The organism is Vannielia litorea (assembly GCF_900142295.1).
Classification (GTDB): domain Bacteria; phylum Pseudomonadota; class Alphaproteobacteria; order Rhodobacterales; family Rhodobacteraceae; genus Vannielia; species Vannielia litorea.
In genome coordinates, this window is record NZ_FSRL01000001.1 from 2,440,170 (window position 1) to 2,497,533 (window position 57,364).

Consider the following 57,364-nt stretch of genomic DNA (forward strand, 5'->3'; position numbering starts at 1 on the left):
GCAAGCAGGCCCGGCCCGACTCGGGCTATTCCACCGCCATCCACGGCCCCAAGGGCGAGCTGCTCGGCCACGTCGGCACCGGCTCCCGCAAGGATATCCGCAACGCCGTCGAGGCCGCGGCCGGCGCGAAGGGCTGGGCAAAGTCCTCCGCCCACCTGCGCGCCCAGATCCTCTTCTACCTGGCCGAAAACCTCTCGGCCCGCGCGCCGGAGTTCGCCGCCCGCATCAAGGCCCTCACCGGCAAATCCGGCAGTGCCGAGGTCGAGGCCGCCATCTCCCGCCTCTTCGCCTATGCTGCCTGGTGCGACAAGCTCGACGGCGCCGCCAAGCCCGTCCCCCTGCGCGGCGTGGCGCTGGCCCTCAACGAGCCCTGCGGCGTGATCGGCGCGCTCTGCTCGCCCGCCCAGCCGCTCCTCGGCCTGGTCTCCGCCATCGGCCCCGCCGTGGCCATGGGCAACCGCATCGTCGCCTGCCCCTCCGAGCCCTTCCCGCTGGTGGCGACCGACTTCTACCAGCTGCTCGACACCTCCGATGTGCCCGCAGGCGTGGTCAACATCGTCACCGGCCCCCATGCCGACCTCGCCAGGACCCTCTCCGAGCACATGGAGGTCGATAGCGTCTGGAACTTCTCCTCTCCCGACCTCACGGCGCAGATCGAGAAGGCCGCCGCGGGCAACCTCAAGCGCAGCCTCGCCCTCTTCCCCGATTGGACCGACCCGGCCACCGAAGGCCGCGAGATGCTGGCCGCCGCCACCGAGATCAAGACGGTCTGGATTCCCTACGGCGTCTGACCCGCCTCCCGCCACCGTCATCCTCGGGCTCGGCCCGAGGATCACCCACCGCGCGCGCCATTAACCTCTCGCCGTCTTGCAAAAATGCCGTATGCATCGGTTGTGCATGGGTTGTGTATCGGTTGTGACTCCCTAAAATTCGGGGTTAACGCCAATTTCGTCACCCCATACCGACAAAAATGCAAAGCCCGCCGATGACAGACCCGACCGCCTTCGACAACGCCAGTTTCATCCCCGATGGCGCCTCCTACCCCGACCGATGGGCCGAGGCCGCGCGCGAGTTCCGCTCGGTCGAGGCCGCCCTGGGCCGTGCCCGTCTGAACGAGCCATATGGCGACCATCCTTCTGAAAAATATGACCTTTTCTTCCCAAATTCCGCCAGCCCGGAGGGCACGCTGATCTTCATCCACGGCGGCTTCTGGCGCGCCTTCTCGCGCACAGACTGGTCCCATCTCGCCGCCGGGGCCACCGCGCGTGGTTGGGCCGTGGCCATGCCCTCCTACCCGCTCTGCCCGGAGGTGAAGGTCTCCGACATCACCCGGAGCATCGCCCGCGCGGTCTCTGCCATCGCCCTGAAAACACGTGGTAAAATCGCTCTCACCGGCCACTCCGCCGGCGGTCACCTCGCGCTGCGGATGCTCGACCCCACGCTCGATCTCGGCACTGCCCGCGCCCGCCTGTCGCGCTGCCTGGCCATCTCACCGCTCACCCACCTCGCCCCCCTGCGCGACGTGCCGCTGAACGACACCCTGCAACTCACTGAATCAGAGGCCAAATCCGAGAGCCCGATCCACCAGCCCGCACCGTCCACACCCGTTCACGTTCTGGTCGGTGCCGCCGAGCGCCCCTCGTTCCTCGCCCAGGCCCACGCCCTGCCCTGGGGCGTGCCCGTCACCGAGGCCCCGGATCTCCATCATTTCAACGTGATAGACTTCCTCGCCGACCCCGATCACCCGTTCACCGCCTGGCTGGCAAACGAAGGGGCCGAGCCGCCAAACTGGCCCAACCCCTCCGCCTGACACCACGCCTTCACGGGATCAGATCACCACCACTCAACCCTCACCCGGCACGGTATCGATCTCGAACTGCAATATCATCGGTTCGGGCCCCTTCTTCTTGCCGCCAAGCGGCAGCGCGGCCCTTGTTTTCTGGCCAAATCCGGCCTCGTCCAGCAGCCCCTTGAAGCCGCCCATGGCGGTGCCCACGTCCCGAGTGCGCATCAGCGGATCCTGCTCCAGAAAGCTCAGATCCTCCACGTCGGTGCCCTCGGCTGCCGGCGACAGGATCACGACCAGCCGGTCTCGCCCGAAAGATTCATCCGAAATTAACGACAGGTCCTCATTGTAGATCCCGCCGGGCTGCATCCGCTGCCTGTCCATGAATGTAATCGAATAGTCGGCCCCGACATAGAGCACGTTGATATCGAGCGGCGCATCGGTGGTGTTCTCGACCCGCACGCCCACCGTGTCGCCGGGGATGAGCCGGGGCACGTTGCCGGTGTCCATCGGCGCCCGGCTGCCTTCGACGATCGCCCCGGCGTCGAGGTCGAATCGCGCGCGGTGCAGCTCCACGGGCACATCGAGCCCGTTGCCGGCGCTCGCCGCTCCGATACGCAGCACGTTCAGCGCCTTGCCAATATGGGCAAACTGCTCGGCCATCACCCCGGCCAGGGCCTCGGCGCCCTTGTCGGGCGTCGTGACCCGCGGCACCGCCTCGAAGTTTAGGGTCGGGCCAGAATCGCTCTCGAGCACCGGCAGCACGCCGGTTCCGTCCAGGATCCAGATCGCCTCCGGGTCCGGGCTCTCGGGGATCACGGCCAGCCGGATGTCGGCCTCTTCTCCGGCCGCCACGAAGGTGAAACGCCCGCCCAGGAGCTGCCGCTCGCCGATGAGCTGCGCGGCCATGGCCATCTTCTGCTGCACCGGGCCTTCACCCTCCGGCAGGGCCACCCGAAGCCTCAGGTCCACGCCCGCATCCACCTTGCGCAGGAAGGCCCCGCGCGGCACCTCTTCGAGCGTCTTGCCGTCCTCCAGCACCGCCGTCGCGCCAAAGGTGCTGGCGGTGTCGATCGTCACGTAACCGATTGCATCGTCTGTGGAATCCGCCGGCGAAGCCAGCAGGGCCAGCCGCTCGCCCTGGGCCAGCCCGTGCAGGGTGCCCGCCTTGAGCCGCAGCTTGGTCTCGCCCTTTTCGGCGGGCCACTGGCGCACATCGGCGGTCTCGCCCGAGCCAAACACCACCCCGTCCAGGTCGCCCTCGAAAAGCGGCGTCGAGCGGGCAAGGTTCTTGACCGCGTACTTGCGCAGCACCTCCTGGCCGAGCTGGCGATAGGTGATGCCGGGCCGCTCGGCGAGGGTCTCGAAGACGGTATAGGTGAACACCCCCTGAAGCCGGTCCTTGGTGGAGCGCGGCATCAGCTTTTCCGGCGTGGTTTCATTGGTTTGCGCGGCAAAGAAGGCCACGAAGGCGCCTTCGCCCTCGCGGCGCTCCTCCGGCTCCGTCACCGGCGCATGCGCCCGGTCACGCGGGTCTTCCAGCCCGCGCGAGGTGCCCTCGGCATCCACGATCGCCGCCTGCGGCACGCCCAGCGCGGAGGGGTCGAGCTTGCGCATCTTCTCCTCGTCCTCGCCCGTTGGCGCGGCCCGCGTCACCGTGCCCGAGTGGCAGCTGTCGAACACCGCCCAGACGTCAACGCCCCGCGCCCGCAGCATCCCGATCAGCTCGCCGATCTCGTCATCGACCAGCGCATTCTCGACCTCGCCCACGGTGTCGTTCCAGGGCCCGATATCCACCGGCAGAAACAGCTCGTCGAGCCCGTCGAGCTCGCTGTCGGGGTCCTTGGCCGGCGCCTGCGAGCCATGCCCGGAGAAGTGGAGGTAAACGAAGTCGCCCGGCTGCACCTTCGCCGCCAGCGCCTTGAAGGCATCGCGGATCGCCTGCAGCGTCGGCGCGGGCTTGCCCTCGATCCCGTCGGCCAGGACGATCACATCCTCCGCCTTGAAGGGAATACTCTCGTTCGACAGCAGGTAGCTCTGCACCAGGTCGATGTCGTTGGCGGGGCCCTCGAGCCAGAACTTCTCGTCGAGGGCAGGGTAGGTCGAGGCCCCCACGAGCAGCGCGTGATTTTCCCGCGCCAGTGCCGGAAGGGCCGCGAGCGAGGCCACGCCAGCCAGGAGAAATGCCTTGAGTTTCATGACCATGCCCTCAGTTCGTCATCAACGAGTAGCGGTTCGTGCCGGCGCCCTTGTTCTCGACCTTCACGGTGAAGGCCTCGCTCGTCGCCGGGCGCCAGCCGCAATAGGCCACGTCCGACTTGTCGGTATCCGAGCAGACCAGCCGGCCCTTGGCGTCGTAGACATAGAGGTTGAGATCGGAGTCACCGCCGCCCTCCACGTAGACCTCGGCATATTCACCGCCGTCATAGGGCAGCGGTGGGTAGGTGTCGGTCTTCCGGGCCGCTAGCCGCGAGATCGAATAGACCGGCCCGGTCGAAACGCCCTTGGTGCCCGCCGTGCGGATATCCTCGATCACCGAGAGCATCGCCTCGTCCTCGCCCGCCGCCTCCCGGGCCGCGTCGAGCATCGCTTCCCAGCTCAAGGGCGCCTCGCCGGCCAGCGCCTCGCCATCGCTGCCCGCGCGTTCCACCGCCTCGATGGATACGCCCTTTCGCAGCTGGGCCGCCGTGGCCATCAACAGCGGATCGCGGGCCTCGACCCCCGCCGCAAAGAGCGTGCGCGACATCTCCATCGCGCGGAGCGGCGGCATCTCGCCCGCCGCATGGGCAGGGGCGGCGCACGCCAGGGTAAGGGCAATCAAACTTGCACGCAGCATCATCGGGTCTCCAGCAAGAGCATCGGTTCGAGCTTCAGATTGCCCCGCCCCCCGCCCCCGATCAACCGTCCTGAGCCCGCATTCCCTTTCATGACTGGACTTGTCACGTGGCACAGACCGGAGCCGCTGCTAGCCATTGGGCCAAGACGTAAACACTTGAAGGACCACCCAAATGCGCTCCCTCTTTCTTCCCCTCTTCCTTATCGTCATGGTCGCCCTCCCCGTTTCCGTGCGGGCTGGAGAGCTGGACCGGGCAATGGATGCCACCCTCATCGTCAAATCCGCCGACGGGCACGAGCGGTTTCTCGGCTCCGCCTTTCTCTGGCGCGACGGCACCTGGGCCGTGACCAACGCCCATGTCATCGGCCGCGCCCGCGAGGTGGTGCTGGTGAGCACCACCGGCGAGCGCCGCCGCGTGAAGGTGCTGGCCCGCGATGACGTGCGCGACGTGGCCATCCTGGCGGTCGACGGGGCCTTCGGCCCCGGCCTCCAGCCCGCCGCGGCGCCCGCCGGGCTTGGCACCCAGGTCTACGCCCTCGGCGCGCCGCTGGGCATCGAGTTCACCCTCACCCGCGGCATCATCTCCGCCATGGCCCGGCAGGTCGAAGCCGCCGTGCCGATCCGCCTGGTGCAGCACGACGCCGCCGTCAATCCCGGCAGCTCCGGCGGCCCGCTGGTCGATGCCGAGGGCCGGCTGCTCGGAATGAACAGCCAGATCGCCGACGGCTCGCGGCATTATGTGGGCGTGGCCTACGCGATCTCCGCCGCCGATCTCGACCGCATCGTGCCCCAGCTTATCGCCGGAACCCTCAAGGAAATGCCCTCTCTCGGCCTCCAGGTCCGCCCGATCGACGATGCCCTGGCCGCAGCACTCGGCATCCCCGCGAGGGGCGTTCTGGTCGACTCGGTCGCCGAGGCCTCTCCCGCCGACCGTGCCGGTATTCGCGCCGGTGACGTGATTGTCTCGGTCGCGGGCCGCGAGGTTGCCAGGCCGGGCGACGTGGCCTTCGCCGTCGAGGCGGTGCTGGGCTCCGATGGCATCGCCGTGCAACTCTTGCGCGCCGGCGAGACCATTCTGGCCACCATGCCGCTCGACCGCGGTGAGCATATCGAGACGGCAGGCATCGACCGTGCCGCACTGCCCTCCGCCCGCCCGGCCTTCACCTTCTCCCGCCTGGGCGTGCGCCTCGCCGGCAACGAGGTCACCTACATCTCCGAAAACTCGCCCGCCTATCTCGCCGGCCTCAGCCAGGGCGACGAGGTGCTGGCCGTCAACGGCAAGCCGCTGACCGAGATCGAGGGTGGCCTCGCAGCCCTGCGGATCACCGAGCCGATGGTGCTGCTGGTGCGCCATGCCGAGGGCCGGACCGAGCATATCTATCTCGATCCGTGGGATAAAACCCCGCGCCTCCGGCCGGTTGGCGGCGGCAACGTGCTTGACCCCGCCGTGGTGGTGCTCTGAGATGCTGGTCATGGAAGACATCGCCCCCGACCACACCGAACTCACCGCAGCCCCCCGCATCCTCGTGGTGGAGGATGATCGGGCCACGGCAGATACCATCTCCGAGGCCGTCACCTCGCTGGGCTGCGACCCCGTGGTGATGCGCGACTGGGAGAGCGGGTTGCGTGCCGCCGAACTGGCAGACTTCGCCGTGATCGTGATGGACCGGATGCTGCCCGGCGGCGACGGGGTCGATGCCATCGCCAAGATGCGCGGGCGCGGCTCCAAGGCCCTGGTGCTCGTGGTCTCCGCCCTCGGCACCTCGGGCGCCAAGATCGAGGGCCTCGAGAAGGGCGCCGACGACTACCTTGCCAAGCCCTTCGACGGCGACGAGCTCAAGGCCCGCCTCCGCGCGCTTCTGCGCCGCAACCAGATGGTGGTGCTCGACAACGACCTGATGGCCTTCGGCGATGTCGAGATCAGGCTGAAGGCCCGCACGGTGCACATCGGCCAGAAGCACGTGGCCGTCAGCCCGAAGGAGTTTGAGCTCATCACCTTCTTCGCCCGCAACGCCGGGGAGACGGTGACCCGGATGCAACTGCTGGAGAATGTCTGGAACCTGCACTTCGATCCGCAAACCAACGTGGTCGACGTGCACGTCGGCCGCCTCCGCCGCAAGCTGGAGACCGCCGCAGGGCGCCCGATCATCCTGACCGCGCGGGGCGAGGGCTACGTCTTCTCGCCCGAGGCCTGAGCCGCCCATGCGCAAGCTCCGTGGCAAGGCCTCCCTGCGGCTCGCCCTCGGCCTCTCGGCGCTGCTGATCGTCTTTTCCCTCGGCGCCATGGCCCTGCAATACCGGGCCACCGCCGCCGAGCTGGAGCGGCGCGAGCGCAGCCTGCTGGCCGCCGACCTCGCCGGGCTCGCCGCGCTCTACGACCAGCGCCGGATCATCGCGCTGCGTCAGGCCATGGAGTTCCGCTCCGCCGCCGCGCCCGAAACCGGCATGCTCTATCTGTTGGAGGGCAAGGACGGCGAAAAACTCGCAGGCAACATCGACGCCATGCCCGAGGGCCTCACCCCGACGCCGGGTGAGATCGACGCCACCGATCCGGTCAACTTCACCCTCGCGGCCACGCCCTACCTCGGGGTAGCCCGCGAGTTGCGCGGCGGCTTCCCGATGCTCGTCGCCCGCTCCCGCGCGCCCACCGAGGCCGCGCTGGCCGCCACCCGCGCCCAGATCCTTGCCACCGCGCTGGTGCTGGTGGCGCTCTCCCTCGTCGCCGGCTGGCTCGTCTCTCGCTTCATCATGCGCCGGATCGACCGGCTCAATCGCCTGGCCGACCAGGTCGCGGCGGGAGACCTCTCCGCCCGCCTGCCCGGCCCCCGCGCAGATGACGAGTTCGGCGCGCTGGAGCGGCATATCCACACCATGCTCGACCGCATCGGCCACCTCACCCGCGCCCACGGACGGCTGTCGGATACCATCGCCCACGAGCTTCGCACCCCGCTCAACCGGATCCAGGGCAAGCTCGACAAGCTCGAGGGCGACCCCGAGGCCATCGCCGCCGTGTCGTCCGAGATTCGCGGCACCGTCCGCATCTTCGACAGCCTTCTCGAGATCTCCTCTGCCGAGGCCGCCAGCGGTGGCGGCACGGGGCTGGTGCCCGTCTCTCTCAGCCAGATCACCCGCGAGGTCACCGAGCTCTACGAACCCCTGGCCGAGGAAAAGGCGCTCGACTACGGCGCCGTGCTGCAGGAGGGCTGCAAGCTGCTGGGAGACCGCAACCTGATCGCGCAGCTCATCTCCAACCTCGTCGACAACGCCATCAAGTTCTGCCGTGCGGGCGATGCCATAACGATTTCTTTAGAGGAGGGCCCCGAGCGCCACCTCCTGTGCATCTCCGACACCGGCCCGGGCGTCCCCGCCGAGGCTCGCGAGGCGGTGTTCGAGCGCTTCGCCCGCGCCGAGCGCGACCGCGAGGTGGCCGGCCACGGGCTTGGCCTCGCGCTCGTCCGCGCCATCGCCACCCGGCATGGTGCCAAGCTCCGGGTGCTCGATGTCGAAAAGGGTTTCTCCATCGAGATCGCCTGGCCTAAGCTGCCTCCCGACATGGGCTAGACCGACTCGGCTCCGGGGGAGAGTAGCGTGCAAAAACAGGCAGTTGTGAAATGACGCTTCGCTCGGTGCTGGGCGGCGCGGCCCTCGTTCTTCTGGCCGGATGCTCGGCGGTCAACAAGCCGCTCAACCAGCCTCTCGGTGGGGCAGGCAACCCCTCCCTGACCGATGAAGCCGCGATCCCCGGCGACGGCACCACCTTCGTCGGGCTCGCCTTTTCCGGCGGCGGCACCCGCGCCTCGGCCTTCAGCTACGGCATGCTCGAGGCACTGCGCGATGCCACCGCCACGCCCGACGACCCAGACGGTATCCTCTCCGAGGTCCGCCTTGTCACCGGCGTCTCCGGCGGATCCGTCACCGCCGCCTGGTATGGTTACGCCGGCCCGCAGGGCATGCCGAAATTCCGCGCCTATCTCGACAAGAACGGCGAGAAATACATGGCCAACTCGCCCCTCAACCCTTTCACCATCGTGCGCGGGCTCTCCGGTGGCGCCAACGGCCGCCAGACCTTCGGGCGCTTTCTCGATGAAGAGCTGTTCAGGGGCGCCACCTTCGGCGACTTGCGCCGCAAGAGCCGGGTCAAGACTTGGATCAACGCCAGCGACGTGGCCAATAACGTCACCTTCCTGTTCTCGCCCGAAACCTTTGACGCGCTCTGTTCCGACCTGATGAAGCTGCCGCTCTCCGAGGCCGTCGCAGCCTCGGCAGCCTTCCCGCTGGTCTTTTCGCCCATCGTGCTGGAGGCGCATCAGGAGAGCTGCCAGTATGAAGAGCCCGACTGGCTGACCGCCGCACGCTACAACCCCGAGGCCTCCGAGGCGATGAAGGCCCATGCCCGCGCGCTGGAGAGCTACACCGACCCGGAGGAAGCCCGCTTCGTAAAGCTGCTCGACGGCGGCATCACCGACAACTTCGGCACCACCGGCCTCAACGTCGAGCGAGCGCGGGCGCAAAACGCCTACGCCCCGCTGACCGTCGAAGAGGCGGTGAAACTTGAGCGCATGCTCTTTCTCGTCGCCAACGCAGGCGTCCGCACCGATTATGGCTGGACCCAGAAGCTCCCCGGCCCCGGCGGCGTGCAGCTGGCCATGTCGATCGCCACCAGTTCCATGTCGGCCGCCACCCGCGCCGGCTACGACGCCATGCGCCTCACGCTGGACCGCTGGCAGGAGGCACTTGTGGAGTTTCGCTGCGACCTGCCCGCCTCGGAGGTGCGGCGCATCCGGGGCACCACCGCCGGCTGGGATTGCAAGGACGTCAAGCTCTTCGTCGGACAGGTCAGCTTCGACGGCCTGCCCGACGACATGCAGAAGCAGCTCGACAGCATCCCCACGCGGCTAAAGCTGAAGCCCGAACAGGTGGCACTGACGATTGAGGCAGCCCGGCAATCGACGCGACAAAACCCTGAATTCAATGGGTTTCTTCGCGCCAAGGAGGGGTTCGACGGGCCGCCTGCCGGCGCCACGCCCATCGCCCCGAGGCGGATCTCTCCGATCTCCAACTGAGCCGTCAGCCCAGGCGCGCCAGGATCTCCGCCGCCGCTTCCGCAGGGCTGACCTCGCCCCCGGCAACGGCTTCGCCCAGCGCCCTCATCCGCGCGGCGAGCGGCTTGTCTTCGGTCAGCCGCCTGAGCAGCCCGTGCCGCACCTCTTCTTCAAACCAGTGCCGGGCCTGCTCTGCCCGTGTCCGCTCCCAGGTCCCGGTCTTCCGCCGCCACTCCGCCAGCGCCTCGATCTCGGCCCAGGCTTTCTTCAGCCCTTCCGCCTCCACCGCCGAGACCATCAGCGCCTTCGGAAATCCCTCCGGATCCTGAGAGCGCTTGCGCAGCAGCCGCAGCGCCCCGGCGTAGTCTGCGCAGGTGCGGCGGGCCACGTCCTTAAGGGGGCCATCCGCCTTGTTGATCAACAAGATATCGGCGATCTCCATGATCCCGCGCTTGACCCCCTGCAACTCGTCACCGCCCGCAGGCGCGAGCAGCAGCAGGAAGAGATCGACCATGCCGGCCACCATCGTCTCCGACTGGCCGACCCCCACGGTCTCCACCAGCACCAGGTCGAACCCCGCCGCCTCGCAAAGCGCAACGGCCTCCCGCGAGCGACGGGCCACGCCACCAAGCTGGGTCTGCGACGGGGAGGGCCGGATGAAGGCCATCGGGTGACGCGAGAGCTGCTCCATCCGCGTCTTGTCGCCCAGGATCGAGCCGCCGGAACGGGCCGAGGACGGGTCCACGGCGAGCACGGCCACCTTCAACCCACGCTCGACAAGGAACAGCCCGAAGGTCTCTATGAAGGTGCTCTTGCCCACGCCCGGTGTGCCCGAAAGCCCGATCCGCAGGGCTTGCCGCCCGGCCTTGCCGACCTCTCCCATCAGCGCGGTGGCAGCCTCACGGTGGTCGGCCCGTGCGCTCTCGACCAGCGTGATCGCCCGCGCCAGCGCCCGCCGCTCACCCGCCATCACCCGCTCTGCCAGATCGCCCGTGTCCAAGCCGCTGCCCTCTCGTTTTGCAATGGTTTGCCCCGTCGCGGCGGGCTATGTCCAGCCCATGCGCCGAGTTGACGACCCATTCACGCTTGCCCTCCCCATCACGGAGGTGCTGCCCGAACTGGTCGCGGCGCTCCAGAGAGACGGGATGGCCGTGCTCCAGGCCCCGCCCGGCGCAGGCAAGACGACGATGGTGCCAGTCGCACTCTGGGAGGCCGGAATGGCCGAGGCGGGCCGTATCCTGATGCTCGAACCCCGCCGCCTTGCCGCGCGGGGGGCCGCCGAACAACTGGCACGGAACCTGTCAACCCAGCTGGGCGAGGGCGTGGGCTACCGGATGCGCGGCGAGGCCAAGGTGAGCCGCGCCACCCGGATCGAGGTGGTGACGGAGGGCATCCTGACCCGCATGATCCAGTCCGACCCCGAGCTCGCCGGTGTGTCCACGGTGATCTTCGACGAGTTCCACGAGCGCTCGCTTCAGGCCGATCTCGGCCTTGCGCTGGTGCTCGAAGCCCGCGAAGCCCTGCGGCCCGACCTGAAGCTGCTGGTCATGTCCGCCACCCTCGATGCCGCACCGGTGGCCGACCTGATGGGCGAGGCGCCCGTCATCACATCCGAGGGCCGGAGCTTTCCGGTCGAGGAACATTGGGCCGATGCACCCCTGCCCGCCGGCACCCGCATCGAGGGGCCGCTTTCCGACCTCGTGCTGCGCGCACTGGCCGAGACGGACGGTGACATGCTGGTTTTCCTCCCCGGCGAAGGCGAGATCCGCCGCACCGTCGCGGCCCTCGAGCCGCGGCTGCCCAAGGGCGCGTATACCGCGCCGCTCTATGGGGCGATGCCCTTTTCCGAGCAGCGCAAGGCCATCGAACTCTCGCTCGGCAGCCCGGATCACCGGCGCAAGATCGTGCTCGCCACGTCGATCGCCGAGACCTCGCTCACCATTCCCGGTATCCGCACGGTGGTCGACGCGGGCCGAGCCCGTCGTGCCCGGTTCGACCCGGGCACCGGCATGTCGCGGCTGCTGACCGAGCCGGTGAGCCGCGCCGAGGCAACCCAGCGGGCCGGTCGCGCCGGGCGCGTGGAGGCAGGGCGCGTCTACCGGCTCTGGACAAAGGGTGGCCACGGCGCCCTGCCCGCCTTCCCCCCCGCCGAGATCGAAGCCGCCGACCTGACCGGGCTTGCGCTGGAACTGGCGCTCTGGGGCGGCGGCGAGGGCCTTCGGTTTCTCACCCCCCCGCCAGAAGGGGCCATGACCACCGCCCGCGACTTGCTCGCGGGTCTCGGCGCACTCGACCGGGAGGGGCGGATCACGGAGCATGGCAAGACCCTCGCGGCCCTGCCCGTTCACCCCCGCCTGGGCCATATGCTCGCCCTCGCAGGCCCCTCCGCCGCCCCGCTCGCCGCGCTGCTGGAAGAGCGCGACCCGCTCCGCAACGCGGGTACGGACCTCGCCAGGCGGCTGAAACTCCTTCAGAATCCGGGCCTGGCCCCGGAGGCGGCGCGCGGTGCGCTCAAACGGATCGCGGCGGAAACCAGGCGCCTCTCCCGCCTCGCCGGCCCGACCTCAGACCTGACCGCCGCCCAGGCCCTGGCCCTGGCCTACCCGGACCGCATCGGATTGCGCCGCCCCGGAGATGCGCCGCGCTTCCTGCTCTCGGGCGGGCGCGGGGCGCAGATGGCGGCGGAGGATGACCTTGCCGGTCAGCGCCTCATCGTCGTGGCCGATATCGAGGGCGAGGGCCGCGACGCCCGGATCCGTCTGGCACTGCCGATCAGCGAAAGCGAGCTGCGCGCCACACCCGGTGTGGCCCCCGCCTGGCACGATCTGGCCGAATGGTCGAAACGCGAGCGTCGGGTCGTGGCGCGGCAGCAGGAGCGGCTCGGCGCGCTGGTGCTTGACGATCGCAACTGGAAGGACGCGCCTGAAGAGGCCCTCTCGGCCGCCGCGCTCGACGGCATCCGCGACCTCGGCCTGCCGCTCACCGACCGCGCCCGCCGCCTGCTCGCCCGGGTGGCCCTGATGCCCGACCTGCCCGATTGCTCCGAAAGCGCCCTGCTCGCCGAGGCCGAAGACTGGCTGTTGCCCTATCTCGGCAAGATCCGTACCGCCGCCGACATCGCCGCGCTCGACATCACCGACGCCCTGAAGGCCCGGATCGGCTGGGAGGGGATGCAAGCGCTTGACCGCGCCACGCCGCCCAGCTTTACCACGCCGCTCGGCCGCACCATCCCGATCGACTATTCCGGCGAGGCCCCCGAGATATCTCTGCGCCTGCAGGAAATGTTCGGCCAGACGAACCACCCCACCGTGGCCGGCAAGCCGCTCCGCGTGACCCTGCTTTCGCCCGGCGGCCGCCCGGTTCAGACCACGATGGACATACCGGGCTTCTGGGCGTCGTCCTACGCCGACGTGCGCAAGGACATGCGCGGCCGCTACCCCAAGCACCCCTGGCCCGAAGACCCGACCGTCGCTGACCCGACCCTGCGCGCCAAGCCACGCAAATGATTGCGCCGCCGCCCGGCCCGCCGTAAACCGCCGCAATGCCCCGCTTTGCACTGAAAATCGAATACAACGGCGCACCCTTCGCGGGGTGGCAGCGGCAGGCCGACCTGCCCTCGGTGCAGGGGGCGGTGGAGGCGGCGTTGGCGCGGCTGGAGCCGGGCCAGCACAGCATCGCGGCGGCAGGGCGCACCGACACCGGCGTGCATGCGCTTGGGCAGGTCGCGCATTGCGACCTGGCCAGGCACTGGGACCCGTTTCGCCTTTCGGAGGCGCTGAACTATCACCTGAAGCCCGATCCGGTCGCCGTGGTGGCCTGCGCCGCGGTGCCGGACGACTGGCACGCCCGCTTCTCGGCGTTGGCTCGGCATTACCTGTTTCGCGTCGTGGTGCGGCGTGCGCCGCTCACCCATGATGACGGGCTGGCCTGGCGGGTGATGCAGCCGCTTTCGCTCTCTGCCATGCAAGAGGGCGCGGCCCAGCTGATCGGGCAACATGACTTCACAACCTTCCGCGCCTCGGGCTGTCAGGCCAAATCGCCGGTCAAGACGCTGGACCGGCTGGAGATCGAGGAGCTGGATTACCCCGGCGGCCGAGAATTTCGCTTTCACCTCTCGGCCCGCAGTTTCCTGCACAACCAGGTCCGCAGCTTCGTGGGCACGCTGGAGCGGGTTGGCGCGGGGGCCTGGGCGCCGGAGGACGTCGGGACGGCGCTGGCGGCGCGGGACCGGGCGGCCTGCGGGCCGGTCTGCCCGCCGCATGGGCTTTACTTGAGAGCGGTGGATTACCCCTCCGACCCTTTCGCTTAGGCCTCTGCCCTCACATCTGAGCGGGCCTCAGGCGCGCGGTATCATAGCCAGCCCAATCGAGGATTTCGGTCGCCGCCTTCATCCGGTCGGGTCCGATCCGGCCGCGGTCGAGCACGGCACCGAAGCGGCCCGAAGGCGTGCCGATGACAAGCGTGCGATAGTCGGCATCGACCCAGAGCACCCACCACGGCTCGGAGAGGTCGCCCGGAAGCCCCTGCACCGCAAGGCGCCCCGGCCCCGAGGGCACGAGCCGTGCAGTTCCGGCCACGCTTTGCAGTGCCAGACCCTCCGCGTTGGTGGTGAACCGCGCCTGGCAGATCAGGCACGGGCCCGCCTGACGAAAAGAGGCCACCTCGCGCCATTCACCTGCGATCCGGGCGGGATCGAAGAGGGCAATGGAACTGATCGGCGCGGTCGGATTGCGATACGTGTCCGGCGTGGGCGTCTTGGCGCAGCCGGCCAGCAGCAGGGCCACGAGGATCACTCGGTGCATATGTTCACCACCCGGCCGCTCTCGAGCGCGTCGTAACAGCCGAAGAGCGGGCTGGCCGGGGCGCAGGTGCGGGACTTGGCGAAGCAGAGGCCCTCGCAGTCGGAGCTGTCATCGCAGCGCTTGTTGGCGTCGCGCGTGGGCTTCACGCAGACGAAGGTGCCGCCCTCGCCGCGCCGCACGAAACGGCCTTTCTGCTTGGTGCATTGCGCGGCCTGGCCGGTGAGGGCCGGTGGCACGGGAGGCGGTTCGGGGGCCTGATAGATCTGGTCGGGCAGGGTTGGCGCGGGTGTCTCATCTGCTTTCGCCGGTTCCGCCTCGGCGGCCTGGGGCAGAAGATCGTCCTGCGCGTCGGGCGTCATCGCCGCCGCGGGGGGCTCCAGCGCAGCCTGTGTCGGAGCCTTGCCAGCGGGTGTTGCGCCGGTCGAAGCCGCAGCCTCGCTGCCGGGGCGAGCCTTGGGCCTCGGGTCTCCGGGGCCGGCCTCGGCTGCGGCCACGGTCTCGCCGCTCCCGGGCCTGGCCTTGTTTCCCGGCATGACGCAGGAAGCCAGCGCAAGGCAAAGCACCAGCCCCGAGGTCAAGATCCAAGCCCTTCGCACTGCCGTCAGCCTCCTCGCAGGTCGCGGCGAGCCTGCCAGATATGCGCCAAATGTCCAGCCGGATACGCTAGATATTGCGGGCTGACGGCAATGTGATGCTCAGAACGGCAGGGGATGGGCGCGGTGGATTTCGGCGATGCCCTTGCGCAGCTCGTCGGTCAGGGCAAAGTCCATCCCTGCGATGATATGCGCCAGCTGCGACAAGGTCGTCGCCCCGAAGATCACCGACCCCATGAAGGGCCGTTCGGCGGCCCAGGCCAACGCCATGTGGACCGGATCGACCCCGTGCCGCGCGGCCAGCCCCACATAGGCCTCGGTCGCCGCTTCGGCACGTGGAGTGATGCGGCCGCCAAGGTCGCCGTTGATCGCGGCGCGGCTGCCCTCCGGACGCGCACCGCCGACATATTTGCCGGTCAGAAGGCCTGCAGCGAGCGGCGAGTAGGCCAGGAGCGAAACCTCCTCCTGATGCGACATCTCGGCCATGTCGGTATCGTACATCCGGCAGAGCAGGCTGTATTCGTTCTGCACCGTCTCCATCCGGGGGCCGCCGGTTTCGGAGGCGAGCTGGTTCCAGCGGATCATGCCCCAGGCGCTCTCGTTGGAGGTGCCGAAGTGGCGGACCTTGCCGGCGGCCCGGATGCGGCCCATCTCCGCCATCACCTCTTCCATGTTGGCCCGCGTCGCGGCGCGATCCTGCTTTTCGGGCGCAAACCCCCAGTGCTGGCGGAAGTGGTAGGAGCCGCGCTGCGGCCAGTGAAGTTGAAAGAGATCAATGACATCGGTCTGCAGGCGGCGCAGTGAGTTGTCGACCGCTTCGCGCAGGGTTTCGGCGGTGATGCCCCTGCCGTCGCGCACCAGCTGGCTCGGGCCGACGATCTTGGTGGCGATCACCACGTCGCCCCGGCGGCCCGACCGGGCGACCCAGTTGCCGATGATCTCCTCGGTGCGACCGACCGTTTCGGCGCGCACCGGGTTGACCGGATACATCTCGGCGGTGTCGAGAAAGCAGAGCCCCGCGTCGAGCGCGGCGTCGATCTGGGCGTGGCCCTCGGCTTCCGGGGTCTGGTTGCCGAAGGTCATGGTGCCAAGGCACCAGATCGGCACCTTGAGGTCGCTCTTGCCGAGCGTCTGGATCTTCATAGGAAAACTGTCCCTGTTCGCTTTTCGTCAGACGACAGCCTAGTGCCCCGGACCCGGGGGGCAAGGCGATAGGGCACCGCTCAGGAGTTGCGTTTGGCGGGCTCTCCCCCACCCTCGATGCGAGACGCACGGCTGCCCGTGGGGGGGATGATGTAAGCGGCCCAGATGACCAGAAGCCCCAGGAGCGTGCCAAGGCTGTAGGCGAGCACGATCACCAGCCAGTGTGGCTCGAACACCTGGGCGACGAGACCGGCCGTTCCGAAGCCGAAGACCAGAATGATCGCCAACGATAGGAATTTCATCTTTGCACTCCGCCCGAAGGTGTACCCACCTTGGCCTCGCCCGATTAAGATATCGTCATCATCGGCCCGCCTTCGGCCGCACTGATCGGCGATTGCTCGCCAACCTGCGCGGGATGCTACGCCGTTAACGTTTATTAACCAAGTCAACTCGTAGCCGCAGCGCAGCATTTCCTGCCTGCGCACCGGCCCCGACGATCTGCAGCCACCGGCGCCGGGGACTGTGGTCATGGCGCCAAAAAGCCGCTAGGCTCATTGAAGATATCAAGCGAAAACGAGCCCTTGCCCTCTGATCTGATCATCTTCACCGACCTCGATGGCACCCTCCTGGACCATCATTCCTATAGCTACGCTGCGGCGCAGAGCGCTCTATCAAGGGTTGTCAAAGAAAGTTTTCCGCTGGTGCTGTCCAGCAGCAAGACCGCCGCAGAAATGGCCGCACTGGCCCGTGAACTGCCCGCCAGCCCCGCCGCGCTGATCGTGGAGAATGGTGCGGGCGTGGTGTGGAGCGGGGAGGATACGGCCACCGGCGGGCGCCATGGGGCGCTGATGGAGGCCCTGGCTCGGGTGACACCGGAACTTCGGGCGCTCTTCGAGGGCTTTGCCGACCTCGGGCCGGAGGGGGTGGCACGGCTGACGGGCCTGCCGCCCGCCGAAGCGGCGCTGGCATCGCGGCGCGACTGGTCCGAGCCCGGCATCTGGCGGGGCAGCGAAGAGGCCCGTGCCGCCTTTCTGGCCGAGCTTGCCGCGCAGGGTGTGACCGCGCGGCAGGGCGGCCGGTTTCTGACCCTCTCCTTCGGCGCAGACAAGGCCGACCGGATGAAGGAGGTGGCAGACCGCATCGCGCCCACAGCCCATGTTCTGGCACTCGGGGACGCGCCCAATGACATCGGGATGCTGGAGGCTGCGGACACCGGCATCATCATCGCCAACCCGCACGGCGCCGGAATCCCGCCGCTGCCCGGAGAAGAGACCGGGCGGATCCGCAGGGCGGGCGAAGGCCCTGCGGGATGGAACGCGGCGGTGCTGGCCTTCATTGACGAACTGACATCTGCCAACAGGCAGGCCTGACACGGGGGATAGGACCTTGGCCGATTTTCACCAGAGCGGCAGCGTTGCGACGCTGCACAACCTGCGCACCCTCGATCCGGCGGCCATGGCCCGCGAACTCGAGACGATCGCGGTGACCCGCAAGATCGTGCTGATCCTGCCGTCTCTCTACTCGGAACTGGAAGGCGAGGCCCTGCCCGCGATCCTCGACGAACTCTCCAAGGTGCGATTCATCAGCCGGATCATCATCGGGCTCGACCGCGCCGACGCGCAGCAATACCGCGACGCCAAGGCCTTCTTCGCCCGGCTGCCGCAGGAGCACATGGTGTTGTGGAACGACGGGCCCAGACTGACGGCCATCGACGAGCGGCTGAAGGCGCTGAACCTCTCGCCGCAGGAACCCGGCAAGGGGCGCAACGTGTGGTTCTGCATGGGCTACGCGCTGGCCCAGGGCGACTCGGCGGTGATTGCGCTGCATGACTGCGATATCCTGACCTACGACGCGGCTTTGCTGGCGCGGTTGGTCTACCCGGTGGCGAACCCGAACTTTCCGTACCAGCTCTGCAAGGGGTTCTACCCCCGGATCGCTGACGGAAAACTTAACGGACGGGTCTCACGGCTGCTGGTCAGCCCGATGCTGCTGGCGCTGAAGAAGGTGATCGGAGACCACGATTACCTCGATTACCTGCGCGGTTTCCGCTATCCGCTGGCGGGTGAATTTGCCATGCGCACCGGCATCTTGCCCGACATGCGCATCCCATCGGACTGGGGGCTGGAGATTGGTGTGCTGTCGGAGGCCTGGCGCAATCTGAGCCCCAAGGCGGTGTGCCAGGCGGAGATCTCGGACCGCTATGACCACAAGCACCAACCGGTGAGCGAGGATGACAAGACCACCGGCCTCAGCCGCATGTCGATCGACATCTGCAAGGCGCTTTACCGCAAGCTCGCGGCGGATGGCACTGTTTTTACACCCAATCTGTTCCGCTCGCTGAAGGCGACCTACTACCGGACGGCGCTCGACATGATCGAGATCTATGCCCACGACGCGGCGATGAACGGGCTCTCGGTGGACCGGCACCGGGAGGAGGCGACGGTAGAGCTCTTTGCCTCCAACATCGTCGAAGCGGGCCAGATTTTCCTTGAGAATCCGATGGAAACGCCCTTCATCCCGAACTGGAGCCGGGTCTATTCGGCCGACCCGGACCTGATGCGCGACATGGCCGCGGCGATCCGGGAGGACAACGCGGAGTTCGGCTGAGGGGTTTTGCAGAAATGCCCGGACGCGGCGGCTGAAATCGCGTTAACCAGCGAAAAGCACCGATACACAACCCATGCACAACCGATGCACACCCCATGCATACGGCATTTCTGCAAAACGACGAAAGGTTGCGGCACCGTGCGGTGCGCGTCGTGGACCATCGCCGCCCGGCCCTCCGGGGCACAGGCTGAAGCGGCCGCCCTGCCCCTCTCGTGTCAGTGCCTGTTGGAGATCCACCGGCACTGGTAGGGGGCCAGCGCGATCTCGCCCCGCGCGGCATCGACCGGCTCGTCCGAGAGCAGGTCGACCCAATCCTCTCCGCCGATCAGGTTGATCGACATGACCGGGAGGGTGATCAGCTCGCCGGTGAGGTTGTGCAGCGCGAAGATCGACTGCGAGCGGTCGAGACTTTGCCGCCAGACGCCGAAGATGCCCTCGCCCAGTTGCAGGGTGAACTGGGTGGCGTTGGGGTGAAAGGCGGGCTGTCGGGTGCGGATGGAGATGCGGCGCTTCATCCGGGCCAGCACCTCGGCCTGGGGCGTGGCGGGATCGTCGAGCGCCTTGCGCAGGGTCGGGTAATCCCAGCGGTGGCGGTTGATGGCGCGGTTCACCCCGGTCTTCTCGACGCCCTCGTGGTCATTGGGCGTGGCCAGCAGGGAGTGGATGTAGAAGGCGGGGATGCCCTCGAGCGACATCACGATGGTCTGCGAGCAGAGGAAGCGCTCGATCTGGTGGGCATCGAGGCCGTTCACGGTGCCCTTCATCGCCTCGAACCAGGTGATGTTCAGCTCATAGGGCTTTTCGCCGCCGCCGGGCAGAGAGCGCATCGACACGAGCCCGCCGTGGGCGCGGACCGCGCCGATCACCGCCTCGATGTCGTCCTCCGAGAGCAGCCCCTCGGCCGGACGCATGCCGATGCCGTCATGGCTGGCGGTGAAGTTGAGGTAGGCGCAGCCCAGTTGCGCGGGCGGCATGGCCATGAGCCACTGGTTGAGCGCGCGCGAGGATCCGGTGAGCAGCGCGTGCAGCACCAGAGGCGGCAGCGAGAAGTTGTAGATCGCATGCGCCTCGTTGCGGTTGCCGAAGTAGCTGAGGTTCTCGGCGTTGGGCACGTTGGTCTCGGTCAGCAGGATCACCGGCTCGGTGGCGTAGTCGAAGAGCAGGCGCATCAGCCGGACGATGGCGTGGGTTTGCGGCAGGTGGATGCAGGTGGTGCCGATCTCCTTCCAGATGAAGGCCACGGCATCGAGCCGGATCACCCGGATGCCGTTGTCGATGTGCAGCCGCATGACGCGCAGAAACTCCAGCAGCACCTCGGGGTTGGCGAAGTTCAGATCGACCTGGTCGTGGGAGAAGGTGCACCAGACGTGCCGGGGGCCGGAGGGCGTTTGGACCTCGCGCAGGAGGTCGGAGGTGCGCGGGCGGACAACCTGGCTGAGGTCGTCTTCGGGGGAGGCCTCGAAAAAGAACTTGTCGTAGGGTTCGTGGCCCTGGAGGTAGTCGTGGAACCACTTGGAAAAGCTGGAGACGTGGTTGAGCACCAGGTCGGACATCAGCTTGAACTCGTCCGCGATGCGGTTGATGTCGGGCCAGTCGCCGACCTGCGGGTTCACCGCCCGGTAATCGACCACGGCGAAGCCGTCGTCGGAGGTGAAGGGGAAGAACGGCAGGATATGCACCCCCGAGATCACCCCTTGCAGGTAGTGGGTGAGAAAGTCGCGCAGCAGGTCGAGCGGCTTGTGGTTTCCGTCCACCAGGGAGTTGGCATAGGTGATGACGAGGGTGTCGGCCTCGCTCCAGAGGTTGTTACCGGCCGTCCGGGCGCGGCTGCGCGGGTGGCTGCCCTCGGGCCAGAAGGCCTCGTGCACCCGATGGGACAGCGCCTTGCAATCGTGCTCGGGGTAGATCTGCGCGAGCAGGGCTGCGGTGCGGGATTTCACCGAAGGGGCGGGGCTTGGCATCGCGGGTCTTGGGCCTTGGGTCATCTCTCGAGGTAGAGCATCAATGCCGGCCCGGGTTCAAGGAACCGGGCGCTCCCGGAGCGGATGCAGGCGCCACCTGCCGAAAACTTGTGCACTTCGAGCGCCGCTCTGCGGATCAGGCGGAAGCCGCGAGGGCGAGTGCGGGTCGGGCGGCGGCGGGAACGATCTCGGCAACGGCTGCTCGCTGCTTGGAGTTGCGGACGAGGATGATGGCCGGGTTGGCGACGGCCTCGCCGGTCACGGTGCGGGCGAGGTCGGAGAGGGTGCAGGCGAGGTGGCGCTCGGCGGCGGTGGAGGCGGAGCAGGTGATCTCGACCTCCGCCGTGGCGGGCACGCCCGCGGCCAGCAGGTTGGCCTCGATCTCGGCGGCGCGGGCCACGCCCATGTAGAGCGCCAGCGTGGTGCCGGGGGTGCAGAGGGCGCCCCAGTCCGGCGCGGCATCTCCCGCGCGGCAGGTGCCGGTGGCAAAGACCACCCGGTCGGTTGCGCCGCGCTCGGTGAGGGAGCGGCCGCGTGCGGCAGCGGAGGCGGAGGCGGCGGTTACACCGGGGACGATCTCGACCGTAATGCCATGGGCGCGGGCGGCGGCGAGCTCTTCGGTGGCGCGGCCGAAGATGCCGGGATCGCCCGACTTGAGGCGGACGACGCGCTGGCCCGCGCGGGCGGCGGCGACGATCACGGCGTCGATCTTGTGTTGCGGCCAGGAGCAGGCGCCGACCTCCTTGCCGACGAAGACCCGCTCGGCGTCGCGGCGGGCGAGTTCGAGCACCTCGGGGTCGACCAGCCGGTCATAGAAGATGACATCGGCCTCCTGCAGGCGCTGGACGGCGCGGAGCGTGAGCAGGTCGCGCGCGCCGGGGCCGGCGCCGACGAGGGAGATCAGGCCCGTCGCCTCGGGGAGGCCTTTGGCGACGGCCTCCTTGAGGGCACGGGCGGCCTCGCGCTCGGACCCGGCGGCGTGGAGGCGGCGGGGGGCCTCGGTGAAGGCCCAGCGCCAGAAGGCGCGGCGGGCGGGTTTGGGGATGGAGCGGGCGACAGCCTCGCGCATCCGGCCCGCCATGGCGGTGAACTCGCCGAGGCGGGGCTCCAGCATGGTTTCGATCCGGGTCTTTACCTGGCGGGCGAGCACGGGGGCCGCGCCCTCGGTCCCGATCGCCACAACGAGCGGGTCGCGGTCGACGATCGAGGGGGTGAAGGCGTCGCAAAGCTCGGGCTGGTCGACGGTGTTGGTGACGGTGCCGGCGGCGCGGGAGAGGGTGGCGAGCGCCGCATCGAGCGCCGGGCAGCCGGTGGCGATGAAGGCGAGCGCGGCGTTCTGGAAGGTGTCGGCGGTCACCGGGCCGGGGTGATGGCTGGCGCGGCCGGAGGCGACGAGGGCGGCGAGCTCGGGGTCGAGCGCAGGCGCGGCGAGGAGGAGGCGGGCCTCGGTCTTCAGGATCAGCCGGGCCTTTTGCGCGGCCTGCTCGCCGCCGCCCGCGATCACCACGGTGCGGCCGGTCATGCGGAGGAACATGGGGAAGGTCTTCATTGCGCGTTCTCCTGTCAGGCGGCGTGGGCGGTGTGGCGGGTGGACCAGGCCTCGGCGGCGAGACCGGGCGCGCGGCCGCAGGTTTCGAGCGCGAGCTCGGCGGTGCCCAGCACGATGGCGGTGGCGAAGGGGTCGGTCAGCTCGCCCGACCAGAGGCGGGCAAGGTCTGCCGGGTCGGGCTGCGCGTCGGCGAGGCGGCGGTGGTCGGCTTCGAGCGCGGGGGCGGAGGCCTCCCAGCGAGTGCCGTTCCGGGTGCCGAAAAGGGCGATGTCCTTGGAGGGATGCCGCTCGAACTCGCCGCCGCCGCCCTTGAGCACGGTCATTGCGGGCTGGCCGAGGAGGTCGCAGGCGTCGGCCTGAAGTTCGCGGTAGGGCGGGTGGAACACGCCCTGCACGGCGGCGGGCGCGAGAGCGGGGTTGAGCACCCGCAGGACGGTGTTGACGGCGGAGCGGAGGCCGAGGATCTCGCGGAGGCGCAGGAGGTCGAGCAGCCGGGGGGCGAAGGCCTCGAGCGGCAGGTAGGCGATGCCCTGCGCGGCGATGAGGTCGGCGGCCTCCTGCATCGAGCGGGCCTCGGGGATGCCGGCGGCGGACAGCGCGGCGCGGACGGAGGCGGCGGCCTGCTGGTGCGAGTTCCAGCCGTGGAGCAGGACGGGCGCGCCGGCCAGCGCCGCGAGGCGGGCGGAGAGCAGGAACCACGGCAGGCCACGGGTGCGGCCGGCGGCGTAGCTGGGCCAGTCGAGCGCGGGGGCGGGGCCAGGCCAGGCGGGGAGGGTCGCGCGGGCGGCCTCGACGAAGCCTGCGACCTCGCCGGGGGTTTCACCACGGTAGCGCATGAGCATCAGCAGCGCGCCCACGGCCTCGGGGGCGGCCTCGCCGGAGAGGATGAGGGCCATGGCTTCGGCGGCCTCCTGCTGCGTCAGCGAGCGGGAGCGGCCGGGGCCGCGGCCGAGGATGCGGACGTAGGGAGACAGGCTCATTCGGCGGCCTCGCGGCGGGTGGCGGAGGTGAGCAGCGCGGCCAGCTCGGGGCGGCAGGAGCCGCAGTTGGTGCCCGCCTGAAGCGCCGCGCCGATGGCCTCGACGGAGGCGAGGTGCTGGCTCTGGATCGCGGCGAGGATGGTGTTCACACCGACATCGAAACAGGCGCAGAGGGTTGCGCCGGGATCGGGCATGTCCTGCCCTGGCTGGCCGGAGAGCTGGGCGGGCGCGGCGGCCGCACCAAGCTGGCCGGCCATGAAGCTGCGTGACACCGCGACGGGCTCGGCGGCGATGAAGAGGGCAGCGGCGAGGCGGCCCTCCGCGAGAAAGGCAAGGCGGGCGCCGTTGCGCGACCTGTCTTCGACCACGAGCGCCTGGGCCTCGGGGCCAAGCCCGAAGACCCTGCGGGCCCAGGCCTCCCAATCCTCGGGGGCCTCGCCGCCTGCGAGCTCCAGCCGCCAGCCGCCCCGGGCGCGGGCGAGCGCCCAATAGGGGGCGTCGGGGCGCGGCTTGCTGGCAGAGACGGCGAAGCCGAACCAGGCGGCGGCGAAGGGGGCAATGGCGACCTTGGCCCCCTTGCTCTCGGGCTGGCCGGAGACCGGGTCGACGACCGAGGCCACCAGCGCGTCGGCCCGGCCCAGCGCGGCGGTCTCGCCGGTCCAGTGCATCGGCATGAAGACCTCGCCGGGGCGGACCCTGTCGGTGACCATGGTGCGGCAGAGCGCGCGGCCCGAGGGGCTTGTGACCTCGGCGATCCCGGCTGGGCGGAGGCCAAGGCGGGAGGCGTCGTCGGGGTGCACCTCGAGGTAGGGTTCGGCCATGTGCTGGGAGAGGCGCGGCGACTGGCCGGTGCGGGTCATGGTGTGCCAGTGGTCGCGCACCCGGCCTGTGTTGAGGCGGAAGGGAAAGGCCGGGTTGGCCGCCGTGGGGGCGCTGCGCAGGGGCAGCATGCGGGCACGGCCGGAGGGGGTGAAGAAGCGGCCGTCGGCAAAGAAGCGGCCGCCGGTGCGGGTGGTGTTGACGGGCCATTGCACGGGGGCGAGATCGGCATAGTCGGCGTCGGTGAGCCCGGCGAGGCCGGAGATGTCGAAGTCCTTGCCGAGCTGGGCGGCGATGCCCGAGAGGGTGGCGTATTCGCGGAAGATCTCGGCGGGGGAGGAATAATCGAACGCGCTGCCCCAGCCCATCGCGGCGGCGACCTGCGCGATGATCTGCCAGTCGTGCCGGGCCTGCCCGGGGGCGGGCAACACGGTGCGCTGGCGGCTGATCCGGCGCTCCGAATTGGTGACGGTGCCCTCCTTCTCGCCCCAGCCGGTGGCGGGCAGCAGCACATGGGCGAGCCGCGCGGTATCGGTTTCGGCGGTGATGTCGGAGACCACGACAAACTCGCAGCCGGCGATGGCGGCGCGGACGCGGTCGGCCTCGGGCATCGACACCGCCGGGTTGGTTGCCATGATCCAGAGCGCCTTGATCTGGCCGCGCTCGACGGCATCGAACATGTCGACCGCCTTGAGGCCCTGCGCCTCGGGCATCCGGGGGGCCTGCCAGAACTCGCGCACCGCCATGCGGTGCGCGGCGTTCTCGAGATCGAGGTGGCAGGCCAGCATGTTGGCCAGCCCGCCCACCTCGCGCCCGCCCATGGCGTTGGGCTGGCCGGTGACGGAGAACGGCCCCATGCCGGGCCTGCCGATCCGGCCGGTGGCGAGGTGGCAGTTGAGGATGGCGTTGACCTTGTCGGTGCCCTGGGCGGACTGGTTGACGCCCTGGGAGTAGACGGTGACGACCTTCTCGGTGCCGGCCCAGAGGGCATAGAAGCGGTGCAACAGAGCGTCGGGCAGGCCGGTTTCCGCGGTCGCAGGGGCAGCGGAGATAGCGGCGGCGAGGGCCTCATCGAAGCCCTCGACGGAGGCGCGGAGGAAGGCCTCGCTGACCGCGCCGCTCTGGTCGAGATGGCGGAGCAAGCCGTTGAAGAGCGCCACGTCGGAGCCGGGCGCGAGCGGCAGGTGCAGGTCGGCGGCATCGCAGGTGGCGGTGCGGCGCGGGTCGATCACCACGATCTGCATGGAGGGCCGCGCGGCCTTGGCGGCCACGATGCGCTGGTAGAGCACGGGGTGGCACCAGGCGAGGTTGGAGCCGGTGAGCACGACGAGATCGGCCTGCTCCAGATCCTCGTAGGTGCCGGGCACGGTATCGGTGCCGAAGGCGCGGCGGTGACCGGCAACCGAGCTGGCCATGCAGAGGCGGGAGTTGGTATCTATGTTGGCCGAGCCGATGAAGCCTTTCATCAGCTTGTTGGCGACGTAGTAATCCTCGGTCAGGAGTTGGCCGGAGACGTAGAAGGCCACCGAGTCCGGCCCGTGCTGCGCGATGGTCTCGGAAAACCGGCGGGCGACTTCGGCGGTGGCCTCGGGCCAGCCCGCCGCCTTGCCGTAGAGCCGGGGGGCGAGCAGCCGGCCTTCAGGCCCGACGGTCTCGCCCAGGGCGGAGCCCTTGGAGCAGAGCCGCCCGAAGTTGGCGGGGTGGCTCTTGTCGCCCGAAACGGTGAGGCCCCCTGCCCCGTCGGGCGTGGCCAGCACGCCGCAGCCCACGCCGCAATAGGGGCAGGTGGTGCAGACGGCGGGGGCGCTCATCACGCCGCACTCCGGGCTGCGGCCACCGCCTCGGCGTCGAGCAGCACGCGGCCTGCCTCGATGCGCACCGGGTAGGTGGCGATGCGGCCCTCGTCGGCGCCCTGGGCCTCGCCGGTCTCGAGGCTGAAGACCCAGTTGTGCAGCGGGCAGGTGACCTTGCGGCCGTGGACGATGCCCTCCGAGAGCGGCCCGCCCTTGTGTGGGCAGCTGTTGGAGGCGGCGAACACCTCTTCCGGGCCGGTGCGGAACAGGGCGACGCAGCCCAGCTCGGTCTTCACGATGCGCGCGCCGCGCTCGGCGATGTCGGTGACGGCGCAGATGTCGATCCAGCTCATTCGGCGGCCTCCTGGGTGAGATCGGCGACGAGCCGGAAGCTCGCGGCCTTTTCGGGGCGGGCGTGGTCGGCCCAGGGATCCTTGCGGTAGACGGATTGGGAGATCTCGAACCTCTCGTTCAGCGCGGTGCGTTCGGCGGGGTCGGAGAGGGTTTGCCTGACCCAGTCGAGCCCCACCTTGGCGACCCATTTGTAGGGGCGGTCGAGATATTTGGCGTTCTCGCGGTAAAGCTGGATGAAGGCCGTGGTCCACTCGATCGCCTCCTCCTCGGACTTCACGTCGACCAGGCGCTCGGTTTCCTTCAGGTCCATCCCGGCAGCGCCGCCGACACCGACCTGGTAGCCGCTATCGACGCAGATGATGCCCACGTCCTTGCAGGTGGCCTCGGCGCAGTTGCGCGGGCAGCCGGAGACGGCGAGCTTGACCTTGTGCGGGGTCCAGCTGCCCCAGAGCTTCTTTTCGAGCTTGATGCCGAGGCCGGTGCTGTCTTGCGTGCCGAAGCGGCACCAGTCGGAGCCGACGCAGGTTTTGACCGTGCGCAGGCCCTTGGAATAGGCGTGGCCCGAGACCATGCCGGCCTGGTTGAGGTCGTTCCAGATGGCGGGGAGATCCTCCTTGCGGATGCCCAGCAAATCGATCCGCTGGCCGCCGGTGACCTTGACCGCGGCGCCGTATTTGTCGGCCGCGTCGGCGATGGCGCGGAGTTCGGCGGCGTCGGTCATGCCGCCCCACATGCGGGGCATCACGCTGTAGGTGCCGTCCTTCTGGATGTTGGCGTGGTTGCGCTCGTTGACGAAGCGGCTCTGCGGGTCGTCCTGGTAGTCGAGCGGCCAGTCGGCCAGCAGGTAGAAGTTGATCGCCGGGCGGCAGGTGTGGCAGCCGTTGGGGGTTTTCCACCCCAGCTCCTGCCAGACGGCGGGCTGGCTCTTGAGCGCGCGGGCCTTGATGAGGCGGCGCACGTCCTCGTGGCTGAGGTCGGTGCAGCCGCAGATGTTTTGCGCGGCGGGGATCTTGAAGCCGTCGCCGAGGGTGACAGACATGACCTGCTCGACGAGGCCGGTGCAGGTGCCGCAGGAGGCCGAGGCCTTGGTGGTGGCCTTGATCTCGGCGAGGCTGGTCGCGCCCGCTTCGATGGCGGCGACGATCTGACCCTTGCACACGCCGTTGCAGCCGCAGATTTCTGCGTCAGCCGGTAAGGCTGCAACGGCCGCCATAGGGTCCACGGCGGCACCTCCCTGGAAGGCCGGGCCGAAGATCAGCGTCTCGCGCATCTCCTCGACGGGGGTCGCCTCCTTGATGAGGCCGAAGAACCAGTTGCTGTCGGCGGTGTCGCCATACATCACCGCGCCCACCAGCCTGTCGCCCTCGATGACGAGGCGCTTGTATACGCCGCGCGCCGGGTCGCGGAAGACGATATCCTCGCGGCCCTCGCCCTCGGCGAAGTCGCCGGCCGAGAAGAGGTCGCAGCCGGTCACCTTCAGCTTGGTGGAGAGCTCCCGGACGGTGAAGGCATCGGCCTCGCCGGTGAGGGTTTTCGCCAGCACCCTGGCCTGGTCGTAGAGCGGGGCCACGAGGCCGAAGAGGGTGCCGTTGAACTCCACGCATTCGCCCAGCGCGAAGATCGAGGGGTCGGAGCTGCGCAGCTGCGCGTCGACGGCGATGCCGCGGTTGACCTCGAGGTGGGCATCGTTGGCCAGCCGGGTCTCGGGGCGGATGCCGACGGCCATCACCACGAGATCGGCCTCCAGCACGGTGCCGTCGTCGAGCAGCACGGCCTCGACGCGCCCCTCGCCGAGGATCGCCTTGGTGGAGGCGCGGGTGCGCACGGTGATGCCGCGGCGCTCGAGATCGGATTTCAGCAGGTAGCCGGCGCTCTCGTCGAGCTGGCGCTCCATCAGGTGGCCCATCAGGTGCAGCACGGTGACCTCCATGCCGCGCAGGCGCAGGCCGGCGGCCGCCTCGAGCCCGAGCAGCCCGCCGCCGATCACCACGGCTTTCGCCCCCGGCGTGCCGGCGGCCTCGATCATCGCCTCGGTGTCGTCGAGGTCGCGGTAGGTGATGACGCCGTCGAGCTCCCTGCCCGGCACCGGGATGATGAAGGGCGCGGAGCCGGTGCCGATCACCAGCCTGTCGTAGGGCACCTCGCCGTTCTGGCCGACCACCACCTTGCGGTCGCGGTCGATGCGCACCACGCTCTCGCCGAAGCGGCAGGTCACACCGTGGCGGGCGTACCAGTCGGCATCGTGGGTGACGATCTCGGCGTAGCTCTTTTCGCCCGAGAGCACGGGCGAGAGCATGATGCGGTTGTAGTTGCCGCGCGGCTCGGCGTTGAAGAGGGTCACCTCATAGGCCTGCGGGTCGGCCTCGAAGAGATGCTCCAGCATCCGGCCGGAGGCCATGCCGGCCCCGATGACGACGAGTTTCTGGGTCATGTGCGATCTCCCTGCGTGGGGCAGTTTGCGACAGGCCGCACCGGCACCGGGGTGGGGTGCGGCACGACGAAGAGGTCGAAGACGAACTGGATCATGGGGTGCTCCTCACACGTACCAGGCGACGATGTGGGCGAGGTCGGGGCCCTGGTAGATCGGCAGGGCGACCATCGAGCCGTAGCCTGCGGCAAGGCCCGGCTTGCCGCTCTCGACGACCGGAAGGCCGGAGCCCAGCACCTTGCCGATACTGCCCTGCCAGGGCTCGGCGCGGCGCTCCTGGCCCGCGTTCTCCGGATCCCAGAGCGCGCCTTCGCGGGCGCAGATGCCATCGACCAGCGCCGCCCCGCCGCCCTTGCCGACCTTGGCCGCGCGGGCATCCCAGATCTCGAACCGGCGGGCGATGGGGGTGCCGCGGGCCGAGAGCAGGGTGAGCACATGGGCCGCGCCGAAGGGGGTTGGCACGGGCAGGCCGAGGCCGGTGGTGAGCCCGGCCTTGCCGGCGGCATCGGCGCGGATGAAGCGGTAGCCGGAGCCGAGATCGCGCATCAAGATCGGCGTGGCGCTGGCCCAGACCCCGCCCGGAAGCCCCTGCCCCGCCGGGAACCGGGTGTGCTGCGAGACCCACTCGAAGTGCCTGGCGGCGCCGTAGTAGCCATCGTCCAGGACCAGGATCCTGTCTTGCTCCTTCCAGACCTCGATGGCGCCGGTGCGGTTTTCATCGTCACCGCAGAGCACCACCAGAACCGCCTTGAGGGTTTTTCCGGCAAAGACCGGCACCGCCACGGCGGAGGTGAGCCCGGCCTCGGCGGCGGCCTCGGTGCGCTTGAAATAGCTGCCGTCGAAGCCTTTCAGCACCACCGGGCGGGCCTCCTCCCAGGCCCGGCCCGGAAGGCCCTGGCCGCGGGCGAAGCTCTCGCGGCGGCTGGCCTGCTCGAAGGCGGCCAGATCGCCGTAGCTGCCGCCGCCATGCACGAGGGTCTCGCCCTCGGGCACCCAGATTTCGGCGACCTGGATGAAGGTCTTCGTTGGTGTGTCGATCGCGACATCCATGATGTCGTCTCCCTTGTGCTGCATGGGGGCGCTGCGGCGTCCGCCCGGTATGATCTTGAAATCCGTGGTCACGTCGCCCCCGTTCAGGCGGCCTTCCTCGCGCCGGACTTCTGCCTGCTCTTCTCGGTTTTGCCCGTGGCGCCGTGCTCGTACTCCTCGAGGAAGTTCAGCACCTGCTCGCGGTAGAGGTAGTAGTCGGGGTGCTCCAGCAGGGCCTTGCGGCTGCGCGGGCGGGGCAGGTCGACATCGACGATGCGGCCGATGGTGGCCTGCGGGCCGTTGGTCATCATCACCACGCGGTCGGCCAGCAGGATCGCCTCGTCGACGTCATGGGTGACGCAGATCGCGGTGACCTTGGTGCGCTGCCAGACTTCCATCAGCACCTCCTGCAGCTCCCAGCGGGTGAGGCTGTCGAGCATGCCGAAGGGCTCGTCGAGCAACAGCAGCTTGGGCGAGAGCGAGAAGGCGCGGGCGATGCCGACGCGCTGCTTCATGCCGTTGGACATCTCGCTGGCGGGCTTGTCCATCGCGCTGCCGAGGCCGACGCGTTCGAGGTAGTAGTCGACCACGTCGGCGCGCTCGGCCTGGCTGGCCCTGTTATAGACCTTGTCGACCCCGATGGCGCAGTTTTCCCGCGCGGTGAGCCAGGGAAAGAGCGAGGGCGCCTGAAACACCACGGCGCGCTCGGGGTCGGCGCCGCGCACGTGGAAGCCGTCGAGCTTGATCGCGCCTTTCGAGATGTCGTTCAGCCCCGCGACCATGGTGAGCACGGTCGACTTGCCGCAGCCGGAGTGGCCGATCAGCGAGATGAACTCGCCCTTGTTCATCTTGAGATTGAAGTCTTCCACCACGGTCAGCGGCCCCTTGGGGGTGGGGTAGATCTTGTGGAGCCCGTCGAACTGGAGGAAGTTCAGATCCTTCATCCCCTCCTGCGCGTCGGCCTGGGCCTTGGGCAGGTTGTGGATCGGCTGGATGTCGGGCAGCACCCGGCCGGTCTCGGCCTGGGCGGCGATGCCGGCATCCATCAGGTAGGTCGTCACCTGTGCCCGCAGAGCCTTGAAGCCCTCGTGGTGGTTCATCTCGCCGCGCTCGCGGGGGCGCGGAATGTCGACCCGGAACTCCTCGCCCAGGGTGCCGTCGGGGTTGAGCGCGATGATCCGGTCGGCCAGCACGATGGCCTCGTCCACGTCGTTGGTGATGAGCACGCAGGTCTTGCGGTCGGTGCTCCAGATGCCCTCGATCTCGTCGGCGAGGTTGGCGCGGGTGAGCGCGTCGAGCGCGGAGAGCGGCTCGTCGAGCAGCAGCACCTCGGGGTTCATAGCGAGCGCCCGGGCCACGTTGACCCGCTGGCGCATCCCGCCGGACAGCTCGGCCGGGCGGCGAGTGGCGGCGTGGGAAAGGCCCACCATCTGCACGTAATGGGCGACCTTGGCCTCCTTCTCGGCCCTGGGCAGACCGGGAAACACGGTATCGACCGCCAGCCCGACGTTGCCGGCCACGGTGAGCCAGGGCATCAGCGCGTAGGACTGGAAGATCACGCCGCGCTCCGGGCCGGGGCCGGTGACCGGCCGGCCCTTGAAGGTGACGGCGCCGGAGGAGGGCTTTTGCAGGCCCGCCATGAGGTTGATCAGGGTCGTCTTGCCGGTGCCGGAGAAGCCCAGCAGCACCAGAAACTCGCCTTCGGCCACGTCGAGGGTGATGTCTTTCAGGACTTCGGTGCGGTGGATGCCTTCACCGAAGCCGACGGAAACATTGTCGAAATTCAGGATACCCATCTCGGTCACCGCTGGTTGGAGAAGGTGAAGAGCGACTGGAGGGCATACATCACCCGGTCCAGCAGGAAGCCGATGATCCCGATGGTCAGCACGGCGACCATGATGCGGGCCAGCGAGGAGGAGGAGCCGTTCTGGAACTCGTCCCAGACGAACTTTCCCAGGCCGGGGTTCTGCGCCAGCATCTCGGCGGCGATCAGCACCATCCAGCCCACGCCCAGCGAGAGCCGCAGGCCGGTGAAGATGAGCGGCAGGGCAGAGGGCAGGACCAGCTTGGTGATTTTGGTCCAGGTGTTCATCTTCAGCACCTTGGAGACGTTCACCAGGTCCTTGTCGATGGAGGCCACGCCGAGCGCGGTGTTGATCAGCGTCGGCCAGAGCGAGCAGAGGGTCACGGTGATGGCGGAGATGGTGAAGCTCTTGGGAAACAGCCCCTCGCCGGTGGAGGTGGCGGAAACCACCATGGTGACGATCGGCAGCCAGGCCAGCGGCGAGACCGGCTTGAAGATCTGGATCAGCGGGTTGATGGCGGCATTGGCGTAGGGCGAGAGGCCCGCGAGGATGCCGAGAGGGATCGCCACGGCGGAGCCGATGAGGAAGCCGAAGAACACCGTCTTGATCGAGGTCCAGATCTGCTCGTAGAAGCTGGGCGCGCCGGTGTAGGCCACCGATTTTACCTCGTCGGCGCGGCCCTCGGCGATGAGCTTGTCGTTGCGCTTGGCCACCATCTCCTCGAACTTCGCCTTCTTGGCGGATTTGGCGACGGCATCCTCGTGGAGGTTGACCGCCTCGCCCCAGACCTGCACCGGGCCGGGCACGGCGCCGAGCGAGGTTTGCACGCGGGGCGCCAGGGTGCCCCAGAGCAGCAGGAAGGCGGCGATGGCCAGCAGCGGAACGCCGAGAAGGCGCCAGATCTCCTTGCCCTGGGCGCGCGGGTTGTCGCCTGCGGCGGCCTTCAGGACCGGGGTGATCCAGGCCAGGCCAAGGACGGAAAACCACTTGTCGGCCTTGTTGATGCGGGTGAAGAGGCGCGCTTTCCGGGCTTCCTTGGCGGCGGCGGCGTCGGTCAGCGATTGAGGGTCTATGGCGGTCATTCGAGCTCTCTCGGATTGGGGCTTTGGTGCTGAGGCCACGCCGTTGCGGCCGGGGGGGTTGGCTGCGCGACCCCGAGGGGGGAGCGCGCGGGTGTCTCGGGATGGCGGGTGGGGCGTTGCGCGGCAGCGCGCGCGTCACCCAGCCATCCGGGGCGTCAGCCCTGCACCTCGTTGCCGACGACAACCTGGGCGCCCTTCAGGCCGATGGGCAGGCTGTCGAGGTAGGCGTTGGGGGCCTTCCCGTCGTAGGGGATGCCGTCAATGATGTCGGCGGCGGGGGTCGGCGCCTTGTAGCCGTCGCTGTCCCAGGGAAAGTCGGCCTCGTTGGCTAGCCCTTCATCGACCAGCAGGCGGGCGGCCTCGAGGTAGATGTCGGGGCGGTAGACCGACTTTGCGGTTTCGGCATACCAGTCGTCCGACTTGGGCTCGGCGATCTGGCCCCAGCGGCGCATCTGGGTCAGGTACCAGATGGCATCGGAGTAGAACGGGTAGGTCGCGTTGTAGCGGAAGAACACGTTGAAGTCGGGGACCTCGCGCTTGTCGCCCTTCTCGTACTCAAAAGTGCCGGTCATCGAGTTTGCGATCACCTCGGCGTCGGCGCCGACGTATTCGGGCTTCGACAGGATCTCGACCGCCTCCATCCGGTTGGCGTTGTCGTTCTCGTCGAGCCAGATCGCGGCGCGGATCAGCGCCTTCACCACGGCCTTGGTGGTGTTGGGGTACTGCTCGGCGAAGTCGGCGGTGATGCCGAAGACCTTTTCGGGGTTGTTCTTCCACAGCTCGTAGTCGGTGATGACCGGCACGCCGATGCCCTTGAACACCGCCTGCTGGTTCCAGGGCTCGCCCACGCAGTAGCCATAGATGGTGCCGGCCTCGAGGGTGGCGGGCATCTGCGGCGGCGGAGTCACGGAGAGCAGCACGTCGGCGCCGATCTGGCCCGAGATGTTTTCGGGGCTGTAGAAGCCCGGGTGCAGGCCGCCGGCGGCGAGCCAGTAGCGCAGCTCGTAATTGTGGGTGGAGACCGGAAAGACCATGCCCATGTTGAAGGGCTTGCCCTCGGACTTGTACTGTTCGACGACCGGCGCCATGGCGGAGGCGGAGATCGGGTGCACCGGCTTGCCATCCTCCTGCGGGATATTGGGCTTCATCAGCTCCCAGACCTCGTTGGACACTGTGATGCCGTTGCCGTTCAGGTCCATCGAGAAGGGGGTGACGATATGGGCCTCGGTGCCGAAGCCGATGGTGGCGGCGAGCGGCTGGCCGGCCAGCATGTGGGCGCCGTCGAGGGTGCCGTCGATCACGCCGTCGAGCAGGACCTTCCAGTTGGCCTGGGCCTCCAGCGTGACGAAGAGGCCCTCGTCGAGGAAGTAGCCCTGCTCGTAGGCCACCGCGAGCGGAGCCATGTCGGTCAGCTTGATGAAGCCGAACTTCAGCTCGTCCTTTTCGAGGTCCAGCGACTGGGCCATCGCGGTGCCGGTCAGAAGGGTCGCCGTGGTGGCAACGATTCCGAAGAGGGTTTTCATGTGGTCGTCCCTTGGTTGGGGGCGCTTGCGAACGCCCAAAAACAAAAAAGCCGCTGACCGACATCGCGCCGTGCTGGCGCAATGGGTCGAGCGGCTGTGCTCGGGTTACCCGCATCTTCGAGGGTGAATTCTGTCGGACGAGACGCCCTTGCCTCATCTGGGATCAACACATGCCCGCGACGCTGCGGGCGGTCAACATCTGCTTCGGGAAAGCCGCGCCGCGGGGTGCTGCACTGCGGCGTGGTGCGAGGCTGTGCCCAAAAATTGGTCAGCGATCCTGCCCCGGATCAAAAATGTAGCCGTCGAAGAACGAATCCGCAGGCAGGGTGAGTCGCCCCGAGGGCGAGGCGGCGGGGGTGTCTTCATGCAGCGCACCCTCCATCCGCTCGGAGGCGCCGGGCATGTCGGCGGTGGTGGCGGCGAGGTGCTGGCGGTAGAGGTCGGAGCGGAACACGCGCCGCCCTTCGGCCTGCGCGGCGGGACGGTCGAGCCCGGTTCGGGCGGCGATCCGGTCGGCGATGAGCGCGCCGGTGGAGCGCCAGGGAAAGGTCGCGGCCCCCTCGAAGAAGGCGAGGTAGCGCGGCACGGAGCGCATGTCGCCCTTCTGGCTCACGATGAGCCGCCCCGAGAGCGCCCGCTCGATCAGCTCGGCCGGGGTGTCGAGATAGGGCTTGCGGGCGAGGATCTCGGCGGCGGTCATCCGGTTTTCGGGCTGGCCCAGCCAGCGGTTCGCCCGCCAGATGGCCCGCATCAGGCGCCCGGTGAGCTCGGGCTCGGTCTCGGCCCAGTCATGCCGCACGGCCAGCACCTTCTCGGGGGCGAAGCGGCGGATGGCGGTGCCTGGCAGCAGCAGCTCCCCTGCCCCGCTCTCCACCGCCAGCGTGCCCCAGGGCGCGCCGACGCAGAAGGCCTCGATCTCGCCGGCGGCAAGGGCCTCGGCCATCAGCGGCGGCGGAACGGTATGGACCGAGAGCGCCTGCGGCACGGCGAAGCCCAGCGCGCCGAGCCAGTGATAGAGCAGCTCGGCGTGGCCGGAAAAGGGAAAGGGCACGCCCATCCGCAGCCCCTCGGGCCGCGCGGCCAGCAGCGCGCGCCCGGCAGCGGCGGCATCGTCGAAGTCGAAGGGGTGGCCCGCGTCGCGCATCTCGCGGGCAAGGGCCGCGGAGACGCCGATGGCATTGCCGTTGACCGAGAGCACCTGCAGCACGTCGAGCCGGATGCCCGAGCCGCCCAAGCCCAGCGCGGCGGCCACCGGCATGGGCGCCAGCATGTGCGCGGCCTCGACCTGGCCCAGCGAGACCATGTCGCGCAGGGTCGACCAGGAGGCGGCGGGACGCAGGGTGAGCGCCAGACCTTCGGCCTCGGCAAAGCCGATCTCGCGGGCGATCACCAGGGGGGCGGCATCGACCAGCGGGATGAACCCGGCGGACAGGGGCGCGCTCACGAGAGCAACCCGGCGGCGGTGACGAGGCTTTGCGCCACGTCGGCGAGCTTGACGCCCTGGTCCATCGCGGCCTTGCGCAGCAGCGCGTAGGCCTGGTCCTCGTCGAGCCCCTTGGCCTTCATCAGCAGGCCCTTGGCGCGGTCGATGATCTTGCGCTCCTCCAGCGCCTGCCGGGTCGCCTTCAGCTCGGCGCGCATCTGGGAGAACATGTGGAAGCGGGCGATGGCGGCATCCATGATCGGCTTGATCCGGTCGGGGCGCAGCCCGTCCACGACATAGGCCGAGACGCCGGCCTCGATCGCGGCGCGGGTGAGCCCGGCATCGTCGCGGTCGACGAAGAGCGCCACGGGCCGGTCCATCGGGCCGGAGGCGAGGGTGAGCTCCTCGAGCATGTCGCGGGAGGGGGCGGCCACATCGACCAGCACGACATCGGGGTTGAGTTCGGAGATGCGGCGGGAGAGACCGGTGACCTCGGAGATCACGCTCACGTCGAAGTCGCCCGCCTCACGCAGGCTGTCGACGATGAGGAGGGCCCGTTCACGGTCGGCCTCGACGACGATGATGGAGAGTTTGTCCGGCATGTCCGCAGTTCCGAAGTGGCCGGACCTGCCTATGCTGCGCCGCAGCGAGCAACAAGTGGCGGCGGGGTGGCCCGCGCGGCGGCGGATCGGCGCGGGCGGCGGCTGCGCAAGGAGTGTGCGAATCGCCCGGAAAGCAGGCGGAGCGCGAAAGCGGTGCTAGCGGATCGCGCCCAGGGAGCTTGCCAGCAGGTGCTGGGTGTAGGGGTGGTTGGCCTCAAGCTTGCGCATCTCGGCCACGCCCAGCTCCTCGACGATCTCGCCCTGCTGCATCACCGCCACCTGCCCGCACATGTGGCCGACCACGCCGAGGTCGTGGCTGACCATCAGGTAGGTGAGGCCCATGTCGGTGCGCAGGTCCGACAGCAGGTTGAGGATTTCGGCCTGCACCGAGACGTCGAGCGCCGAGGTGGGCTCGTCGAGCAGCAGGATGCGCGGCTCGGGGGCGAGCGCGCGGGCGATGGCGACGCGCTGCCGCTGGCCGCCCGAAAGCTGGTGCGGGTAGCGGAAGCGGAAGCCCTTGCCGAGACCCACCGAGTCGAGCAGGCGGGTGATGCGGGCGTCGATATCGGAGAAGCCGTGCAGTTGCAGGGTTTCGCCCAGCACCCGGTCGACCGTGTGGCGCGGGTGGAGTGAGGCATAGGGATCCTGGAACACCATCTGCACGGTCTTGTAGAACTGCTTGCTGCGGCCCCTTGGGTGCAGGCTCTCGCCGGCAACCGAAATCGCGCCGTCCCAGCTTTCGACCAGCCCGGCGATGGCGCGCAGCACGGTGGATTTGCCCGAGCCGCTCTCGCCCACCAGCCCGAAGCTTTGGCCCTCCACCACGGCGAGGTTCACGCCCTTGACGGCGACGTTGCGCGCGGCGCCCTCGCCGAACCAGACGCGGAGATTGCGGATGTCGATCGCGTCGCCCTTGCCTGCCGTGGTCATCGCGCACTCACCGAGGGGGCCTCGCGCCAGGCGGGGTCGCGTTGCAGCACCTCGAGCCTGTCGCGGGGGTGTTCGAGATCGGGCACCGCGTTGAGCAACCCGCGGGTGTAGGGGTGGCGCGCCTCGCCCAGCTTGCCGGCCTCGCAGACCTCGACGATCCGCCCGGCGTACATCACCGCCACGCGGTCGCAGAAGTTGGCAACGAGGTTGAGATCGTGGCTGATGAAGATCAGGCCCATGCCGCGATCCTTCACCAGCTTGTCCATGATCTCCAGCACCTGGAGCTGCACCGAGACATCGAGCGCCGAGGTGGGCTCGTCGGCGATGAGGATCTCGGGGTCGGGGATGAGCATCATGGCGATCATGATGCGCTGGCCCATGCCGCCCGAGACCTCGTGGGGGTAGAGCTTGAGCACGCGCTCGGGCTCGCGGATGGCCACCGCATCGAGCATCTCGAGCGCACGGGCGCGGGCCTCGCGGCGGCTCACCCTCTCATGGGTCGTCAGGGCCTCGACCATCTGCTGCTCGACGGTCATCACCGGGTTCAGCGAGAACTTCGGGTCCTGCATGATCATCGAGGCATGGGCGCCGCGGATGCTGCGCATGTCCTTCTCGGTGGCGGTCAGCAGGTTGGTCTCGCCCATCTGCATCCGGTCGGCCTCGACGAAGCCGGGCTTGCGGATGAGCTTGAGCAGGGCGCGGCCGGTCATGGACTTGCCCGAGCCGGATTCTCCGACGATCCCGAGGCGCTCGCGGCCGAGCGAGAAGGAGATGCCGCGCACCGCATCGAAGATGCCGTTGCGGGTGGGAAACCGGACCCAGAGGTTCTCGACGTCGAGCAGGGTGTCGCTCACGACTTGCTCTCCTTGGGGTCCAGCACGTCGCGCAGCCCGTCGCCCAGCAGGTTGAAGGCCAGCGAAATGGCGAAGATGGCGAGGCCGGGGATGGTGGCGACCCACCAGTAATCGAGAATGTACTTGCGGCCCTCCGAGACCATCGCGCCCCATTCCGGCGAGGGCGGCTGCGCGCCGAGGCCGAGAAAGCCCAGGCCCGCCGCCGTGAGGATGATGCCGGCCATGTCGAGCGTGACGCGGATGACCAGCGACGAGATGCAGAGCGGCCAGACGTGGCGGGTGATGATCCGCACGGCCCCTGCCCCTTGCAGGCGGATGGCGTGAATATAGTCGGAGTTGCGGATCGTCAGGGTCTCGGCGCGGGCGATCCGGGCATAGGGCGGCCATGCGGTGAGCGAGATCGCGAGCACCGCGTTTTCGATCCCCGCGCCCAGGGCGGCCACGAAGGCCAGCGCCAGGATGAGCCGCGGAAAGGCGAGGAAGATATCGGTGAAGCGCATCAGCACCACGTCGAGCCAGCCGCCGGCGTAGCCTGCGATGGTGCCGATGATGAGGCCGAGCAGAGGGGCCACCAGCGCCACCAGCGCCACGATGTAGAGCGAGATCCGCGCGCCGTAGAGCAGGCGGGAGTAGATGTCGCGCCCCAGGCTGTCGGTGCCGAGGATGTAGCCCTCGGAGCCGGGCGGCAGGAGCCGCGCGCCGAGATCCTGCGAGAAGGGATCGTGGCTGGCCAGCAGCGGCGCGAAGGCGGCGCAGAAGATGAGGAAGAGCAGCACCAGCAGGCCGAACATCGCCAGCGTGTTGCCGCGCAGGTTGGTCCAGCCGGCATACCAGGCCGCGGCGCGGGCCTGGCGGCGCGAGGTGGGCGCATCGGTCAGCAGCCATTCGCGCCAGCCTGGCTTGGGGGCGGGGTTGGGAAGTTCCGTCATTTCGCCCTCGGGTCGAAGAAGCGGTAGAGCAGGTCGGAAAAGATGTTGAGCCCCACGAAGATGGTGCCGATCACCACGGTGCCGCCGAGGACGGAGTTCATGTCATTGGCCAGCAGCGAGGTGGTGATGTAGCTTCCGAGCCCCGGCCACGCGAAGATGATCTCGGTCAGCACCGAGCCTTCGAGCAGGTTGGCGTAGGCCAGGGCGATCACGGTGATGAGCTGGATGCGGATGTTGCGGAAGGCGTGGCGCCAGATCACCTTGCGCTCCGACAGGCCCTTGACCCGCGCGGTCGTCACATACTCGGAGTTCAGCTGCTCCAGCATGAACGAGCGCGTCATCCGGCTGATGTAGGCGAGGCTGTAGTAGCCCAGCAGGCAGGCTGGCAGGATGATGTGGCCGAAGGCATCCTTGAACACGGTCCAGTCGCCGGCGATGGCGCTGTCGACCAGCAGCAGGCCGGTGCGCTCTGGCACGAGGCCCTGGAAGAACACGCCGAGCCGGCCCGGCCCCTCGACCCAGTCGAGGATGCCGTAGAAGATCAGCAGGCCCACGAGCCCGAGCCAGAAGATCGGCATGGAGTAACCGATGAGGCCAACAAAGCGGGCCAGCTGGTCGATCCAGCTTCCGCGATAGACGGCGGCCATGACACCGAGCGGCACGCCCAGGACGATGCCGATGATGGTGCCCAGCGTCGCCAGCTCCAGCGTGGCCGGGAAGACGCGCGCGATATCGGTGGTCACCGGCTGGCCGGTGCGGATGGACTTGCCGAAATCGCCCGAGAGCACATCGCGCACGTAGATGTAGAACTGTTCGATCAGGCTCTTGTCGAGGCCGAGCTCCTTGAAGGCGGCATCATACTGCGCCTGGGTCGCCCGCTCGCCGATGACGGCGAGAACCGGGTCGATCGGCATGACGCGGCCGATCATGAAGGTCACGAACAAAAGACCCAACAAGGTGACGGCCACGGTCAGCAGCGTGGCGGCCAGCTTCTTGAGCCAGGGAGGGAGGACCGGCCCGCGCCGGTCCTCCGAGTGCTGTGTCACGTCCGTCACTTACTTGGTCACGACCCAGTAGGAGACGGCGGTGGTGGCGCCACCCACGACCCAGTTCTCGACGTTGGAGCGCAGGCCCGACTGTTCGATCCGCTGGAACATGATCCCGAAGGGGGCCTCCTGCTGGAACTTGGCCTGGCTGTCGAGATACATCTGCTTGCGGGTCTCGGTGTCGTTCTCGACCACGGCGGCGAGGGTGCCCTCGTTGAAGGCGGCCGCATCCCAGGCGTTGCGCCAGGCGAGGTAGCCGGTGTTGCCGGCCTCGTCGGCGTTGTCGGGGTTGGCGGCGAAGGTGCCGGCGTTGGTGTTGGGGTCGGGATAGTCCGGGCCCCAGGCGCCGACGTAGATGTCATGCTCGCGGGCGCGGTAGCGGTCGAGCGTTTGCGCCCCGGTGCCCACGATCAGCTCCACCTCGCAGCCGAGCTGGCCCCAGGTGTTTTGCAGCGACTGGGCGATGTCCATCCGCTCCTGCGCCTCGCGGACCGAGATCTTGATCGGGCCGCAATCGGGGTGGCCGCTCTCGGCGAGCGCCGCCTTGGCCTTGTCCATGTCGAAGGTGAAGGGCTTGTCCTCCAGCGCGCCGAGGAAGGTGAGCGGCAGGTAGGCCTGGTGCACGATCCACTGGCCCTTCAGGAAGCTGTCGGCCATGCCCTGGTAGTCGACCGACCACTTGAGCGCCTCGAGCACCTTGGGGTCGGAGAGCATCTCGTTCTTCTGGTTGGCCGACCAGTACATGATCTGGCCGCGCTGCTCGTCGAGCACCTTCACGCCGTCCATGCCCATGACACCCGCCACGTCTTCGGGCGAGAGGTTGCGGGCCACGTCGATGTCGCCGCGCTCGAGCTGGAGCCGCTGGGTGGCGCTCTCCTGGATGTGCTGGACGATGATCCGCTCCATCGCCGGCTTGTCGCCGTGATAGTTGGGGTTGAGGTCCATCAGCACGGATTCGTTGGGCTTCCACTCCACCACCTTGTAGGGGCCGGAGCCGGCGGTGTTGGTGCGCAGCCACTCGTTGCCCATGTCGCCGTCGACCTCGTTGGCCATGGCGGTTTCCATGTCGACGATGCCGCCGATGGTGGCGGTGAGGCAGTTGAGCACGAAGGACAGGGCATATTGCTTGTCGAGCGTGATCGAGACGGTCATGTCATCGGTGGCCTTCACCATCTCGTCCACGTTGTCGGCGGTGAGGCCGAACTGGGTGATGATGAAGGAGGGCGTCTTGTCGAGCTTGACGGCGCGACGCAGCGAGAACTCCACGTCCTTGGCGGTCACCGGGTTGCCGGAGGAAAACACGTGCCCCTCGGCGATCTTGAAGGTGATGGTCCGGCCGTCCTCGGAGAGCTCCCAGCTTTCGGCCAGCGAGGGCTGGTAGCCGGCGTCGAGGTCCATCGGGTCGAAGTTGACCAGCTTCTCGTAGACGTTGCGCGACACGTCGGCGCCGGCGAACTCGAAGCTCTCCTGCGGGTCGAAGGTCTTGATGTCGTCGATGCGGTTGGCGATCACCAGCATGTTGGGCGGTGTCTCGGCCAGAGCCGGGGCGGCCACGCCGCCCATGAGGGCCGCCACGAGGGCGGTGGTTCGCAGCAGTTTGCGATGTGTCATAGTCTGGGACTCCCTGTTGTTGATGCGGTCATTTGCCTGCCGCCTCATTCATGGATGGGGTCATTCTCCCCATGTCGCGCGCAACACGCGCAACCAGTTTTCATGGGCCAGCTTCTGCATCAGAGCGTCATCCACCCCATGTTTGCGCAGCGCTGCCCGAAGATTGGGCAGTCCGGCACAATCGGTGATCTCCTGCGGGATGAGGGCGCCGTCGAAATCGGAGCCGAAGCCGACGCCATCCTCGCCGAGGAATTTTACCAGATGGTCAAGGTGACGCATCATCAGGTCAAGCGAAAAGTCGGCCAGCATCTTTCCGTCGGTCCGCAGGAAGGCGGAGGCGAAGTTGATGCCGACCATGCCGCCGGTCTCGGCGATCTGGGCGAGCTGGCGGTCGGTGAGGTTGCGCGAATGGGGCGTGACGGCATGGGCGTTGGAGTGGGTGGCGACCAGCGGCGCATCGGACAGCGCGGCGATGTCGTCGACGCCCTTCTCGTTGAGGTGGCTGAGGTCGAGCATGATCTTCAGGCGGTTGCACTCGGCGACAAGCCGCTTGCCGGCCTCGGTCAGCCCGCCGCCGATGTCGCCGGTGGAGGGGAAGCGGAAGGGCACGCCCTCGCCGAAGACCGTGGGGCGCGACCAGACCGGACCGAGCGAGCGGAGGCCGCGCGAATGGAGCGGCTCGAGCTCCTCGCAGCTCTCTGAGATCGCCTCGGCACCCTCGATATGGGCCACGGCGGCCATGGTCTCGCCCTGGAGCGCGGCCTCGATCTCGGCTGCGGTGCGGCAGAGGGTGACGGCGCCCGCGGCCTGCAGCGCCTCGAGCGCGGCAAACTCGCGGGTCACGAAATCCCATGCCTCGGGCTGCGGGATCCGCGGCGGCAGGGGAAGGTCGTAGGGCGGGTGCTCCATGACTTCGTAGCGCAGCGCCTGGTCGGCGGGGCTGGGCACGAACATGGCGAAGAAGCCGCCGCCGAAGCCCCCGGCCCGCGCACGCGGCAGGCAGATGTGCCCGTCGGGCAGACCCTGGGCCACATCCTCCGGCGTGATCTGCCCGTTCATGATGCGCAAGAGCGTGTCGTTGTGTCCGTCGAAGATGCGGGGGCCGGGCCAGCTTGTCATGAGGATATCCGAAGTGGTTTCGGAGAAAGGCTGACAGAGTCAAGCATCCGGCGCAAGGGGGCTGTCGGGGGCCTCTTCGGCCGCGGCGCGGAGGCGCGGCAGAGCGCCGGTGGCGGCGTCCGGACGGTTTGCCGCGACGGGGCGATGGCGCCGGTTCACTCCGGATACATGCCGGGCACGACCTGGTCGAAGTCGATGCAGGCGCCGGTCATCACGCCCGCGTCGGCACTCAGCAGGTAGCTGGTGAGATGGGCGACATGGGGCGGCTTGACCAGCATCCCGAAGGGCATCCTGGCCTCGGCCTTCTCCAGCCAGTCGTCGCCGCCGTCGTGGTACTTGCGCTGGATCTCGTCTTCGCCGGGCGTGTCCATCCAGCCGCAATTGATGCCGTTCACGCGGATCCGGTGGTGGCGGAGCGTGCTGGCGGCGTTCCTGGTGACATTGACCATGAGCGCCTTGGAGGCGGCATAGGGCGAAAGGAACGATTGCCCGCCGTGCACCACGATGGAGAGGATGTTGACCACCGAGGCCGGGTGCCCCGCCTCGATGGCCAGCTGGGCCATGCGCTGGAGGGCGAAGTAGGGCGAGCGGGCGTTGGCGGTCATCAGCCTGTCCCAGAGCTCGGGGGTGGTGTCGAGCACGGTGCCCCGGTCGGTCAGGGCCGCCGAATTGACCAGGGCATCGAGCCTTCCCATATGGGCAGCGGCCTTTTCCACCAGCTCCACGGTTGCCGCCGTGTCGAGCAGATCGACCGGCAGGAAGGTGGCGCCGATCTCCTCGGCCACGGCCTCGCCGCGGGGCACGTTGCGGGAGGCGATGACGAGATTGGTGCAGCCCTCGGCCACCAGTTGCTCGGCAATCGCCCGGCCCAGGCCTTGGGTGCCGCCGATGATCAGGGCGTGGGTCTGGTGATGGCGCATGGGTCTGGCTCCTCCGGCAATGTCCGGCGCGAGACTAGGCCCGCGCCGGGAAACGCGCCAGAGGGGTCAGGCCGCCGCGTCTGCATACTCGGCCTGGGTGCGGGCCCCGGTGATGTAGCTCACCACGTCCTCGCCGGTGGTCTCGGGGTTGGCCTTGATGTCGATGTTGGCGCAGATCCGGCCCCGGCGTAACACCACGATCCGGTCGACCAGGTCGAACACCTGCCGCATGTTGTGGCTGACGAGGATGAGGCTCTCGCCCTGCTCCTTCAGCGTGCGGATGATGTTCTCGACCAGGGCCGTCTCCTGCACGCCGAGGGCGGCGGTGGGCTCGTCCATGATGGTGAGCTTGGAGTGGGAGGTGGCCGTGCGGGCGATGGCGACGCACCGGCGCTGCCCGCCCGACATGTTCTGGATCGTGCCCCGGATGTTGGGGATCTTCACCCCGGTCTTTTCCAGCGCCTCCAGCGTGCGCTGGCGCATCGCCCTGTAATCGGGGATCGAGAACGGCCCAAGCCTGAACCGCACCAGCTCGCGCCCGAGAAACAGGTTGTCGGGCACGTCGCACTGATCGGCCAGGGCGAGGGTCTGGAACACGGTCTCGATGCCGGCCTTGCGCGCATCCATCGGGTTCTCGAAGTGCACCGGCGCGCCATCGAAGATGACCTCGCCGCGGGTGCGCTGCTCGACCCCGGTGATCTGGCGCACGAAGGTGGACTTGCCGGCGCCGTTGTCGCCCATGATCGTCACGTGCTCGCCGCGCCGCAGGATGAAGTCGGCCCCCTCCAGCGCGTGCACGCCGCCGTTCAGAGCGTTGAGCGGATCGAGGTGATGCGGGCATCGGGCCTTGGCCCGCATCGCGCAGGATCCGACCCGGCGCCCGGCCCGCCCCCTGGCTTGTCTTTTGTGACGATTTCCAATCATCTCGACCCTGACCCATGAGGCCCGGTGAGGGAAAGGCAGGCCCCGCGCTTTGCCGGCAAATGGGTGCGGCTGTATGGTTCGGCGGTCCAGGGAGGAGCCCGACATGGCAAAGAGAGACTATTCCCTGCTGGGAGCGGATGCGCGGCGGGCGGTGGAAACCGGGCTGGCGGCGGCCCAGTGGTATCACACCGAGATCCCGCGCAAGGGGATGAAGGCGCTGATGCAGCGCTCGGACCAACCCGCCATCCGCGACACCTTCATCCTGTTCGGCTGCATGATCCTCTTCGCGGGCCTCGGCATCGCGCTCTGGCCCTCGTGGTGGTCTGCGCCCTTCTGGCTGGCCTATGGCGTGCTCTACGGCTCGTCGATGGATGCCCGGTGGCACGAGTGCGGCCACGGCACCGCCTTCAAGACCCGCCGCTACAACGACTGGCTCTACCAGGTGGCGAGCTTCTGCATGATCCGCAACCCGCACACTTGGCGCTGGAGCCATGCCCGGCACCACAGCGATACGATCATCGTGGGCCGCGACCCGGAGATCGCCCTGATGCGCCCGCCCGATCTGCTGCGGCTCGCCCTCAACGTCTTCGGGATCGTCGACGCCTGGAACGGCTGGGGCCGGATGCTCTACAACGCCGCGGGCAAGGTGCACCCGGAGGAGGCCGACTTCATCCCCGAGCAGGAGCAGCCCAAGGTGATCCGGGTGGCCCGCATCTGGGTGGCAATCTACGCCGCGACGATCCTGCTCGCGGTGCTCACGGGCTCGATCCTGCCGCTCATGGTGATCGGCCTGCCCCGGCTCCACGGCGCGTGGCATCACATCATGACGGGCGTGTTGCAGCACGGCGGGCTGGCCGACAACGTGATCGACCACCGGCTCAACAGCCGCACCGTCTACATGAATCCGGTCAGCCGCTTCATCTACTGGAACATGAACTACCACGTGGAACATCACATGTTTCCGATGGTGCCCTACCACGCGCTGCCGAAGCTCCATGAGATGATCAGGCATGACCTGCCCGCGCCGAACCCCTCGATCCCGGCGGCCTTCGCCGAGATGTGGCCCGCGCTGAAGCGGCAGTTGAGGTACGAGGAGTACTACATCCGCCGCGAGCTGCCCGAGACCGCCCGGCCCTACCGCGAAGACCTGCACGCGGAGGCGATGGGGGCAGCGTGAGGCGCGGCGCCACGGCCTGCAACGTCAGGGGGCCCGGTCCGGCGGGGCCCTTTTTTGTAGCCGATCTGCCGGAGGATCAGCCCAGCACGTCGGCCAGCGTCACCGGGGCGCCGCCGGTCTTGTGGCTGAGCGTGGCGGCCTCGGCGCAGGCCAGCGCGTCGACCCCGTCGGAGAGCGTGACCGGCACGGCGCCGCCGCCCTCGACCGCCGCGACGAAGGCCGCCCATTCGGCCTCGTAGGCCGGCATGTAGCGCTCGAGAAAGAAATAGGTGGGCTTGGCCCCCGTGACGCCGGCGGTGGTGGATTTGACCACGGTATTTTCCAGCATGTTGCCCGCCTGGAGCAGCCCCTCGGAGCCCAGCAGCTCGACGCGCTGGTCATAGCCGTAGCCCGCGCGGCGGGAGTTCTTGATCACGCAGATCGCGCCGCTGGCATAGGTCATGGTGACCACGGCGGTATCGACATCGCCTGCGGCGCCGATCTCGGGATCGACGATGGCGCTGCCGGTGGCCGAGAGGCTCACCGGGGCCTCGCCCATGAGAAAGCGGGCCATGTCGAAGTCGTGGATCATCATGTCGCGGAAGAGCCCGCCCGAGACCTTGACGTAGGCGAGAGGCGGCGGGGCCGGGTCGAAGCTGGTGATGGCCAGAAGCTCGGCGCGGCCGATCTCCCCTGCGGCCAGCGCGGCCTTGAGCGCGCCGAAGTTGGGGTCGAACCGGCGGTTGAAGCCGATCATCACCGGCCGGCCGGTGGCCTCGGCGGCTTTCTGGCAGGCTTGGGCGCGGGCGAGCGAGAGATCCACCGGCTTTTCGCAGAGCACCGCCTTGCCGGCGGCCGTGGCGGCCTCGATCAGGTCGGAGTGGGTGTCGGTGGAGGTGGCAACGAGCACGGCGTCGATGCCGGCGTCGGCGATGATCTCCTCGGAGCTGCGGACCTCGCAGCCATAGGCGCGGCGAGCTTGTCGGCGTTTTCGGTCATCACGTCGGAGACGGCGACGAGCCGGCTGCCGGGGTGGGTGGTGATGGCGCGGGCGTGGACGTTGCCGATCCGGCCGGCGCCGAGAAGACCAGCCTTGAGCATGTCTGCCTGTTCCTTGATGGGGGCCCGGAGATCAGCCGCCGGCCTGCTGGTGAAAGGCGGCGGTGCGCTCCCGGAGGAGGCAGAAGGACGCCGCGCGGAGGGTGGGGGAATGCCTGCCGCGCGCCCCGGTGGCGAGAAAGCCCTTGGCTCGGGGTCGGTCGTGATGCATGGCCCCTGGCTCCTCCCTGCCCTGCGCTCAGATCTCGACGAAGACGCGACCACCCTCGACCTTCACCTTGTAGGTGCCGAGGGCGACGCAGGCGGGCGCGCGCAGGGCCGCGCCGGTGCGGTAATCGAAGGCCGCGTTGTGCTTGGGGCACTCGATCTCGTAGTCCATCACCAGCCCGTCGGCGAGGTGGACCTGCTCGTGGCTGCAAAGGCCGTCGGTGCAGTAGAAATCGCCGTTCGGGCCGTGGTAGATGGCGAAGGTCCTTCCGCCGTGATCGAAGCGCATGAGGTCTTCTTCCTCGATGTCATCCGCCGCGCAGGCGTCAACCCAATCTGCCATCCTCTCCTCCCGTGTTCTTTTCCGGCTCCTCCCCGCATACCCAATACGCCGCCCGCAGGACAGATGGTCATGCTCACTTTGAGTCATGCGGTGATGTTTCATCAGGTCCGGGATGACGGGTTTTCGTCATTGCCGGCCCTAGCCTTTTTGAATGACCGCACCGCAATTTGTATTGGTAGGGGGAGGCCTTGCCGGAGGTACCATGTCAGACCACGCGCGGACCACTCAGCCGCGCGCTCATGACACTGACGGGAGGGTCATCATGATCAAGCATATCGGCCTCGCGGCCGCATTCATCGGCGCGACCGCGCTTGGCGCGGCAGCGCAGGAGCGGGTTTCCATCGGCACAGGCGGCACCGGGGGCGTGTTCTACGCCGTGGGCGCGGGCATGGCCGACCTTCTGAGCCGCAAGCTCGACGGCGTGACCGCCAATGCCGAGGTGACCGGCGCCTCGATCGAGAACATCCGCCGCGTCTCGGGCGGCGAGATGACCATCGGCTTCAGCTCCGCCTCCACGCTCTACGAGGCCAAGAGCGGCACCGGCGCCTTTGAAGGCGACGCGCAGAACGTGGCGGCCATCGCCTATCTCTACCCGGCGGTTCTCCAGATTGCCGCGACCGACGCCAGCGGCGCGGAAGGCGTGAAGGATCTGGCCGACCTGCGCGTGTCGGTCGGCCCTCCGGGCTCCAACTCGGCCGTCTTCGCCGAGCGGCTGCTGGGCTCGCAGGAGGCCTTCAACGTGGGCAACGTGAGCTTTCTCAGCTACGGCGAGGCCACGGCGGCGATCAAGAACGGCCAGCTCGACGGCTCGATGATCCTCGCCGGCACGCCCGCCTCGGCCTTCATCGAGCTTTTCACCACCGAGGACGTGCGCCTCGTGCCCGTGGTGCCGGGCGACGTGGAGGGGCTGATCGCGGAGTTCCCCTTCTACGAGGTGATCGAGATCCCCGCCGGAACCTACGAGGGCGAGGATGCCGCCGTGGTGGCCGTGGGCGACCCGGCGATCCTGTTTGCCGCCGCCGATGCCGACGAGGCGCTGATCAAGGGCATCACCGCGACGCTCTTCGACAATCTCGAGGAGCTGGGCACGGTGCACCCCTCGGCCAAGCAGATCACCATGGAGCGGGCGACCGCGACGCCGATCGACCTGCATCCGGGCGCGAAGGCCTATTTCGACGGGATGTGATCCCTTTCGGCGGGGCCTGCGGGCCCCGCCCTCTCCGCCCCCCGACAGCTCCGCTCCCGTGGCGGCAGGACGACCCATGACCCCCTTCACCGACATCCTCCCCTGCACCCGCCTGCCCCGTTGGGAAAGGCTCGCCGCGACCGCCGCGCTGGGGGTGATCGCCGTCGGCGTCACCGTGCTCTGCATCTGGTCGGCCTGGTTCGGCTCGATCACCGCGCTGGTGCTGCGCTCGACCTTCTTTTCGCTGATGGTGGCGGGCGGGCTGCTCGTGGTCGCCACCGATCGGCCGGGCTGGATGCGGCCGGTGCTCTATGCGCTGGCCGGAGCCGTGCTGATCCCCGGCCCCTATCTCTGGGTCAACTACCTGGCCATCGTCCGCTCCGGCGGGATCGCCAGCCAGGTCGACATGGCGCTCTTCACCGTCTGCACCGTGGCGGTCCTGGTGCTGGCGCGCTACCTGATCGGCTGGGTCATGGTGGGGCTGGGCGTGGTGGCGCTGGCCTATGCCTTTTTCGGCGACATGATCCCCGGCACCTATGGGCATGCGGGCTATTCGCTCTCCCGCGTCACCTCCAACCTCTTCCTGCGCACCGAGGGGCTGTTCGGCCTGCCGATGGGCGTTGCGGTGCAATACATCCTGCTCTTCTCGCTTCTGGGCACGCTGCTGCTGAAGACAGGGCTGGGGCAGGTCTTCGTGGACCTTGCCCATGCCATCACCGGGCGCGTGCAGGGCGGGCCGGCGCTGACGGCGGTGGTTTCCTCCACCATGTTCTCCTCGATCAACGGCTCGGCGGTGGCCGGCGTGGTGACCACCGGCACCTTCACCATTCCGCTGATGAAGCGCACGGGCTACCGGCCCAAGGTGGCGGGCGCGATCGAGGCGGCGGCCAGTTCGGCGGGGCAGATCATGCCGCCGGTGATGGGCGCCGCGGCCTTCCTGATGGCCGAGATCACCCAGACGCCTTACGCCACCATCGCCGCCGCCGCGCTGATCCCGGCGCTGCTCTACGTCTTTGCCCTGCTGGTCGGCGTGCGCGAGGAGGCGGGCAAGTTCGACCTGGGCCGCGCCGATCCCGCCGAGATCCCGGCGCTGCGCGAGGTGCTGGGCAAGCGCGGGCACCTGCTCATTCCGCTCGTCGGCCTCGTGGTGTTCCTGGCCGTGGGCTACACGCCCTCCGCCGCCGCCGTGCTCTGCCTGGCCACCACGCTCGTTGTCTCGATCTTTTCGAAGCGCACGCGGATCGGGCCGCTGGGCCTTGTGGCCGTGGCGATGGAGACGGTGAAGAACGTGCTGCCCATCGTCGCCGCCGTGGGCATCGCCGGGATGCTGATCGGGGTTCTGACCCTGACCGGCATGGCGCTGAAGCTGTCGTCGCTGATCCTGTCGGCCGGGGCGGGCTCGCTGCTGCTGACGCTGGTTCTGACGATGATCGCCAGCTTCGTGCTGGGCCTCGGGATGCCGACCTCGGCGGCCTACCTGCTGCTGGCCATCCTGATTGCGCCGGCGCTGGAGCAATTCGGGTTGCCGGTGATCGCGGCGCATATGTTCATCTTCTACTATGGGCTGCTCTCGGCGATCACGCCCCCCGTGGCGCTTGCGGCCTATGCCGGGGCCTCGATCGCGGGGGCCGAGCCGAACGAGACGGCAATGGAGAGCATCCGGCTCGGTTTCGTGAAGGTGGTGGCGCCCTTTCTCTTTGTCTACGCGCCGGAGCTTCTGCTGATCGGCACGCCGACGGGCATCGCGCTTGCGACCGTTGCGGCCTTCGCGGGCACCTTTGCTGCCGGCACGGCGCTCACCGGCTGGATGATCCGCCCGCTGACGGCGGCGCATCGGGCGGGCTTTGTGGCCGTGGCGGCGCTGGAGACGGTGGCGCTGGTCCTGCCCGTGGGCGGGGCCACGAGCCTCGTTGCGCAGGGCGCCGGGCTGGCCCTGCTCGGCGGGCTGGTGGTGGCGCTGCGCCGTCCTGCCTAGGGGCAGCACGGGCCCGAGGCACCCGGCGTCTTAGAAACGGCCTAAGCCCTGCCAAGGAGAAGGCGACTTCCGCCTGACGCCACCGGTGCTAATCTCGCGGACGGAAGGAGCCCGACACCATGGCCAAGGATCACCTCGCCGCCCCGCTGATCGACGCGCTGCGCGCCGCCGCCGAAGCCCCCTTCGAGCAGGCCCGCGCGATGCCGCCCTCGGTTTACACCTCCGACGACTTTCTGGCACTGGAGCTGGAGCACATCTTCCGCCGCGAGTGGTTTTGCGTGGGCCGCGCCTCGGCGCTGGCGGAACCGGGCGCGTACCTGACCTGCGAACTGGCGGGCCAGCCGGTGCTGGTGGTCCGCGACGGCGCGGGGATCCGGGCGATGAGCAACGTCTGCCTGCACCGGATGTCCACGCTGCTGGAGGGGCGCGGGCGGGTGCGCAGCATCGTCTGCCCCTACCACGCCTGGACCTACAACCTCGACGGCAGCCTGCGCGGCGCCCCGGCGATGGGGCAGAACGCGGGGTTCTGCAAGGGCGACTACCGGCTGCCGGAGCTGCGCTGCGAGGTCTGGCTGGGCTGGGTCTTCGTCACGCTCGACCCGCAGGCCGCGCCGGTGGCCGAACGGTTGGCGGAGGTGGAGGCGCTGATCGCGGGCTACGACATGGCGCGCTACACCGAGAGCTTCTTCGAGACCCATGTCTGGGACACCAACTGGAAGGTGCTCGCCGAGAACTTCATGGAGAGCTACCACCTGCCGGTCTGCCACGCGGGCACCATCGGGGGCTTGAGCCGGCTCGACGAGATGATCTGCCCGCCGGGGCGCGAGGCCTTCAACTATCACACGATCCTGAAGGACGACTCGCTCAGGATCGCCATGGCGCATGCCTCGAACGACCGCCTGCAGGGGGACGAACGGCGCACCACCTTTCTGCTGGCGCTCTACCCCTCGCTGCTCATCACCCTGACGCCCGGCTATTTCTGGTATCTCTCGCTGCACCCCAGGGGGCCGGGGCAGGTCTCGATCCGCTTTGGCGGCGGCATGTCCGACGATTACGCGGGCGATGCCGATGCGGCGGAGAATTTCGCCGCGCTGAAGTCCCTGCTCGACGACGTGAACGTGGAAGACCGGGGCTGCACCGAGAAGGTCTATCGCGGGCTCTGCTCGGATGCCGCCCGGCCCGGCCACCTCAGCCACCTCGAGCGCCCGAACTACGATTTTGCCCGCTACCTGCTGGCCCGCATCACGGAGACCGCCTGACATGGCCCACACCCGCATCCGCCCCTTCAACACCGCCGATACCTACCCCGAGCAGCGGCTCGACAACGACCTCGCCCAGGGGGTGGTGACGGAGGGAGGCCGGATCGTCTGGCTGCGGGGGCAATGCCCGCAGGAGCTGGACACGGCGAAGAACCTGCCGAGCCATGACCCGGCGGAGCAGGCGCACAAGGTGATGCAGAACATCCGGCAGCTGATCGAGGAGGCCGGCGGGCGGATGGAGCACCTGGTCAAGCTGGTGGTCTACCTGACCGACGTGCGCCACCGGGAGGCGGTGTATCGGGTGATGGGCGAATACATTCGCGGCGTGCACCCGGTCTGCACCGGGCTGGTGGTGGTGGCGCTGGCGCGGCCCGAGTGGCTGGTGGAGATCGATGCGACGGCGGTGATCCCGGAGGGGTATGCCCCATGACCTTCTCGCTGGTGGCAAGATGCGCCGAGACGGGCATGTTCGGCGTGGCGATCTCGTCGTCCTCCCCGGCGGTGGCCGCGCGCTGCAGCCACGCGCGGGCGGGTGTGGGCGCCGTGGCGAGCCAGAACGTGACCGACCCCAAGCTGGGGCCCATGGCGCTGGGGCTGATGGAAGGCGGCGCGAGTGCCGCAGAGGCGGTGGCCGAGGTCAAGCGGCGCGGCGCCTTCATCGAATACCGCCAGGTGCTGGCGGTGGACGGCGCGGGCGGCACGGCGATCCACTCGGGGCCGAACAGCCTGGGCATCTGGACCCAGGCGCAGGGCGACAACGTGGCCTCGGGCGGCAACATGCTGGCCCATGACGGCGTGCCGGGGGCGATCGTGGAGGCGTTCGAGGCCGCAACCGGGCACCTGGGCGACCGGCTGATGGTGGCGCTGCGCGCCGGGCTGGCCGCGGGCGGAGAGGCCGGCCCGGTGCACTCGGCCGGGCTGCTGGTGGTTGACGAACAACCCTGGCCGCTGGCGGATCTGCGCTGCGACTGGACGGAGGCCTGCCCGATCGAGGCGGTGGCAGCGGCCTGGGAGGTCTACAAACCGCAGGCGGCGGCCTATGTGCAGCGGGCGCTCGATCCGAGGGCGGCGCCGAGCTACGGGGTGCCGGGGGACGAGTAGGCCGGGGCAGCGCCTCGGACCCGGCCCGGAGCGCAGGACGCGAAGAGCGCCCCTTCCGCCCCGCGACGCACCCGCTACACTCCCCGGAGCCAGATCACGGAGTCAGACCTTGCGAGATCCCCGCTACGACATCCTCTTCGAGCCGCTCCGGATCGGCCCGGTCACCGCGCCCAACCGCTTCTACCAGGTGCCGCACTGCAACGGCGGCGGCTACCGCGACCCCTCGGCGGCGGCCGAGATGCGCGGGATCAAGGCGGAGGGCGGCTGGGGCGTGATCTTCACCGAGCAATGCGAGATGCATCACACCTCGGAAATCACCCCTTTCATCGAGCTGCGGCTCTGGGAAGACAAGGACATCCCCGGCCTCGCGCGGATGGCGGGCAAGATGAAGAGCCACGGCGCGCTGGCGGGCATCCAGCTGGCCTATTCGGGCGTGAACGGGCCCAATTTCTACACCCGCGAGGTGCCGCGTGCGGTCTCGCCCATGCCGATCCGCACCTTCACCAACGAGCCGCTGCACGCCCGCGGCATGGACAAGTCCGAGATCGCCGACCTGCGGCGCTGGTTCGTCACCGCCGCGAAACGGTCGAAACAGGCGGGGTTCGACCTGATCTGCCTCTACGGGGCGCATGGGTTCGGGATCTTCCAGCACTTCCTCTCCCGCGCCACCAACCAGCGCGATGACGAATATGGCGGATCGCTCGAGAACCGCTCGCGCTTTGCCCGCGAGGTGGTGGCCGATATCCGCGACGCGGTGGGCGATACGATGGGTCTCACCCTGCGGGTGAGCCTTGACGAGACCATCGGGGAGCTGGGCTTTTCCAACGCCGAGTTGCGCGATTTCATCGAGATGAACGCCGAGCTGCCCGACCTCTGGGATCTCGCCCATGGCACCTGGCACGACTGCTCGGGGCCTTCGCGCTTTACGGACGAGGCGGCGCAGGAGACGCTGGTGCGCGGGATCAAGGCGCTGACCACGCGGCCGGTGGTGGGGGTCGGGCGGTTCACCTCGCCCGACGTGATGGCGCGGATGATCCGCTCCGGCACGCTCGATGCCATCGGCTGCGCGCGGCCCTCGATCGCCGACCCGTTCCTGCCGCGCAAGATTGGCGAGGGGCGGGTGGAAGACATCCGCGAGTGCATCGGCTGCAACATCTGCATCACCGGCGACATGACGATGAGCCTCTCCCGCTGCACCCAGAACCCGACCTTCATGGAGGAGTGGCGCAAGGGCTGGCATCCCGAGCGGATGAACGCCAAGGGCCCGTCCGAGCGGGTGCTGGTGGTGGGCGCGGGGCCTGCCGGGCTGGAGGCGACGCGGGCGCTTGCCGAGCGCGGCTATGACGTGGCCCTGGCCGAGGCGGGCCGGGAGCTTGGGGGACGGGTGGCGCGGGAGCGGCTGCTGCCGGGGCTCGCCGCCTGGGGCCGGGTGGCGGATTACCGCGCCTACCAGATCGGGCAGAAGCCCAACGTGGAGACATGTTTCGACAGCGCGCTGGACGCGGAGAGCATCCTGGAGTTCGGCTTCGAGCACATCTGCATCGCCACCGGGGCGACATGGCGGCGCGACGGGGTGGCGCGGCAGCACGTGGTGCCGATGAAAGCCGACCCCGGGATGCCGGTCTTCACGCCCGATGACCTGATGGCGGGCGCCCGGCCCGAGGGCCGCGTGGTGATCTACGACGACGACCACTACTACATGGGCGGGGTGCTGGCCGAGTTGCTGGCGCGCGAGGGGTTCGAGGTGAGCATCGTCACCCCCTCGGCCTATCTCTCCGACTGGACGGTGAACACGCTGGAGCAGCACGCCATTCACCGCAGGCTGGCCGGGCTCGGGGTGGAGATCGTGCTGAACCGGGGCGTGGTGGAGATCGGCGCGGGCCGGGTGGTGACCAATTGCACCTACACCGACACGCTGACGCCGATGGACTGCGACGCGGTTGTGATGGTGGCCTCGCGGGTCGAGACAGACGAGGTTTATCGCGACCTCAGGGCGCGGCAGGCGGATTGGGCGGATGCGGGGGTGAAATCGGTGAAGATCATCGGCGATGCCGAGGCGCCGGGCCCGATTGCCTGGGCCACCTACGCGGGCCACCGCTACGCGCGGGAGCTGGACGAGGCGCCCCCGGGCGACGCCCTGCCCTTCCGCCGCGAGATCACCGGGCTGGCCGAGGCATGACCGGGCCCTTCCCCTTTCCGCCCGCCGCGACCGAGGAGATCCTCGGCTGGACCTCGCGCCGTATCGCCTCCGGTCCCGACCCAAAGCACGGCGCGCAGGCCCATGCCGCGCTCGACCCGGTGCTGGGCGGCTCGATCACCGAGGCCGGCCTCGGCGCAGAGGCGGCGTTCAGGCTCTTCACCGAGACCATCGTGCCCTCGACGCGCCCCTTCGGGCACCCGACCTCGCTGTCGTTCGTGGCCTCTGCACCGTCGCGGGCGGCGCTCAGCTTCGATGCGGCGCTGGGGGCGGCGGGGATCTTCGCGGGCAACTGGGACGGCGGCGCCGGGGCGATCCATGCCGAGAACCAGGCGATCCGCTGGCTGGCCGACCTTGCCGGATGGGGGCCGAGCGCGGGGGGCGTGTTCGTGGCGGGCGGCACGCTGGGCAACCTCTCGGCACTTCACGCGGCGCGGGAGTGGAAAGCGCGGCAGGCACCGCGGCCCGACCGCTGGGCGGTGCTCTGCTCCAGCGAGGCCCATTCGTCGATCAAGGCCGTCGCGCGGGTGATGGACGTGGAGGTGATCGAGGTGGAGGCCGACGCCACGGGCCGGATGACGGCAGAGGCCGCCGCCGCGCGGCTCACATCGGCCGTCTTTGCCGTGGTCGCCAATGGCGGGGCCACCAACTGCGGCGCGGTGGACGACATCGCCGGGCTGGCCGAGCTGGCCGAGCGCCACGGGTTCTGGCTGCATGTGGATGGCGCCTATGGCGGCGCCGCGCTGGCCGATCCGGCATTGCGGGAGGCCTTCGACGGGATCGCCCGCGCCCAGAGCCTGATCGTCGACCCGCACAAGTGGCTCTTTGCCCCCTATGACAGCTGTGCCCTGGTCTATGCCGATGCGGGCCACGGCGCGGCGGCGCATGGGCAGCAGGCAGTCTATCTCGACACGGTGGACAAGACCCACTGGAACCCCTCCGACTATGCGCTGCACCTGACCCGCCGGGCGCGGGGGCTGCCGCTGTGGTTTTCGCTCGCCGTCCACGGCACGGCGGCCTACGCGGCGGCGATTGGCCGGACGCGGGAGATTGCCGAGGCGCTGGCAGAGGGAATCGCGGCGACCGAGGGGCTGGAGCTGATCCTCGGGCCGCAGCTCACGGTGATCCTGTTCCGGCCGCTCGGCATGGGCGAAGAGGCGATGGTGGCCTGGGCCGAGGGGCACCGCCGCTCGGGGGCGCTGCTCTGCCTGCCGACGCGGTGGCGCGGGGAGATGGTCTTCAGGCTTTGCGTGGTGAACCCGGAGACCGACCCGGAGGAGGTGCTGGCCGTGCTGCGGAGCCTGGTGAGATGAAAACGGTGGAGATCCTCGACAAGCTGGTGAGCTTCGACACGGTGAGCGCCAAGAGCAACCTTGGGCTGCTGGACTGGGTGGAGGCCTTCCTGCGCGAGCGCGGGGCGCGGCTGCGCCGGGTGCCCGACCCCGACCAGCCCAAGGCCGGGCTGATCGCGGAACTGGGCCCGCAGGGCGCGGGCGTGATGCTCTCGGCCCATACCGACGTGGTGCCGGTGGAGGGGCAGGCCTGGAGCCGCGACCCGTTTCGGCTGACCCGCGAGGGCGCGCGGCTCTACGGGCGCGGGACGACCGACATGAAGGGCTTTCTGGCGGCGATGCTCTCGGCTGCCGACCGGGCCTCGGGGATGGAACTTTCGGAGCCGCTGAAGCTCTCGATCTCCTGGGACGAGGAAATCGGCTGCCTCGGTATCGCCAAGATGGCCGGGGCGCTGGCGGAGGCCACCCCCCTGCCGCGTGCCTGCATCGTGGGCGAGCCCACGGAGATGCAGGTGGCCACCGGGCACAAGGGCAAGCAGGCGCTGAAGGCGGTGTGCCGGGGAGAGGCGGGCCATTCGGCGCTGGCGCCGCGCTTCGTGAACGCGCTGCACCTCGCCGCCGAGATGGTGGCAGGGCTGCGGGCAATGCAGGACGACATCGCCGCGCGGGGCGCCCGCGACGAAGGCTACGCGGTGCCCTATACCACGCTCCATTCCGGGCAGCTCACCGGCGGCACGGCGCTCAACATCGTGCCGGACCGGGCCGAGCTGCTCTTCGAGTTCCGCCACCTCGCCGCCGATGCGCCCGAGAGCCTGCTGGCCCGGATCGACGAGATGGCGGCGGAGATCGCGGGGCGCTTTCCGGGCGGCGGCATCGCGGTGGAGCGGCTCAACGCCTATCCCGGCCTCGACACGCCCGCCGACAGCGCGGCCACCCGTCTGGTGCAGCGGCTGGCGCAGAGCAACGGCACGATGAAGGTGGCCTATGGCACCGAGGCGGGCACCTTCCACGGCCTCGGCGTGCCCACCCTCGTTTGCGGGCCGGGCTCGATGGAGGGTCAGGGGCACAAGCCGGATGAATACGTGGAGCTGGCCCAGCT

Annotated in this window: 46 protein-coding genes and 2 pseudogenes (2 of these 48 only partly in view); 19 read left to right on the top strand and 29 right to left on the bottom strand. The window is 68.9% G+C overall.

Annotated elements, in window-relative coordinates:
* Positions 1-791 carry the 3' portion of an aldehyde dehydrogenase family protein gene (locus tag BUR94_RS11905; protein ID WP_074256440.1) on the top strand. Its footprint begins 1,573 nt before the window's first position, so the window shows 791 of its 2,364 coding nt (coding positions 1,574-2,364); its start codon lies off the left edge, out of view; it ends in the stop codon at positions 789-791.
* A 194-nt stretch (positions 792-985) separates the two neighbouring features.
* A complete protein-coding gene (locus tag BUR94_RS11910) occupies positions 986-1,810 on the top strand; it encodes an alpha/beta hydrolase (protein ID WP_074256441.1) in 825 nt (274 codons plus the stop codon).
* A gap of 33 nt (positions 1,811-1,843) precedes the next feature.
* On the opposite strand, the gene BUR94_RS11915 is transcribed toward BUR94_RS11910, so the two are convergent.
* On the bottom strand, positions 1,844-3,985 hold the full coding sequence (locus BUR94_RS11915; protein ID WP_074256442.1) for a caspase family protein: 2,142 nt from the start codon (positions 3,983-3,985) through the stop codon (positions 1,844-1,846).
* Between the two features lie 10 nt (positions 3,986-3,995).
* Complete coding sequence (locus tag BUR94_RS11920) at positions 3,996-4,625, bottom strand: hypothetical protein (protein WP_074256443.1); 630 nt, start codon at positions 4,623-4,625, stop codon at positions 3,996-3,998.
* Positions 4,626-4,794: 169 nt separating this feature from the next.
* On the opposite strand from BUR94_RS11920, the gene BUR94_RS11925 reads away from it, so the two are divergent.
* Genes BUR94_RS11925 through BUR94_RS11940 form a run of 4 tightly spaced genes read left to right on the top strand, consistent with a single transcriptional unit; the run spans position 4,795 to position 9,685 of the window.
* Positions 4,795-6,084: a S1C family serine protease gene (locus tag BUR94_RS11925; protein ID WP_084193014.1), complete on the top strand. Its 1,290-nt coding sequence runs from the start codon at positions 4,795-4,797 to the stop codon at positions 6,082-6,084.
* 10 nt (positions 6,085-6,094) lie between these two features.
* Positions 6,095-6,817, top strand: coding sequence for a response regulator transcription factor (locus BUR94_RS11930; protein WP_074257704.1), 723 nt, complete (start codon positions 6,095-6,097; stop codon positions 6,815-6,817).
* Positions 6,818-6,824: 7 nt separating this feature from the next.
* On the top strand, positions 6,825-8,183 hold the full coding sequence (locus tag BUR94_RS11935) for a sensor histidine kinase (protein WP_074256445.1): 1,359 nt from the start codon (positions 6,825-6,827) through the stop codon (positions 8,181-8,183).
* Positions 8,184-8,233: 50 nt separating this feature from the next.
* Positions 8,234-9,685 carry a patatin-like phospholipase family protein gene (locus BUR94_RS11940; RefSeq protein ID WP_074256446.1) on the top strand — a complete coding sequence of 484 codons (1,452 nt, stop codon included), beginning with the start codon at positions 8,234-8,236 and terminating at the stop codon, positions 9,683-9,685.
* Positions 9,686-9,689: 4 nt separating this feature from the next.
* Here BUR94_RS11940 and meaB read toward each other — a convergent pair whose 3' ends face one another.
* Positions 9,690-10,664 carry a methylmalonyl Co-A mutase-associated GTPase MeaB gene (gene meaB / locus BUR94_RS11945; RefSeq protein ID WP_074256447.1) on the bottom strand — a complete coding sequence of 325 codons (975 nt, stop codon included), beginning with the start codon at positions 10,662-10,664 and terminating at the stop codon, positions 9,690-9,692.
* 58 nt (positions 10,665-10,722) lie between these two features.
* On the opposite strand from meaB, the gene hrpB reads away from it, so the two are divergent.
* Positions 10,723-13,170 carry an ATP-dependent helicase HrpB gene (gene hrpB, locus BUR94_RS11950; protein WP_074256448.1) on the top strand — a complete coding sequence of 816 codons (2,448 nt, stop codon included), beginning with the start codon at positions 10,723-10,725 and terminating at the stop codon, positions 13,168-13,170.
* Between the two features lie 35 nt (positions 13,171-13,205).
* A complete protein-coding gene (gene truA, locus BUR94_RS11955; protein WP_074256449.1) occupies positions 13,206-13,973 on the top strand; it encodes a tRNA pseudouridine(38-40) synthase TruA in 768 nt (255 codons plus the stop codon).
* A gap of 10 nt (positions 13,974-13,983) precedes the next feature.
* Here truA and BUR94_RS11960 read toward each other — a convergent pair whose 3' ends face one another.
* The 4 genes from BUR94_RS11960 to BUR94_RS11975 all read right to left on the bottom strand — a co-directional run bounded on the left by BUR94_RS11960 (position 13,984) and on the right by BUR94_RS11975 (position 16,504).
* The gene (locus BUR94_RS11960) at positions 13,984-14,466 is read right to left on the bottom strand and encodes a lipocalin family protein (protein WP_074256450.1); all 483 of its coding nucleotides are present in this window, start codon (positions 14,464-14,466) and stop codon (positions 13,984-13,986) included.
* Complete coding sequence (locus tag BUR94_RS11965) at positions 14,454-14,999, bottom strand: hypothetical protein (protein WP_139301272.1); 546 nt, start codon at positions 14,997-14,999, stop codon at positions 14,454-14,456. The genes BUR94_RS11960 and BUR94_RS11965 overlap by 13 nt, the downstream gene beginning before the upstream one ends.
* A 162-nt stretch (positions 15,000-15,161) precedes the next feature.
* Positions 15,162-16,202 carry an aldo/keto reductase gene (locus BUR94_RS11970; RefSeq protein ID WP_074256452.1) on the bottom strand — a complete coding sequence of 347 codons (1,041 nt, stop codon included), beginning with the start codon at positions 16,200-16,202 and terminating at the stop codon, positions 15,162-15,164.
* Positions 16,203-16,282: 80 nt separating this feature from the next.
* Complete coding sequence (locus BUR94_RS11975) at positions 16,283-16,504, bottom strand: hypothetical protein (RefSeq protein WP_139301273.1); 222 nt, start codon at positions 16,502-16,504, stop codon at positions 16,283-16,285.
* Positions 16,505-16,783: 279 nt separating this feature from the next.
* On the opposite strand from BUR94_RS11975, the gene BUR94_RS11980 reads away from it, so the two are divergent.
* Both BUR94_RS11980 and BUR94_RS11985 read left to right on the top strand, forming a co-directional pair.
* Complete coding sequence (locus tag BUR94_RS11980) at positions 16,784-17,572, top strand: HAD-IIB family hydrolase (protein ID WP_074256454.1); 789 nt, start codon at positions 16,784-16,786, stop codon at positions 17,570-17,572.
* A 16-nt stretch (positions 17,573-17,588) separates the two neighbouring features.
* Positions 17,589-18,809 carry a glycosyltransferase family protein gene (locus BUR94_RS11985; protein ID WP_074256455.1) on the top strand — a complete coding sequence of 407 codons (1,221 nt, stop codon included), beginning with the start codon at positions 17,589-17,591 and terminating at the stop codon, positions 18,807-18,809.
* 215 nt (positions 18,810-19,024) lie between these two features.
* On the opposite strand, the gene BUR94_RS11990 is transcribed toward BUR94_RS11985, so the two are convergent.
* The 20 genes and pseudogenes from BUR94_RS11990 to BUR94_RS12085 form a co-directional block, all read right to left on the bottom strand.
* A complete protein-coding gene (locus tag BUR94_RS11990; protein ID WP_074256456.1) occupies positions 19,025-20,770 on the bottom strand; it encodes a sugar phosphorylase in 1,746 nt (581 codons plus the stop codon).
* Positions 20,771-20,906: 136 nt separating this feature from the next.
* The gene (cysG, locus tag BUR94_RS11995; RefSeq protein WP_074256457.1) at positions 20,907-22,319 is read right to left on the bottom strand and encodes a siroheme synthase CysG; all 1,413 of its coding nucleotides are present in this window, start codon (positions 22,317-22,319) and stop codon (positions 20,907-20,909) included.
* A gap of 14 nt (positions 22,320-22,333) precedes the next feature.
* On the bottom strand, positions 22,334-23,299 hold the full coding sequence (locus BUR94_RS12000; protein ID WP_074256458.1) for a glycosyl transferase family protein: 966 nt from the start codon (positions 23,297-23,299) through the stop codon (positions 22,334-22,336).
* Positions 23,296-25,929, bottom strand: coding sequence for a nitrate reductase (locus tag BUR94_RS12005; protein ID WP_074256459.1), 2,634 nt, complete (start codon positions 25,927-25,929; stop codon positions 23,296-23,298). The genes BUR94_RS12000 and BUR94_RS12005 overlap by 4 nt, the downstream gene beginning before the upstream one ends.
* Positions 25,929-26,264, bottom strand: coding sequence for a nitrite reductase small subunit NirD (nirD, locus tag BUR94_RS12010; RefSeq protein ID WP_074256460.1), 336 nt, complete (start codon positions 26,262-26,264; stop codon positions 25,929-25,931). The genes BUR94_RS12005 and nirD overlap by 1 nt, the downstream gene beginning before the upstream one ends.
* A complete protein-coding gene (gene nirB / locus BUR94_RS12015) occupies positions 26,261-28,696 on the bottom strand; it encodes a nitrite reductase large subunit NirB (protein ID WP_074256461.1) in 2,436 nt (811 codons plus the stop codon). The genes nirD and nirB overlap by 4 nt, the downstream gene beginning before the upstream one ends.
* Positions 28,697-28,801: 105 nt before the next feature.
* A complete protein-coding gene (locus tag BUR94_RS12020) occupies positions 28,802-29,767 on the bottom strand; it encodes a GAF domain-containing protein (protein ID WP_245794450.1) in 966 nt (321 codons plus the stop codon).
* A gap of 59 nt (positions 29,768-29,826) precedes the next feature.
* Positions 29,827-31,518, bottom strand: coding sequence for an ABC transporter ATP-binding protein (locus BUR94_RS12025; RefSeq protein ID WP_074257706.1), 1,692 nt, complete (start codon positions 31,516-31,518; stop codon positions 29,827-29,829).
* 5 nt (positions 31,519-31,523) lie between these two features.
* Positions 31,524-32,609, bottom strand: coding sequence for an ABC transporter permease (locus BUR94_RS12030; RefSeq protein WP_074256462.1), 1,086 nt, complete (start codon positions 32,607-32,609; stop codon positions 31,524-31,526).
* Between the two features lie 155 nt (positions 32,610-32,764).
* Positions 32,765-34,132 (bottom strand): CmpA/NrtA family ABC transporter substrate-binding protein, encoded by a 1,368-nt coding sequence (locus BUR94_RS12035; protein WP_074256463.1) that lies wholly within the window; start codon positions 34,130-34,132, stop codon positions 32,765-32,767.
* A gap of 268 nt (positions 34,133-34,400) precedes the next feature.
* Positions 34,401-35,576, bottom strand: a complete 1,176-nt coding sequence (locus tag BUR94_RS12040) for a CmpA/NrtA family ABC transporter substrate-binding protein (protein WP_074256464.1) — start codon at positions 35,574-35,576, stop codon at positions 34,401-34,403.
* On the bottom strand, positions 35,573-36,157 hold the full coding sequence (locus BUR94_RS12045; RefSeq protein WP_074256465.1) for an ANTAR domain-containing response regulator: 585 nt from the start codon (positions 36,155-36,157) through the stop codon (positions 35,573-35,575). The genes BUR94_RS12040 and BUR94_RS12045 overlap by 4 nt, the downstream gene beginning before the upstream one ends.
* Before the next feature lie 156 nt (positions 36,158-36,313).
* Positions 36,314-37,087 (bottom strand): ABC transporter ATP-binding protein, encoded by a 774-nt coding sequence (locus BUR94_RS12050; RefSeq protein WP_074256466.1) that lies wholly within the window; start codon positions 37,085-37,087, stop codon positions 36,314-36,316.
* Positions 37,084-37,854 (bottom strand): annotated as a pseudogene (locus tag BUR94_RS12055) (ABC transporter ATP-binding protein); the annotation flags it as partial. The gene BUR94_RS12050 and the pseudogene BUR94_RS12055, both read right to left, overlap by 4 nt.
* An 83-nt stretch (positions 37,855-37,937) precedes the next feature.
* Complete coding sequence (locus BUR94_RS12060; protein ID WP_074256468.1) at positions 37,938-38,870, bottom strand: ABC transporter permease; 933 nt, start codon at positions 38,868-38,870, stop codon at positions 37,938-37,940.
* On the bottom strand, positions 38,867-39,916 hold the full coding sequence (locus BUR94_RS12065; protein WP_425445246.1) for an ABC transporter permease: 1,050 nt from the start codon (positions 39,914-39,916) through the stop codon (positions 38,867-38,869). Before BUR94_RS12065 ends, BUR94_RS12060 begins: the two co-directional genes overlap by 4 nt.
* Positions 39,917-39,925: 9 nt before the next feature.
* Positions 39,926-41,527 (bottom strand): ABC transporter substrate-binding protein, encoded by a 1,602-nt coding sequence (locus BUR94_RS12070; RefSeq protein WP_074256470.1) that lies wholly within the window; start codon positions 41,525-41,527, stop codon positions 39,926-39,928.
* 60 nt (positions 41,528-41,587) lie between these two features.
* Positions 41,588-42,646, bottom strand: coding sequence for a dipeptidase (locus BUR94_RS12075; protein ID WP_074256471.1), 1,059 nt, complete (start codon positions 42,644-42,646; stop codon positions 41,588-41,590).
* Positions 42,647-42,801: 155 nt separating this feature from the next.
* On the bottom strand, positions 42,802-43,566 hold the full coding sequence (locus tag BUR94_RS12080; RefSeq protein WP_074256472.1) for an SDR family oxidoreductase: 765 nt from the start codon (positions 43,564-43,566) through the stop codon (positions 42,802-42,804).
* A 66-nt stretch (positions 43,567-43,632) separates the two neighbouring features.
* Complete coding sequence (locus BUR94_RS12085) at positions 43,633-44,424, bottom strand: ATP-binding cassette domain-containing protein (protein WP_074256473.1); 792 nt, start codon at positions 44,422-44,424, stop codon at positions 43,633-43,635.
* A gap of 169 nt (positions 44,425-44,593) precedes the next feature.
* Here BUR94_RS12085 and BUR94_RS12090 point away from each other — a divergent pair, with 169 nt between their 5' ends.
* A complete protein-coding gene (locus BUR94_RS12090) occupies positions 44,594-45,667 on the top strand; it encodes a fatty acid desaturase family protein (RefSeq protein WP_074256474.1) in 1,074 nt (357 codons plus the stop codon).
* Positions 45,668-45,743: 76 nt separating this feature from the next.
* Here BUR94_RS12090 and iolG read toward each other — a convergent pair.
* Both iolG and BUR94_RS12100 read right to left on the bottom strand, forming a co-directional pair.
* A pseudogene (iolG, locus tag BUR94_RS12095) lies at positions 45,744-46,747 on the bottom strand (inositol 2-dehydrogenase).
* Positions 46,748-46,943: 196 nt separating this feature from the next.
* The gene (locus tag BUR94_RS12100; protein WP_074256475.1) at positions 46,944-47,255 is read right to left on the bottom strand and encodes a MocE family 2Fe-2S type ferredoxin; all 312 of its coding nucleotides are present in this window, start codon (positions 47,253-47,255) and stop codon (positions 46,944-46,946) included.
* Between the two features lie 262 nt (positions 47,256-47,517).
* On the opposite strand from BUR94_RS12100, the gene BUR94_RS12105 reads away from it, so the two are divergent.
* From BUR94_RS12105 to argE, 8 genes are all read left to right on the top strand, one after another.
* Positions 47,518-48,441, top strand: coding sequence for a TAXI family TRAP transporter solute-binding subunit (locus tag BUR94_RS12105; RefSeq protein ID WP_074256476.1), 924 nt, complete (start codon positions 47,518-47,520; stop codon positions 48,439-48,441).
* A gap of 76 nt (positions 48,442-48,517) precedes the next feature.
* A complete protein-coding gene (locus BUR94_RS12110; protein WP_084193015.1) occupies positions 48,518-50,416 on the top strand; it encodes a TRAP transporter permease in 1,899 nt (632 codons plus the stop codon).
* A 119-nt stretch (positions 50,417-50,535) separates the two neighbouring features.
* Positions 50,536-51,675 (top strand): aromatic ring-hydroxylating oxygenase subunit alpha, encoded by a 1,140-nt coding sequence (locus tag BUR94_RS12115; protein ID WP_074256477.1) that lies wholly within the window; start codon positions 50,536-50,538, stop codon positions 51,673-51,675.
* Between the two features lies 1 nt (position 51,676).
* Complete coding sequence (locus BUR94_RS12120) at positions 51,677-52,105, top strand: RidA family protein (RefSeq protein WP_074256478.1); 429 nt, start codon at positions 51,677-51,679, stop codon at positions 52,103-52,105.
* A complete protein-coding gene (locus tag BUR94_RS12125) occupies positions 52,102-52,776 on the top strand; it encodes a DUF1028 domain-containing protein (protein WP_074256479.1) in 675 nt (224 codons plus the stop codon). Before BUR94_RS12120 ends, BUR94_RS12125 begins: the two co-directional genes overlap by 4 nt.
* Before the next feature lie 109 nt (positions 52,777-52,885).
* On the top strand, positions 52,886-54,955 hold the full coding sequence (locus tag BUR94_RS12130) for an oxidoreductase (protein WP_074256480.1): 2,070 nt from the start codon (positions 52,886-52,888) through the stop codon (positions 54,953-54,955).
* Positions 54,952-56,286: a pyridoxal phosphate-dependent decarboxylase family protein gene (locus BUR94_RS12135; protein WP_084193016.1), complete on the top strand. Its 1,335-nt coding sequence runs from the start codon at positions 54,952-54,954 to the stop codon at positions 56,284-56,286. Before BUR94_RS12130 ends, BUR94_RS12135 begins: the two co-directional genes overlap by 4 nt.
* On the top strand, positions 56,283-57,364 hold the 5' portion of the coding sequence (gene argE, locus BUR94_RS12140) for an acetylornithine deacetylase (protein WP_074256481.1). It continues 49 nt past the right edge of the window; only the first 1,082 of its 1,131 coding nucleotides appear in the window; its start codon is at positions 56,283-56,285; the stop codon falls past the right edge of the window. Before BUR94_RS12135 ends, argE begins: the two co-directional genes overlap by 4 nt.

Excerpts from the sequence above, each read along its gene's own strand:
- BUR94_RS11910 (WP_074256441.1), top strand. The coding sequence starts at position 986 with ATGACAGACCCGACCGCCTTCGACAACGCCAGTTTCATCCCCGATGGC.
- BUR94_RS11915 (WP_074256442.1), bottom strand. The coding sequence starts at position 3,985 with ATGAAACTCAAGGCATTTCTCCTGGCTGGCGTGGCCTCGCTCGCGGCC.
- BUR94_RS11920 (WP_074256443.1), bottom strand. The coding sequence starts at position 4,625 with ATGATGCTGCGTGCAAGTTTGATTGCCCTTACCCTGGCGTGCGCCGCC.
- BUR94_RS11925 (WP_084193014.1), top strand. The coding sequence starts at position 4,795 with ATGCGCTCCCTCTTTCTTCCCCTCTTCCTTATCGTCATGGTCGCCCTC.
- BUR94_RS11930 (WP_074257704.1), top strand. The coding sequence starts at position 6,095 with ATGGAAGACATCGCCCCCGACCACACCGAACTCACCGCAGCCCCCCGC.
- BUR94_RS11935 (WP_074256445.1), top strand. The coding sequence starts at position 6,825 with ATGCGCAAGCTCCGTGGCAAGGCCTCCCTGCGGCTCGCCCTCGGCCTC.
- BUR94_RS11940 (WP_074256446.1), top strand. The coding sequence starts at position 8,234 with ATGACGCTTCGCTCGGTGCTGGGCGGCGCGGCCCTCGTTCTTCTGGCC.
- hrpB (WP_074256448.1), top strand. The coding sequence starts at position 10,723 with ATGCGCCGAGTTGACGACCCATTCACGCTTGCCCTCCCCATCACGGAG.
- truA (WP_074256449.1), top strand. The coding sequence starts at position 13,206 with ATGCCCCGCTTTGCACTGAAAATCGAATACAACGGCGCACCCTTCGCG.
- BUR94_RS11960 (WP_074256450.1), bottom strand. The coding sequence starts at position 14,466 with ATGCACCGAGTGATCCTCGTGGCCCTGCTGCTGGCCGGCTGCGCCAAG.
- BUR94_RS11965 (WP_139301272.1), bottom strand. The coding sequence starts at position 14,999 with ATGCCGGGAAACAAGGCCAGGCCCGGGAGCGGCGAGACCGTGGCCGCA.
- BUR94_RS11970 (WP_074256452.1), bottom strand. The coding sequence starts at position 16,202 with ATGAAGATCCAGACGCTCGGCAAGAGCGACCTCAAGGTGCCGATCTGG.
- BUR94_RS11975 (WP_139301273.1), bottom strand. The coding sequence starts at position 16,504 with ATGAAATTCCTATCGTTGGCGATCATTCTGGTCTTCGGCTTCGGAACG.
- BUR94_RS11990 (WP_074256456.1), bottom strand. The coding sequence starts at position 20,770 with ATGCCAAGCCCCGCCCCTTCGGTGAAATCCCGCACCGCAGCCCTGCTC.
- cysG (WP_074256457.1), bottom strand. The coding sequence starts at position 22,319 with ATGAAGACCTTCCCCATGTTCCTCCGCATGACCGGCCGCACCGTGGTG.
- BUR94_RS12000 (WP_074256458.1), bottom strand. The coding sequence starts at position 23,299 with ATGAGCCTGTCTCCCTACGTCCGCATCCTCGGCCGCGGCCCCGGCCGC.
- BUR94_RS12005 (WP_074256459.1), bottom strand. The coding sequence starts at position 25,929 with ATGAGCGCCCCCGCCGTCTGCACCACCTGCCCCTATTGCGGCGTGGGC.
- nirD (WP_074256460.1), bottom strand. The coding sequence starts at position 26,264 with ATGAGCTGGATCGACATCTGCGCCGTCACCGACATCGCCGAGCGCGGC.
- nirB (WP_074256461.1), bottom strand. The coding sequence starts at position 28,696 with ATGACCCAGAAACTCGTCGTCATCGGGGCCGGCATGGCCTCCGGCCGG.
- BUR94_RS12020 (WP_245794450.1), bottom strand. The coding sequence starts at position 29,767 with ATGCAGCACAAGGGAGACGACATCATGGATGTCGCGATCGACACACCA.
- BUR94_RS12025 (WP_074257706.1), bottom strand. The coding sequence starts at position 31,518 with ATGGGTATCCTGAATTTCGACAATGTTTCCGTCGGCTTCGGTGAAGGC.
- BUR94_RS12030 (WP_074256462.1), bottom strand. The coding sequence starts at position 32,609 with ATGACCGCCATAGACCCTCAATCGCTGACCGACGCCGCCGCCGCCAAG.
- BUR94_RS12035 (WP_074256463.1), bottom strand. The coding sequence starts at position 34,132 with ATGAAAACCCTCTTCGGAATCGTTGCCACCACGGCGACCCTTCTGACC.
- BUR94_RS12045 (WP_074256465.1), bottom strand. The coding sequence starts at position 36,157 with ATGCCGGACAAACTCTCCATCATCGTCGTCGAGGCCGACCGTGAACGG.
- BUR94_RS12050 (WP_074256466.1), bottom strand. The coding sequence starts at position 37,087 with ATGACCACGGCAGGCAAGGGCGACGCGATCGACATCCGCAATCTCCGC.
- BUR94_RS12060 (WP_074256468.1), bottom strand. The coding sequence starts at position 38,870 with ATGACGGAACTTCCCAACCCCGCCCCCAAGCCAGGCTGGCGCGAATGG.
- BUR94_RS12070 (WP_074256470.1), bottom strand. The coding sequence starts at position 41,527 with ATGACACATCGCAAACTGCTGCGAACCACCGCCCTCGTGGCGGCCCTC.
- BUR94_RS12075 (WP_074256471.1), bottom strand. The coding sequence starts at position 42,646 with ATGACAAGCTGGCCCGGCCCCCGCATCTTCGACGGACACAACGACACG.
- BUR94_RS12080 (WP_074256472.1), bottom strand. The coding sequence starts at position 43,566 with ATGCGCCATCACCAGACCCACGCCCTGATCATCGGCGGCACCCAAGGC.
- BUR94_RS12085 (WP_074256473.1), bottom strand. The coding sequence starts at position 44,424 with ATGCGGGCCAAGGCCCGATGCCCGCATCACCTCGATCCGCTCAACGCT.
- BUR94_RS12090 (WP_074256474.1), top strand. The coding sequence starts at position 44,594 with ATGGCAAAGAGAGACTATTCCCTGCTGGGAGCGGATGCGCGGCGGGCG.
- BUR94_RS12100 (WP_074256475.1), bottom strand. The coding sequence starts at position 47,255 with ATGGCAGATTGGGTTGACGCCTGCGCGGCGGATGACATCGAGGAAGAA.
- BUR94_RS12105 (WP_074256476.1), top strand. The coding sequence starts at position 47,518 with ATGATCAAGCATATCGGCCTCGCGGCCGCATTCATCGGCGCGACCGCG.
- BUR94_RS12110 (WP_084193015.1), top strand. The coding sequence starts at position 48,518 with ATGACCCCCTTCACCGACATCCTCCCCTGCACCCGCCTGCCCCGTTGG.
- BUR94_RS12115 (WP_074256477.1), top strand. The coding sequence starts at position 50,536 with ATGGCCAAGGATCACCTCGCCGCCCCGCTGATCGACGCGCTGCGCGCC.
- BUR94_RS12120 (WP_074256478.1), top strand. The coding sequence starts at position 51,677 with ATGGCCCACACCCGCATCCGCCCCTTCAACACCGCCGATACCTACCCC.
- BUR94_RS12125 (WP_074256479.1), top strand. The coding sequence starts at position 52,102 with ATGACCTTCTCGCTGGTGGCAAGATGCGCCGAGACGGGCATGTTCGGC.
- BUR94_RS12135 (WP_084193016.1), top strand. The coding sequence starts at position 54,952 with ATGACCGGGCCCTTCCCCTTTCCGCCCGCCGCGACCGAGGAGATCCTC.